Annotated in this window: 53 protein-coding genes and 6 pseudogenes; 29 read left to right on the top strand and 30 right to left on the bottom strand. The window is 58.0% G+C overall.

Annotation, left to right across the window (positions count from 1 at the left end):
- Positions 1 to 143: 143 nt before the first annotated feature.
- From traG to traC, 3 genes are read right to left on the bottom strand one after another with little or no spacing between them, the layout of a single operon-like run.
- Positions 144 to 2120: a Ti-type conjugative transfer system protein TraG gene (gene traG, locus QDY28_RS24235; protein ID WP_004119814.1), complete on the bottom strand. Its 1977-nt coding sequence runs from the start codon at positions 2118 to 2120 to the stop codon at positions 144 to 146.
- The gene (gene traD / locus QDY28_RS24230) at positions 2113 to 2328 is read right to left on the bottom strand and encodes a type IV conjugative transfer system coupling protein TraD (protein WP_004119826.1); all 216 of its coding nucleotides are present in this window, start codon (positions 2326 to 2328) and stop codon (positions 2113 to 2115) included. Before traD ends, traG begins: the two co-directional genes overlap by 8 nt.
- Before the next feature lie 4 nt (positions 2329 to 2332).
- The gene (traC, locus tag QDY28_RS24225; protein WP_004119828.1) at positions 2333 to 2629 is read right to left on the bottom strand and encodes a conjugal transfer protein TraC; all 297 of its coding nucleotides are present in this window, start codon (positions 2627 to 2629) and stop codon (positions 2333 to 2335) included.
- 256 nt (positions 2630 to 2885) lie between these two features.
- On the opposite strand from traC, the gene traA reads away from it, so the two are divergent.
- Genes traA through QDY28_RS24205 form a run of 4 tightly spaced genes read left to right on the top strand, consistent with a single transcriptional unit; the run spans position 2886 to position 8537 of the window.
- Entirely contained in the window at positions 2886 to 6197 is a 3312-nt protein-coding gene (gene traA / locus QDY28_RS24220) for a Ti-type conjugative transfer relaxase TraA (RefSeq protein ID WP_065091806.1), read from the top strand.
- Entirely contained in the window at positions 6194 to 6760 is a 567-nt protein-coding gene (gene traF, locus QDY28_RS24215) for a conjugative transfer signal peptidase TraF (protein WP_004119831.1), read from the top strand. Before traA ends, traF begins: the two co-directional genes overlap by 4 nt.
- Positions 6750 to 7913 (top strand): conjugal transfer protein TraB, encoded by a 1164-nt coding sequence (locus QDY28_RS24210; protein ID WP_004119833.1) that lies wholly within the window; start codon positions 6750 to 6752, stop codon positions 7911 to 7913. Before traF ends, QDY28_RS24210 begins: the two co-directional genes overlap by 11 nt.
- A 15-nt stretch (positions 7914 to 7928) precedes the next feature.
- A complete protein-coding gene (locus QDY28_RS24205; protein ID WP_004119835.1) occupies positions 7929 to 8537 on the top strand; it encodes a TraH family protein in 609 nt (202 codons plus the stop codon).
- 263 nt (positions 8538 to 8800) lie between these two features.
- Here QDY28_RS24205 and QDY28_RS24200 read toward each other — a convergent pair whose 3' ends face one another.
- Positions 8801 to 9037 (bottom strand): helix-turn-helix domain-containing protein, encoded by a 237-nt coding sequence (locus QDY28_RS24200; RefSeq protein WP_004119837.1) that lies wholly within the window; start codon positions 9035 to 9037, stop codon positions 8801 to 8803.
- Positions 9038 to 9286: 249 nt separating this feature from the next.
- Between QDY28_RS24200 and QDY28_RS24195 the strand changes: the two genes are divergently transcribed.
- Positions 9287 to 9601: a transcriptional repressor TraM gene (locus tag QDY28_RS24195; protein WP_065091805.1), complete on the top strand. Its 315-nt coding sequence runs from the start codon at positions 9287 to 9289 to the stop codon at positions 9599 to 9601.
- 3 nt (positions 9602 to 9604) lie between these two features.
- Here the strand turns inward: QDY28_RS24195 and QDY28_RS24190 are convergent, their stop codons facing one another.
- From QDY28_RS24190 to traI, 12 genes are all read right to left on the bottom strand, one after another.
- Entirely contained in the window at positions 9605 to 10309 is a 705-nt protein-coding gene (locus tag QDY28_RS24190; protein ID WP_004119842.1) for an autoinducer binding domain-containing protein, read from the bottom strand.
- Positions 10310 to 10467: 158 nt separating this feature from the next.
- Positions 10468 to 11769, bottom strand: coding sequence for an IncP-type conjugal transfer protein TrbI (trbI, locus tag QDY28_RS24185; protein WP_004119844.1), 1302 nt, complete (start codon positions 11767 to 11769; stop codon positions 10468 to 10470).
- Between the two features lie 10 nt (positions 11770 to 11779).
- On the bottom strand, positions 11780 to 12214 hold the full coding sequence (gene trbH, locus QDY28_RS24180) for a conjugal transfer protein TrbH (protein WP_004119847.1): 435 nt from the start codon (positions 12212 to 12214) through the stop codon (positions 11780 to 11782).
- A 3-nt stretch (positions 12215 to 12217) separates the two neighbouring features.
- Positions 12218 to 13030, bottom strand: coding sequence for a P-type conjugative transfer protein TrbG (gene trbG / locus QDY28_RS24175; RefSeq protein WP_004119849.1), 813 nt, complete (start codon positions 13028 to 13030; stop codon positions 12218 to 12220).
- A 16-nt stretch (positions 13031 to 13046) separates the two neighbouring features.
- A complete protein-coding gene (locus QDY28_RS24170; RefSeq protein ID WP_004119850.1) occupies positions 13047 to 13709 on the bottom strand; it encodes a conjugal transfer protein TrbF in 663 nt (220 codons plus the stop codon).
- A gap of 24 nt (positions 13710 to 13733) precedes the next feature.
- Complete coding sequence (trbL, locus tag QDY28_RS24165; RefSeq protein ID WP_004119851.1) at positions 13734 to 14912, bottom strand: P-type conjugative transfer protein TrbL; 1179 nt, start codon at positions 14910 to 14912, stop codon at positions 13734 to 13736.
- Positions 14913 to 14916: 4 nt separating this feature from the next.
- On the bottom strand, positions 14917 to 15720 hold the full coding sequence (gene trbJ / locus QDY28_RS24160) for a P-type conjugative transfer protein TrbJ (protein ID WP_004119852.1): 804 nt from the start codon (positions 15718 to 15720) through the stop codon (positions 14917 to 14919).
- Positions 15692 to 18148, bottom strand: a complete 2457-nt coding sequence (locus tag QDY28_RS24155; RefSeq protein WP_065091804.1) for a conjugal transfer protein TrbE — start codon at positions 18146 to 18148, stop codon at positions 15692 to 15694. The genes trbJ and QDY28_RS24155 overlap by 29 nt, the downstream gene beginning before the upstream one ends.
- A 9-nt stretch (positions 18149 to 18157) precedes the next feature.
- Entirely contained in the window at positions 18158 to 18457 is a 300-nt protein-coding gene (locus tag QDY28_RS24150) for a conjugal transfer protein TrbD (RefSeq protein ID WP_065091803.1), read from the bottom strand.
- Positions 18450 to 18833 (bottom strand): TrbC/VirB2 family protein, encoded by a 384-nt coding sequence (locus QDY28_RS24145; RefSeq protein ID WP_004119857.1) that lies wholly within the window; start codon positions 18831 to 18833, stop codon positions 18450 to 18452. Before QDY28_RS24145 ends, QDY28_RS24150 begins: the two co-directional genes overlap by 8 nt.
- Positions 18823 to 19800 carry a P-type conjugative transfer ATPase TrbB gene (trbB, locus tag QDY28_RS24140; RefSeq protein ID WP_004119858.1) on the bottom strand — a complete coding sequence of 326 codons (978 nt, stop codon included), beginning with the start codon at positions 19798 to 19800 and terminating at the stop codon, positions 18823 to 18825. Before trbB ends, QDY28_RS24145 begins: the two co-directional genes overlap by 11 nt.
- Positions 19797 to 20435 carry an acyl-homoserine-lactone synthase TraI gene (gene traI / locus QDY28_RS24135; protein ID WP_065091802.1) on the bottom strand — a complete coding sequence of 213 codons (639 nt, stop codon included), beginning with the start codon at positions 20433 to 20435 and terminating at the stop codon, positions 19797 to 19799. The genes trbB and traI overlap by 4 nt, the downstream gene beginning before the upstream one ends.
- Before the next feature lie 378 nt (positions 20436 to 20813).
- On the opposite strand from traI, the gene repA reads away from it, so the two are divergent.
- From repA to QDY28_RS31050, 4 genes and pseudogenes are all read left to right on the top strand, one after another.
- Entirely contained in the window at positions 20814 to 22034 is a 1221-nt protein-coding gene (gene repA / locus QDY28_RS24130; RefSeq protein WP_028755142.1) for a plasmid partitioning protein RepA, read from the top strand.
- A 59-nt stretch (positions 22035 to 22093) separates the two neighbouring features.
- Complete coding sequence (gene repB / locus QDY28_RS24125) at positions 22094 to 23068, top strand: plasmid partitioning protein RepB (RefSeq protein WP_004119861.1); 975 nt, start codon at positions 22094 to 22096, stop codon at positions 23066 to 23068.
- A gap of 161 nt (positions 23069 to 23229) precedes the next feature.
- Positions 23230 to 24444, top strand: coding sequence for a plasmid replication protein RepC (repC, locus tag QDY28_RS24120; RefSeq protein WP_065091801.1), 1215 nt, complete (start codon positions 23230 to 23232; stop codon positions 24442 to 24444).
- 114 nt (positions 24445 to 24558) lie between these two features.
- Positions 24559 to 24942, top strand: a pseudogene (locus QDY28_RS31050) (hypothetical protein).
- Here the strand turns inward: QDY28_RS31050 and QDY28_RS24115 are convergent.
- The 3 genes and pseudogenes from QDY28_RS24115 to QDY28_RS24105 all read right to left on the bottom strand — a co-directional run bounded on the left by QDY28_RS24115 (position 24891) and on the right by QDY28_RS24105 (position 26845).
- Positions 24891 to 25094 (bottom strand): cold-shock protein, encoded by a 204-nt coding sequence (locus QDY28_RS24115; RefSeq protein ID WP_004119863.1) that lies wholly within the window; start codon positions 25092 to 25094, stop codon positions 24891 to 24893. The pseudogene QDY28_RS31050 and the gene QDY28_RS24115 overlap by 52 nt on opposite strands.
- A gap of 140 nt (positions 25095 to 25234) precedes the next feature.
- Positions 25235 to 25687, bottom strand: a pseudogene (locus QDY28_RS24110) (DUF4172 domain-containing protein); the annotation flags it as partial.
- A 285-nt stretch (positions 25688 to 25972) separates the two neighbouring features.
- Complete coding sequence (locus QDY28_RS24105; RefSeq protein ID WP_246802364.1) at positions 25973 to 26845, bottom strand: recombinase family protein; 873 nt, start codon at positions 26843 to 26845, stop codon at positions 25973 to 25975.
- Here QDY28_RS24105 and QDY28_RS24100 point away from each other — a divergent pair.
- The gene (locus QDY28_RS24100) at positions 26756 to 26989 is read left to right on the top strand and encodes a hypothetical protein (protein WP_246451475.1); all 234 of its coding nucleotides are present in this window, start codon (positions 26756 to 26758) and stop codon (positions 26987 to 26989) included. The genes QDY28_RS24105 and QDY28_RS24100 overlap by 90 nt on opposite strands.
- 555 nt (positions 26990 to 27544) lie before the next feature.
- Here QDY28_RS24100 and QDY28_RS24095 read toward each other — a convergent pair.
- Positions 27545 to 29215, bottom strand: coding sequence for an IS66 family transposase (locus tag QDY28_RS24095; RefSeq protein ID WP_028755408.1), 1671 nt, complete (start codon positions 29213 to 29215; stop codon positions 27545 to 27547).
- A gap of 260 nt (positions 29216 to 29475) precedes the next feature.
- On the opposite strand from QDY28_RS24095, the gene QDY28_RS24090 reads away from it, so the two are divergent.
- The gene (locus QDY28_RS24090) at positions 29476 to 29814 is read left to right on the top strand and encodes a hypothetical protein (protein WP_065091799.1); all 339 of its coding nucleotides are present in this window, start codon (positions 29476 to 29478) and stop codon (positions 29812 to 29814) included.
- Between the two features lie 6 nt (positions 29815 to 29820).
- Here the strand turns inward: QDY28_RS24090 and QDY28_RS24085 are convergent, their stop codons facing one another.
- The 3 genes and pseudogenes from QDY28_RS24085 to QDY28_RS24070 form a co-directional block, all read right to left on the bottom strand.
- Positions 29821 to 31521: an IS66 family transposase gene (locus QDY28_RS24085; protein ID WP_065091798.1), complete on the bottom strand. Its 1701-nt coding sequence runs from the start codon at positions 31519 to 31521 to the stop codon at positions 29821 to 29823.
- Positions 31522 to 31739: 218 nt separating this feature from the next.
- Positions 31740 to 33409, bottom strand: a pseudogene (locus QDY28_RS24080) (IS66 family transposase).
- A gap of 167 nt (positions 33410 to 33576) precedes the next feature.
- The gene (locus QDY28_RS24070) at positions 33577 to 33936 is read right to left on the bottom strand and encodes a hypothetical protein (protein ID WP_065091795.1); all 360 of its coding nucleotides are present in this window, start codon (positions 33934 to 33936) and stop codon (positions 33577 to 33579) included.
- Positions 33937 to 34446: 510 nt separating this feature from the next.
- Between QDY28_RS24070 and QDY28_RS24065 the strand changes: the two genes are divergently transcribed.
- The 13 genes and pseudogenes from QDY28_RS24065 to QDY28_RS24005 all read left to right on the top strand — a co-directional run bounded on the left by QDY28_RS24065 (position 34447) and on the right by QDY28_RS24005 (position 45483).
- Entirely contained in the window at positions 34447 to 34824 is a 378-nt protein-coding gene (locus QDY28_RS24065) for a Rap1a/Tai family immunity protein (RefSeq protein WP_004119872.1), read from the top strand.
- Positions 34821 to 35747 carry a hypothetical protein gene (locus tag QDY28_RS24060; RefSeq protein ID WP_065091794.1) on the top strand — a complete coding sequence of 309 codons (927 nt, stop codon included), beginning with the start codon at positions 34821 to 34823 and terminating at the stop codon, positions 35745 to 35747. The genes QDY28_RS24065 and QDY28_RS24060 overlap by 4 nt, the downstream gene beginning before the upstream one ends.
- A gap of 71 nt (positions 35748 to 35818) precedes the next feature.
- The gene (locus tag QDY28_RS24055; RefSeq protein ID WP_004119876.1) at positions 35819 to 36748 is read left to right on the top strand and encodes a TRADD-N-associated membrane domain-containing protein; all 930 of its coding nucleotides are present in this window, start codon (positions 35819 to 35821) and stop codon (positions 36746 to 36748) included.
- A 260-nt stretch (positions 36749 to 37008) separates the two neighbouring features.
- Positions 37009 to 38085, top strand: a pseudogene (locus tag QDY28_RS24050) (RHE_PE00001 family protein); the annotation flags it as partial.
- Positions 38086 to 38170: 85 nt separating this feature from the next.
- A complete protein-coding gene (locus QDY28_RS24045; protein ID WP_004119881.1) occupies positions 38171 to 38794 on the top strand; it encodes a hypothetical protein in 624 nt (207 codons plus the stop codon).
- A gap of 12 nt (positions 38795 to 38806) precedes the next feature.
- A complete protein-coding gene (locus QDY28_RS24040) occupies positions 38807 to 39907 on the top strand; it encodes a helix-turn-helix domain-containing protein (protein WP_004119883.1) in 1101 nt (366 codons plus the stop codon).
- Positions 39908 to 39929: 22 nt separating this feature from the next.
- The gene (locus tag QDY28_RS24035) at positions 39930 to 40433 is read left to right on the top strand and encodes a hypothetical protein (RefSeq protein ID WP_004119886.1); all 504 of its coding nucleotides are present in this window, start codon (positions 39930 to 39932) and stop codon (positions 40431 to 40433) included.
- A gap of 6 nt (positions 40434 to 40439) precedes the next feature.
- Complete coding sequence (locus tag QDY28_RS24030) at positions 40440 to 41429, top strand: hypothetical protein (protein ID WP_065091793.1); 990 nt, start codon at positions 40440 to 40442, stop codon at positions 41427 to 41429.
- A 258-nt stretch (positions 41430 to 41687) separates the two neighbouring features.
- Complete coding sequence (locus tag QDY28_RS24025; RefSeq protein ID WP_240535450.1) at positions 41688 to 42413, top strand: DUF5677 domain-containing protein; 726 nt, start codon at positions 41688 to 41690, stop codon at positions 42411 to 42413.
- Positions 42414 to 42436: 23 nt separating this feature from the next.
- Entirely contained in the window at positions 42437 to 43057 is a 621-nt protein-coding gene (locus QDY28_RS24020; protein ID WP_065091792.1) for a hypothetical protein, read from the top strand.
- Positions 43054 to 43512: a hypothetical protein gene (locus QDY28_RS24015; RefSeq protein WP_240535451.1), complete on the top strand. Its 459-nt coding sequence runs from the start codon at positions 43054 to 43056 to the stop codon at positions 43510 to 43512. Before QDY28_RS24020 ends, QDY28_RS24015 begins: the two co-directional genes overlap by 4 nt.
- Positions 43513 to 43664: 152 nt before the next feature.
- Positions 43665 to 44255 carry a helix-turn-helix domain-containing protein gene (locus QDY28_RS24010; RefSeq protein ID WP_015341966.1) on the top strand — a complete coding sequence of 197 codons (591 nt, stop codon included), beginning with the start codon at positions 43665 to 43667 and terminating at the stop codon, positions 44253 to 44255.
- Positions 44248 to 45483, top strand: coding sequence for a type II toxin-antitoxin system HipA family toxin (locus tag QDY28_RS24005; protein WP_004119898.1), 1236 nt, complete (start codon positions 44248 to 44250; stop codon positions 45481 to 45483). The genes QDY28_RS24010 and QDY28_RS24005 overlap by 8 nt, the downstream gene beginning before the upstream one ends.
- Before the next feature lie 85 nt (positions 45484 to 45568).
- Here QDY28_RS24005 and QDY28_RS24000 read toward each other — a convergent pair whose 3' ends face one another.
- The gene (locus QDY28_RS24000) at positions 45569 to 46780 is read right to left on the bottom strand and encodes a UvrD-helicase domain-containing protein (RefSeq protein WP_245305019.1); all 1212 of its coding nucleotides are present in this window, start codon (positions 46778 to 46780) and stop codon (positions 45569 to 45571) included.
- Positions 46705 to 48336, bottom strand: coding sequence for an ATP-dependent nuclease (locus tag QDY28_RS23995; protein WP_004119902.1), 1632 nt, complete (start codon positions 48334 to 48336; stop codon positions 46705 to 46707). The genes QDY28_RS24000 and QDY28_RS23995 overlap by 76 nt, the downstream gene beginning before the upstream one ends.
- Positions 48337 to 48488: 152 nt before the next feature.
- Between QDY28_RS23995 and QDY28_RS23990 the strand changes: the two genes are divergently transcribed.
- From QDY28_RS23990 to qatD, 4 genes are all read left to right on the top strand, one after another.
- On the top strand, positions 48489 to 50339 hold the full coding sequence (locus tag QDY28_RS23990) for a KAP family P-loop NTPase fold protein (RefSeq protein WP_004119903.1): 1851 nt from the start codon (positions 48489 to 48491) through the stop codon (positions 50337 to 50339).
- Between the two features lie 290 nt (positions 50340 to 50629).
- Positions 50630 to 51226 carry a Qat anti-phage system associated protein QatB gene (gene qatB / locus QDY28_RS23985; protein ID WP_240535452.1) on the top strand — a complete coding sequence of 199 codons (597 nt, stop codon included), beginning with the start codon at positions 50630 to 50632 and terminating at the stop codon, positions 51224 to 51226.
- 35 nt (positions 51227 to 51261) lie between these two features.
- Positions 51262 to 52497, top strand: coding sequence for a Qat anti-phage system QueC-like protein QatC (gene qatC / locus QDY28_RS23980; RefSeq protein ID WP_240535453.1), 1236 nt, complete (start codon positions 51262 to 51264; stop codon positions 52495 to 52497).
- Positions 52494 to 53234, top strand: a complete 741-nt coding sequence (gene qatD / locus QDY28_RS23975; protein WP_004119906.1) for a Qat anti-phage system TatD family nuclease QatD — start codon at positions 52494 to 52496, stop codon at positions 53232 to 53234. The genes qatC and qatD overlap by 4 nt, the downstream gene beginning before the upstream one ends.
- 255 nt (positions 53235 to 53489) lie before the next feature.
- Here qatD and arsK read toward each other — a convergent pair whose 3' ends face one another.
- The 5 genes and pseudogenes from arsK to QDY28_RS23950 all read right to left on the bottom strand — a co-directional run bounded on the left by arsK (position 53490) and on the right by QDY28_RS23950 (position 56594).
- Positions 53490 to 54725, bottom strand: a complete 1236-nt coding sequence (gene arsK, locus QDY28_RS23970) for an arsenite efflux MFS transporter ArsK (RefSeq protein ID WP_004119907.1) — start codon at positions 54723 to 54725, stop codon at positions 53490 to 53492.
- A pseudogene (locus QDY28_RS23965) lies at positions 54722 to 54928 on the bottom strand (arsenical resistance protein ArsH); the annotation flags it as partial. The pseudogene QDY28_RS23965 and the gene arsK, both read right to left, overlap by 4 nt.
- Before the next feature lie 450 nt (positions 54929 to 55378).
- The gene (locus QDY28_RS23960; protein WP_004119909.1) at positions 55379 to 55594 is read right to left on the bottom strand and encodes a hypothetical protein; all 216 of its coding nucleotides are present in this window, start codon (positions 55592 to 55594) and stop codon (positions 55379 to 55381) included.
- A 91-nt stretch (positions 55595 to 55685) separates the two neighbouring features.
- The gene (locus QDY28_RS23955) at positions 55686 to 56036 is read right to left on the bottom strand and encodes a DUF3088 domain-containing protein (protein WP_004119910.1); all 351 of its coding nucleotides are present in this window, start codon (positions 56034 to 56036) and stop codon (positions 55686 to 55688) included.
- 279 nt (positions 56037 to 56315) lie between these two features.
- Entirely contained in the window at positions 56316 to 56594 is a 279-nt protein-coding gene (locus tag QDY28_RS23950; RefSeq protein WP_082960277.1) for a hypothetical protein, read from the bottom strand.
- Positions 56595 to 57113: 519 nt separating this feature from the next.
- Between QDY28_RS23950 and QDY28_RS23945 the strand changes: the two are divergent.
- Positions 57114 to 57265, top strand: a pseudogene (locus QDY28_RS23945) (transposase family protein); the annotation flags it as partial.

Below are 57265 nucleotides of genomic sequence, written 5' to 3'. Positions count from 1 at the left end.
GCGGGCGCAGTCGGTCCCGCCTCCCCGGTGTGGGCCACTATGTTGAGGCTCCTGCGGCTGCGCTTTTTCCCGCTCCTTGCACGACGAGAATTCCAGAAATCCCGCCCTTCGGCGGACGCCCACGCTGATTTCTCCGATACTCTTCATTGTTCTCGATCGGCCTTGCTCGCTGCGCTGCGCGCCGGCCGATCGGGCGAATTCTCTGCGGGGTTCGCTGCTTTCGAAAACGCTCTCGCGCCCACGCACCCCTTCATATCGTCACGCCGAAACCAGATCGCGCGTCCGCATCTGAGCGGCGCGTTTCCGGCGGTGAAGACGATCTGCTCGTCGGCCCGCATGCGCAGCACCTCGTGCGGCTGGATCAGCGGCCTGGCGGCGAGTTGCTTCGACCGCGTGCGCGACGATCCTTTCGATTGGACACTGCGGCTGACCTGATCGATCTCGACGGTCGTCATGCCGCAGCGGCGTGAGATGTAGTCGGCAGTCTCGGGATCGTTGATCGCGGCGAATGAAATCCAGCTTGCGCTCTCGAACCATTTGCTCGCCGCATCGCGGCCGCCATAGGTCTCGCGCATCTGGCCGATCGACTGGTAGATCATGGTCAGCGTGATTCCATACTTACGGCCGGCGTCGCGCGCGGTCTCCAGGATGCGCATGTAGCCGAGGCGCGCCACCTCATCGAGAAGGAACAGTGCCCTTCCCTGCATCTCTCCGTTGCGGTTGTAGATCGCGTTCAGAAACGCGCCGATGATGACGCGCGCCAGGCCCGCATGCGTCTCCAGCGTCTTGAGATCGATGTTGATGAAGACATCCGTCTTTCCGTCCGCCAGATCGCTCGTCGAAAAGGAAGTTCCCGAGACCAGCGCGGCGTAGTTCGGATAGGACAGCCAGTGCGTTTCCTTGACCGCGTTGGCATATACGCCCGAGAAGGTTTCCGGCGTCATGTTGACGAAGGCTGCGACATTCTCCTTGACGAAATCCGAATTCGAATCGTCGTAGATTTCATGCAGCCGCTGGCGCAGTTGGGGCTCTGGCTCGGACAGGTTCTTGCGTACTTGCCGGAGTGTCTGGTCGTTTTCCGTCGTATGGCCTGAGAGGCAAACGTCGGCAATGAGAGCCGTCAGCAACTGCAAGGCCGAGGCGCGGAAGAAGTCGTCACGGACCCCACGCGCGCCACCGCTGTCGCTCATGATCCACGATGCGACGGAGGCGATATCCTCCTCTTTCGTTCCCCCGAACCGGCCGATCCAGTCGAGCGCGTTGAAGCCGATTTCCGAGTGTTTCGGATCGAGCACGAAGACGTCGCGGTTGGCGTCGCCACGGTGCTTCAACACCATTGGCGCAACCTCGTTCGAAGGATCGAGGACAACGAGCGCGCCACCCCACTTGAGCGCCGTCGGGATCGTGACCGATGTCGTCTTGAAGCCGCCGGATCCGGCGAACACGATGCCGTGCGACGAGCCGAACGAGCCGTCGAAGCAAAGCAGCGGCGACTTGCCGCCCGCTCCCCAGCTCGCGGCGCTGTCGGCGCGAAACGATGGTGCCGCGATGCTATCCCGGTCGACCCGGTAGCGCTCGCCGATGACGATGCCGCCGCTCTCGGCAAACAGCTTTTCGGCTTGCGATAGTTTCATCCAGTCGGCCTCGCCGTGCAGCGCCCGTTTCCCAACGATGCGCTTCGGTTCGGCCCTCGCGAATGTCGCGTTGCCGGCAATCGCCACACGCATGCCGAACAGCGCCGACATCAGCACGGCAGCAGCCCCGATCGCCGTCGCGGGATCGAGATAGTTGAAGACGGTTTTGCCGGCCGGGACTTGTTCGAGATACGCGGAGAGCCTCGATGCCTCGCGCAGGACCGCTAGGACGAGCGTCGCTGTCGCGCCCGTGACAACGCCCCATCCTGCCGTCCTGATCCGCGCGGAGCCTGCGCTCGCAAACAGAAAGATGATGCCGACGACGGACGCGGCGACATAGGGCAGAGCGATGCCGGCACGGCCGAGCATCTGCCGGGCGGCATCGCTCTTGCCGAAGTGGGATAGCCACAGTTCGGTCCCGGTCATGCCGATGGCCATCAGCATCATCAACGCGCATGGCGCTACGAACAGCAGGATCCTAGTCATCTCTCTCTCCGAACGCTTCAGCACCGAGTGCGGCGAGCCGTGAGCGCTCCTGTGCGTCTCCCTTCAGGCGCGCGGCGGCATCGATGAGGAGCCCGAGCAGCAGCGCGCGCTTCTCGTAGCGCAGCCCCGCCTTGATGATCAGGCCGCCGAGCTCGATCTTTTCGCGCGTGTCCTTCTTGCGGGCATCTGATGTCGTGGATCTTCGCATCCGCTCAAGCCTCGCCAGTCCTGCCCTCAGCCGTACCAGGCGGGTTCTGCGCGGCGGGCGCGCTGCCCTCGCCTGCGCCGCTTGCCCCCTTCCCTCCGGTCGAACGGACCTTGCCTCCGCGAAAGCGTTTCGCCAGATCCTCGAATGCTGCCTGCAGTTCACCCTCGTCGATCTCGATCTCACCGAGCCCGGCTTTAAGCGCGATCCGGCCGATGCGCTCGGCCTCCCGGGTCTCGGCGAGCTTCAATTGCTCCTGGAGCCTGGCGATTTCGTCGCGGATTTTCGAGGATGGTTTCTTCATGTCCGGATGTCTCCTTGGGTGCGAAAGCTTGTCTTTCGGACCCCATCTTCCGGATGTCGGTGCGGAACGCACTACTGTGAATCCTACAATCGCCAAGGGCGATGCTTTCGTGGATGATCCCGGCCGCTCGACAAGAGCGGCATCCGAAGGGCGCAATTATACGTCGCTGGCGCGACGTTCTTTTGAGAGCGCCTGGCGGAGCCGATCTCGCTGGCGAACATGTTGATTTTGCTCGGAATCGGGAGAGAATTCCGCCGTGGCCGTTCCTCATTTCTCCGTCAGCATCGTCGCCCGCGGCTCCGGCCGCAGCGCTGTGCTGTCGGCGGCCTATCGGCATTGCGCCAAGATGGAGTACGAGCGGGAGGCCCGCACGATCGACTACACCCGCAAGCAGGGCTTGCTGCACGAGGAGTTCGTCATCCCTGCCGATGCGCCGTCATGGCTGCGGACGATGATTGCCGACCGATCCGTCTCCGGCGCGTCGGAAGCGTTCTGGAACAGTGTCGAAATCTTCGAGAAACGCGTCGATGCCCAGCTTGCAAAGGATGTGACCGTTGCGCTGCCGATGGAGCTCTCAAGCGAGCAGAACATCGAACTGGTGCGGGATTTTATCGAGCGTCACATCACGTCGAAGGGCATGATCGCCGACTGGGTCTATCACGATGCACCCGGCAATCCGCATGTGCACCTGATGACGACGCTCCGGCCGCTGACCGAAGACGGGTTCGGCGCCAAGAAGGTTGCAGTGACCGGCCCTGGCGGCAAGCCAGTGCGCAACGATGCCGGCAAGATCGTCTACGAGCTCTGGGCCGGCAGCCTCGACGATTTCAATGCCTTTCGTGACGGCTGGTTCGCCTGTCAGAACCGGCACCTGGCGCGCGCCGGCCTCGATCTCCGCGTCGACGGCCATTCCTTCGAGAAGCAGGGGATCAATCTGACGCCAACCATCCACCTCGGTGTCGGCGCCAAGGCGATCGAGCGCAAGTCGGCGGAAGCCGAGCGGGCCCCTTCGCTGGAGCGGTTGGAGCTGCAGGAGGAGCGCCGGGCCGAAAACGCCCGCCGCATTCAGCGCCGTCCCGAGCTCGTGCTCGACCTGATCACGCGGGAGAAGAGCGTCTTCGACGAACGCGACGTTGCCAAGATCCTCCACCGCTACATAGACGACGCTGGCCTCTTCCAAAGTCTGATGGCAAGGATCCTGCAGAGCCCCGAAACGCTCCGGCTCGAACGCGAGCGGATCGAGTTTTCAGGCGGCCTACGCGTGCCGACGAAATACACGACGCGGGACCTCGTCCGGCTGGAAGCAGAGATGGCCAACCGGGCGATCTGGCTGGCTCAACGCTCTTCTCACGGCGTTGCGGACGCTGTGCGCGAAGCCACCTTCGCCCGCCACCTGCGCCTGGCGGACGAGCAGAAGACGGCGATCGCACATGTTACCGGCGGCGAGCGCATCGCTGCGGTGATCGGACGTGCAGGCGCCGGCAAGACGACGATGATGAAGGCGGCGCGCGAAGCCTGGGAAGCGGCCGGTTATCGCGTCGTCGGCGGGGCGCTTGCGGGCAAGGCCGCCGAGGGCCTGGAGAAGGAAGCCGGCATTCTCTCCCGCACGCTGTCATCATGGGAACTGCGCTGGAACCAAGGCCGCAATCAGCTGGACGACAAAACCGTATTCGTTCTCGACGAAGCGGGCATGGTGTCGTCGCGGCAGATGGCGCTGTTTGTCGAAGCGGCGACCAAGGCCGGCGCCAAACTCGTGCTTGTCGGAGATCCGGAACAGCTCCAGCCGATCGAAGCCGGCGCTGCCTTCCGCGCCATTGCCGACCGCATCGGCTATGGCGAACTCGAAAACATCTACCGCCAGCGTGAACAGTGGATGCGCGAGGCGTCGCTCGATCTGGCCCGCGGCAATATCGGCAGAGCCGTCGAAGCCTATCGCGCCCAGGGCCGCGTCAGCGGAGCCGATCTCAAGGCCGATGCCGTGCAGGCGCTGATTGCCGATTGGAACCGCGACTACGATCCGCAAAGGTCGAGCCTCATTCTTGCGCACTTGCGAAGAGACGTGCGCATGCTCAACGGCATGGCTCGCGCAAAGCTCGTCGAACGCGGTCTCGTCGCCGACGGTTTCGCCTTCCGGACCGAAGACGGGCACCGAAAATTCGCGGCCGGCGACCAGATCGTGTTCCTGAAGAACGAGGGCTCGCTCGGCGTCAAGAACGGTATGCTGGCGAAGGTCGTGGACGCAACGCCCGGGCGTATTGTCGCGGAAGTCGGAGACGGCGAACACCGCCGCCAGGTCACGGTCGAACAACGCTTCTACGCCAATCTCGATCACGGCTATGCCACCACGATCCATAAGAGCCAGGGTGCCACCGTCGATAGGGTGAAGGTGCTGGCTTCCCTCTCTCTCGACCGCCATCTCACTTACGTGGCCATGACCCGTCACCGAGAGGACTTCGGTCTCTACCACGGCCGCCGATCTTTCGCCAAGGCAGGCGGCCTGATCCCGATCCTGTCGCGCAGACAAGCCAAGGAAACGACGCTCGATTATGCGAGTGGCCGCTTCTACGCCCAAGCCCTTCGCTTCGCCGACGCCCGTGGCCTTCACCTCGTTAACGTCGCACGCACTGTCGTTCGCGACCGGATCGAATGGACCGTCCGGCAAAAGTCGAAGCTCGCCGCGCTTGGCGCTCGTCTGGCGGCAATCGCCCGCAGGCTTGGTCTGTCCGCCGGCGCGGCCAAGACCAGTCAATCGCACAGCATGCAGGAGGCAAAACCCATGGTATCGGGCATCACCACGTTCCCAAAATCGCTGGAACAGGTCGTCGAGGACCTGCTTGCAGCGGACCCCGGCTTGAAGAAGCAATGGGAGGAAGTCTCAGCGCGCTTCCATCTCGTCTACGCTCAGCCGGAAGACGCGTTCAAGGCTGTCAACGTCGATGCGATGCTGAGAAACGAAGCGGCGGCGAAATCGACGATCACCAAGATCGGTTCCGAGCCGGAGACCTTTGGTGCGCTGAAAGGCAAGACCGGGATCCTTGCCGGCCGCGCCGACAAGCAGGCCCATGAGAGGGCCGTCACCAATGCGCCGGCGCTTGCCCGAAACCTGGAACGCTATCTGCGGCAGCGCACGGAGGCGGAACACAAATATGACGCCGAGGAGCGCGCCGTCCGCATGAAGATCTCTCTCGACATCCCGGCGCTGTCGCCGGCGGCAAAGCAGACGCTCGAACGCGTCCGTGACGCCATCGATCGCAACGACCTTCCCGCAGGACTCGAAAACGCGCTCGCCGACAAAATGGTGAAAGCCGAACTCGAAGGTTTTGCGAGAGCCGTATCGGAACGTTTCGGGGAACGCACCTTCCTACCGCTCGCCGCCAAAGACATGACAGGTCAGACCTTCCAGTCGGTGACCTCGAGCATGTCTGCCGGGCAGAAGGCGGAAGTGCAATCGGCCTGGAGCACGATGCGAACGGTGCAGCAACTTTCCGCGCATGAGCGCACGACCGAGGCGTTGAAGCAGGCCGAGACGCTGCGGCAAACGAAGAGCCAGGGACTCTCGCTCAAATGACGCGTCCGGGTCGAACACGCGAGCGAGCCATGGCGCAGCGAAAACAAGCTGCCGTCACTTCATCGGTTTCTGCTGCCGCCATCGCAGTGATCGGACTGGCCGGTCTATTAGGCAGCTATCGCATCAATCTTACGCCGAGCGAGCCACTTGGCCTCTGGCAGATTGTCCCGCTCGACCGTTCGCCTGGTGTGGACGACCTGGTGTTCATCTGCCCACCGGACACAGCCGCCATGCACGAAGCGAGGGCGCGCGGCTATCTCCGCTCCGGACTTTGCCCCGGTCATCTCGCGCCGCTCATCAAGTCGGTGGTCGCGGTCGCCGGCCAGCGCGTCGAGATCGCCAACGAGGTGACGGTCGATGGGCGCCTGGTTCGTGCTTCCACTGTCGCCGAAAAAGACGGAGAAGGTCGGCCGCTGACACGGTTTTCGGGCGGCGTGGTACCGGGCGGTGAGGTCTTCCTGCATTCGGCCTTCGCCGGCTCGTTCGACTCCCGTTATTTCGGGCCTGTGCCGACATCCGGCATTCTCGGTCTGGCGCGTGAGGTGCTGACCTATGCGCCATGACTGGGTTTGGCCAACGCTGCTTATCATCGCCTCGGTCGGCGTCGGATCGGTGGCATGGAGCGGCCACGTGCTGTTGTTGCCGGTGGCGCTCGGCTTTCCCGTCCTCTGGTCGCTGTCGAGAACGAAAAAGACGGCAACCTTGGTTTCCGCAGCATATTTCCTGTCGGCGTCGCGCGGCCTGCCGCAAGGCGTGGCCACCTTCTATGCTGCGGATATCTGGCCGGGCCTGCTGCTGTGGCTGGCTGCCTCGGCCAGCTTTGTCGCGGCGCATGCGCTCCTGTGGACGAAGGAGGTTGGCCTTCGTCCGGGCCGCTACGTCCTGGCGGCCGTACTGATGGTGGTTCCCCCTTTCGGCATTACCGGCTGGGCGCATCCCATCACGGCCGCAGGCGTGTTGTTTCCGGGATGGGGATGGTGGGGACTGGCCGTCACGACAGCCGGCTTGGCGGGCCTCGTTTCCCGCCTCTGCCCAACTGTCGCCATGGGCCTTATAGGCTTCTGGCTTTGGTCCGCCGCTTCGTGGACGGACCCGAAGCTACCGGAAGCCTGGCGGGGCGTCGATCTCGAATTGGGTGCGTCGGTCGGGCGGGACACCAGCATGGCCCGCCACCGTGATCTAATTGCAACGGTGCTTGAACGAGGGACCGACGGTGTTCGAACCGTCATCCTTCCTGAAAGTACGTTGGGCTTCTGGACGCCGACGGTCGAACGGCTTTGGATCCGCGCGCTATCAGGGCATGACACGACCGTTCTCGCGGGCGCGGCAGTCGTTAACGCGGCCGGATACGACAATGTGGTGGTTGCAATCTCCGCAGATAGCAGTCGGATCCTCTACCGGGAACGGATGCCGGTTCCGGGCTCGATGTGGCAGCCCTGGCAGCCGCTCTTCGGCGGCAACGCCGGAGCGCAAGCGCACATCTTTGCAAATCCTGTCGTCGCGCTCGGCTCCGGGCGGGTGGCGGTGCTGATCTGCTACGAGCAACTGCTCGTCTGGCCGGTCTTGCAATCGATGCTCGGCAGTCCGGACGTGATCGTTGCGGTCGGCAACGGCTGGTGGACCAAAGGCACGTCCATTGTCGCCATCCAGCGCGCCAGCACCGCCGCCTGGGCAAAGCTGTTTTCCAGGCCAGTCGTTTTTTCTTTCAACACCTGATGCCGAGGAGGTCCCATGCTCGACGCCGCCCTTATCAAAGACTGCGCCGACCCTTCACTGAAACCCGCGATCGTCGAGCAGTTCGTCGCGGCGGCGGGCTCTGCCGATCCCCTTGCGGTGACCGTGCGCTCGGGAGGGCGGTTGATCCTGGTGCCCAAGGCCAGATCACCCGACGAGGCGATGGACATCGTGCGCCAATATGCCGGCAACGCTGTCGTTCGTGTCGGTCTGACGCAGTTTCCAGCCGGTGTGGGCGTCAAGGACCTGGCCGATCTCAAAACGGATTTGGTCGATGCTTGCCAGAACCTGCGCAAGGGAACGGCGATGTTCGCCAAGGTCCTGCGCATTGTTGCCAAATGGTACGGCGATCCGAAGAGCGATGACGTCTTCCGCCAGATTTTCGAGGATGCGCTCTATGCGTGGAAAGCCGGCGAGTTCGAGGGCGTCGGTGTGTTTCAAGCGCAGGATCCAGGAGCCTCCATCGAATTGCCTCGGCAAAGCGAAGCGCGGTCCGTCGATGAACCGCCAGCCACCGCGACCACTCCCGAGATGCGGACGAAGGTGAATGAGGTTATTGGCCAAGCCGGAATTCGGATCGATCTTTCGAGGATCGGAGGCAAATAAGCACTCGAGTTTCTTACGTCGGAAACGGCGCGACGGATGGAACATCCCCGGCATGCATAATCATCCTCGTCGAAAAGTTGAAGGGCAATTCCAAAGTGCCAACGCCACAGGCGAAAAAGGGTACCGCGGAACGTTCGCCGGATGGCATGACCTTTTATGGCCGCATAGCAATTCCTCCAGAGCCTGTCGGACATTCGGGGTTGAGGACGCGCTGAGCATTGCGTCCTTGTTTGCCTTGTTTTCGGTTCCCAGCCCTGTACCCGTCATCTCAGTGGCTCAATTTTTGTCTCAGGCCGACGTTTCAGCAGTTCAGACGCCTCAACACCTAAGACCGTCGCCAGGCGATCGACAACGTCGATGCTTGCATTATAGACACTGCGCTCCAAAGAACTGATATAAGTTCGATCGATGCCTGCCTCAAACGCGAGCTCTTCTTGCGACAGGCCTTTGGCTTGACGCGCGGCTTTCAGATTCCGTGCAAACACCTCTCGAATCTCCATGCTGGAGAGAGCAGCGGCTTGCAGAGTATTTCTCCACGGAGTATTCTCTACAGCCGTATTCCGGATATGGAATGTTCATACGAATCAGGGTGATTAGGCGTTCACTGATGCCCTCTTCTTGCGAGGAATGAATTGTCGAGTTTGTAGCCACCCATCTTACTGAAGGATGGGATCTATTCTGCAAAGCGTATACGCTACCGGAAGGTCTCGATCCTTGCCGGGTCGCAAACGAGGTAAGAGGAGAAGCGGATGGACAACGAGGTCTCATTCGAGACAAGCGGCAAAAGAGAGTCTCGTTATAAAGCGATGCGAGAAGCCGATTTGAAAGCGTTAGCAATTTCTGCGATCCGCGAGCACCGCCGACTTCTAGCCGCGGATGAAGCTGTCTACGAAGCGTGGACTCTTGCAACCGCCAACGCCTCGACTTCCAGGGACGTGCTCAAGAGCCTGCAAGATGAGTATCTCGATCGTCAAAAGAAGTCAGAAGCGCAGCAGGAAGAACTCTCGGAAATCGTCGATGCGCTTGGTTATGTTCCCGATGTGCCCTCCGAAAACAACGAATGATGGTTAAACCAAACCGCGGTCCTTCGCGATTGCCACGAGCTGAGGGATCGTCGCGGCATTCAGCTTTTTGCGTGCGCGATCGAAATGGTGTTGCACTGTTCGTTGGGTAATTCCCATTAAAATGGCAATCTCCCAAGCCTTTTTACCCTTTGCCGCCCACGTAAGACACATCGCTTCCTTTGGTGAAAGCAGCCGGCTGGGTGCGACGATCGTCGACGCAGCTATGATCTTCAGGCGATAGTGAATTGCCAACACCGCCTGAAGCGGGTTTAGTTGCTTTTGACATTTTGAAATATCAGCTTTATGCCCCGAGGACGCGAATGTCAGCATAATGATCGAGCCGAAACTGCCTTGAACGGGAACCGTCACCCCACTGCGAATGCCATGTTCTACCGCTTCATCCCGAAAACGATTGAACTCAGAGCTCCCACGAGACGGCCAGTCATCGATCGCCCAGGAAAACATCTCCATCCGGCGTTTGGCTTCCGTAACGACCGGATCCACCCGAGAATATTGGTTGCTTAGGTAAATTTTCTGCCATTTCTCGGGATAGGAACTGAGCGCGCGGGCGCTAAGGCCTTCCGTTTGCAGATATGCAAAGAATTGAAATCCGCACGAATGAACGAACCCTTTGAGCCCGCGTTTGATCATCCGTTCATCGTATGAGGCTTCAACCATGTCAATGAGAGCGCTTAAGGCTGGATCCACAGACCTGTCTCCTTTCTGTTGTACGTGAAGGCGCCCCCGCTCCTTCGGAAGTGATACAGATCTGCGCTCACCCGCGCAAACGTCTATTCACCTCTATTTCGCAATCAAACCTTCTGACCAAGAGATGAAGTTAAACAAAGATCTCTTCTGATGCTGTATCACTGACTGCTGTACGTAGAGGGGAAGACGATATCCTGATCGACCAAGACATTGAACTCGTATCCCGGCCGGATTTGGATTGTCGGCTGAACGTTCAAGTTTTTCGAGATCGTCTGCTCGGCAACGCGACCGAAGGTGTCCGCAAAATTCCGTCTGGCGGCATCGGAGGCTGTGTCCTGGGTGGCAAGCGTCGTGCTTTCGGGCATCGACATGTCGATGCCGGTTCCGAGTATCGCGACAAGTGCTGCCGAACTCCACGTGCGCCAGAGATGCCGATCGACCTTATCCTTGAACCCGCCATAACCTGCCCCATCGGTCCCAGCCATGCCGCCGATTTGCAGCGTCGAGCCATTCGGGAAGATCAGATCGGTCCAGACGACGAGCACGCGGTCCTGGCCAAAGGAAACCTTGGAATCGTAACGGCCGAACAACTTGGCTCCCTGCGGGATCAGGAGCCGGTAGCCGGTGGCGCTATCATAGACATTCTGGCTGATCTGCCCGATGATCCGGCCCGGAAGGTCTGAGTTGAGACCTGTGATCAACGTGGCTGGAATGACCGAGCCGCGCTTCAGCTCATACGGCGACATCTGCGGCACGACCTTATTCGGCAAATAGCCAAGATCCTTGATGTCCTGATTGAAGAAATCCTCCTTCGAACTTTGGGCATTCGGGTCGACGTTCTGGGCCGTCAGCCCGGATTTCGATGCGGCGGTGTAGAGATCAGAAGCATTGTTGGCTGTCGTCGTCGCAGTCTGACGACCGGCGTCTGTGGAACTTTTAGCGGCCTTCTCGACATCAGAAATATCCACCTTCAAAGGCGAGTCCAAAGCGGTTGCCCGCGCCTGCAGGTGAGCCATCCGCTGGCGCTGAGCTTCACGGATATATTGTTCATCCTGCTCCCGCTTTAGGCGGGCTCGCCATTCCTCCTCTGATTCGAGCTGCGGGCCTCTTTCTTGCCGTTCCGTAGGCCGGCGGTCTATAACAGGTGCTCCCTTCTCCACCTTCTGCTCGACGGTGGGTGTTGGCTGGAGCACTTCGCGCTCACCTGGCTCGCCGATGATGCCGTCACTGATGCCGCGCTTGAGCTGGTCACCGAAGTTCGTCGCCGGTGTATTCAAGTTGCTGTCGATATCGTAGCTCCAGTTGAAGGGAAGTCCTCGCCACGATAGGCCGATCACGACCACGCCGAAGAATAGCGCGATGAGGACGGTTGCGGTAATAATTGGCAGCCGATTGAGGCGGCGCATTCCTTTCGGATCGTCGGCTTGCTTTGAAGGGCCGAGCTGGAGCGATTGGATCATACCTTTCCCCTCAATTACGCTGCATGATGGAGAGCGGACTTGCCGGCGTCGCACCGGCGGCCGTTGCTTTGTATGCGCGGCCAAGGGTAATGGACGGTGTTGACAGCCGCGCGAGCACCTGATCTTGAGTGCCATCGATCGCGTAAGTGAGCTCGACCGGTTTCACGTCCTTTCCAACTTTGCCGTCGGTTAGAACGGTGTAGCCAGAGCCCTTGAGGGCCGCCTCGAGTGCCGCCGCAAACTCCGATGTGTCCCTTTCCATCTTGATTGTCGTCGACCTCACGGGACTGATCTGCTCGGCGAGCCGGCTTGCCATGTCGGCGGCGATGGCACTTGCGGCGGGCCCGGAGACCGGCGCGGCGTTTGACCTGGCGTCAGACCCATCCCCAGCAGTTTGGCATGCGGTGAGAAAGCCGCTGATGATGATGACGAGAAGCTTGTGCATAGCTTAGCCTCCTCGCCGAATGGTAATCTTCTGCTGGCGCCAGCCGACGCCGGAGACGAGGATCGCCTCGTCGACGGCATAATCGACGATCATCAAGTCGTTCTTCATTCGGTAATTGACGATGCGGCTCTGGCCGCCGTGGATCACGACCAGCACCGGTGCATCCTGACCTGAGATCGACTTCGAAAACTGGATGTAGGTTTTCACGCCATCCGAATAGACCCGCGTCGGCTTCCAAGGTGCCGAGCCACTCACGGAATATGAGAAGTTCAGTTTGTCGGGTGCCGCCCCGGGAATGCCGCCGGTCTCGAGCCGGGAATTGATGTCGGCGAGCTTGGTCGAGACGTCCTCCGGATATTCGAAGCCGACGCGTGCCATGTACTGGCTCGGATGTGACTTGAGCTGGATGTAATAGGTGCGTCGCGACGTCGTGACCACCATCGAGGTGACAAGACCTACTTCCGACGGCTTGACGATCAGATGGATCGCTTGGCCGCCGATTGCACCGGAGGTGGCAGGCTCCACCTTCCAGCGAACAGTATCTCCAACGAGAACATCGCGGACGATCTCGCCGCTCTGGAGTTCGATATCGCAGACCTGCAAGGGCGAGCAGACAACGGACGGCTGGGTTTCGCCGAAGAGAAAGGTGACCTTGCCATCGGAGCCTGCCGTCACCAGTCCGGGCGCGACGCGCCATTTCCTGGAAATGGTCGTGCCATTCACCTCATTTGCCGTCATGGTCTGCGCCTCAGCGCCGCCCACAAAGACGAGTCCCGCCAAGCAGCCGGTGGCTGCAATTAGTGCTGTTCTGTGCATGTCAAATCCCCTGCCCTCAAAGCTGTGCCGTCCAGTCAAAATCCCTAACGTAGAGGCCGATCGGATTGAGGCGGATGGTCGCCTCGTCCTGCGGCGCGGTAAGCGCAACCGTCGCGATTCCGCGGAACCGGCGCGTCCCGGTTTCCTTGCCCTTCCGGTCCCGTTCGTATTCGGTCCAGTCGATCTGATAAGTCTGATTGGAGAGCGCCACTATGTTGTTGACCTCGATGGCGATCGTCGACGACTTCGCCTTTTCGAACGGCGAATTGCTGCGGAACCAGTCATTGATCTTCTGGGTCGAGGGATCGGAAGCTCGCAGAAGCGCATAGGTTCGATCGATATATTGCTTTTGCACTACGGCATCCGGTGTGACGCTGCGGAAGCTCGTTACGAAGTTGCCAAGCGTGGCGCGCACCACCCGCACATCCGCGTATTCGATCTGCTCGGGGAACCCTGAGGTGACCGAGGTGCCGAGCTTGTCGACCTGGACGATATAAGGCACCAGCTTCACCTGCGTGCTTAGGTATATCGCGTACCCGAAGCCGATCACGGCCATGGTCAGACCCAGTATGCCGACGATGCGCCATGCGGCCGCGGCCTGCACATAGGAGCCGTATCGCTCATTCCATTCCTGGCGCGCGGCAAGATACGGGTTTTCGGGAGCGCGTTTCGCTGCCATCGATCGATCACTTTCTGATTGCTATTAGTCTTTAAGTTCGGGAAGTGGCTTTGGTCCGCTGTGCCCACTGCGCGCCTGATCCAGCTTGGCGTTAGCAAGGCCTAGGATAGACCCGGCGTAGGCACCGGGAGAGCCGATGGCCTTCTCCTTGGTAGCCGAGCCCGCCGCTTTTCCTGCCGAGCCGATCCCTGCGCCGAAACCCCGCAGCATTGCGCCTGCGACGGATGACCCCGCGGCGCGCGCGGTTTGAGCCGCCGCAAATCCCGCCCCGGCAGCGCCCGCCGCGAGGAACCCTGCTCCTGTCGCAAACGATGCGGCCTGACCACCGTGCCTTATTGCCTCCATTCCGCCCGAGACGGACGCGCCCTGAACAACACCCTGCATGATGTTCGGGACGTAGATGGCGATAATGAAGACCACGACAGCGATACCAGCGATCGCAAGCGCAGTCTGGAACTGGTCGCCAATGTCGGGCTGGTCTGCCAACCCGATCAGCACCTCTGATCCGATACGCGAGATCATGACGAGCGCCATGAGTTTCATTCCGACCGAGAAGGCGTAGACCAAATATCGGACCGCGAAATCCTTTGTATAGGACGAGCCGCCAAGCCCCAGCATGATCATACCGGCAAGAAGGCCGATATACATCTCAACCATGACCGACACGAAAATCGCGGCGACAAGCGAGAATGAGATGACGACGACGACCATTGCAAAAGCAGCCGAGATCGCCAACGCGTTGTCCTCAAAAAGACCGAACTGTATCTTTTCCGACATCTTCGTTGCGACGGCGAGTCCAGCATTGAAGACGTCTGCTGGGGAGGCCGTGCCGCCTCCAGCCCCAATCTCAAACAAACTATCCACCACTGCCTTCGCAAAGGCCGGCCCCTGTCCCAAAACGAAGGCAAAAAAGCCGACGAATATGATCCGCCGGACAAGCTCGGCAAACCAGCTGTCTAGCGAAGCTGCCTGCAATGCGAGCCAGACGGCGGCGATGCCAATCTCGATTGTCGCGAGGATCCAGAACAAGGATTTCGCCGCATCCATGACAGTAGTTTCCCACCCCTTTGCGGCCGTGGTGATCTGGCTCTGTAATGAGGTCAGCACTGAACCTTCTTGGGCGACTGCCGGCTGTGCTGCCAGCATGCAGAAGGTGGCAATCACCATCGCGGTGCGGAGCCGCCGAAGACATATTGTTGTCATGTGCTTACCACTCGACTTTCATCTTTTCGCCGCCGGAGGTGGAAGGGGCAGTCCCGCTGAAGAATTTCTCACGCCGCGCCTGCGCAAGGTCCTTGTCGGTCTGTTCGGTCTGGAGCCAGGTGCCCATCATCGTCATTTGCTGCGAGACGAGGCCGCGAAGCTTCTGAATCTGGGCGACCTGTTGCGCGGCGATCTCATGCCCGACCTGCAGGGCTTTCATCTGCCCGTCGGCGGTCTCGGACATGGACCGCAGCGAGGACATCGTGCCTTCCTCGCTATCGAATTGCTCGGCCGTCAGACTCGCCGCCTTCAGCGTGCTGGCGATCGTGTCCCGGTTCGTATCGGACCAGGACTGATAGGTGGTAGAAAACGACGAATTGTCTGGCAGGTTGGTTTTAAGGCTTGAGTAGCTCTGAAAACGTTGTTGCAACACATCATCCGCATTGCCCATGGAAAACGAGATGCTCTGGCCCTGGTCGACGATGCTGCGCAGCTGGTTGAGATCGCTTTCGACCTGCCCCCACATATGCGACGGAAGCGTCGCCGTGTTCTGGAGGAGGTTTTGGTAGATATTCAGCTGCGTTTCGATCTGTTGTGCGAGCTGGCTGATCTGGGTGAGCTGGTTCTGGATCTGCTCGCCGGACTTCCCGACCAAAGCGACCAGCTCGCCATTATTGAGGACCTGCGTCCACTCGGTGGCGGCACCCGTGGCAGTTCCAGCATTTGCGGGCACGACAGTGCCGGCCATCAATGCGACAGCCGCCAGGCCAGTGAGCAATTTATTCGAGGTTGAGCAGCGCTGCGGCATCCTGAACTCCTCTCGTTCGTAGCCAGTGGATCGGCCAGTCGCGGCCGTGTTTGGAACTGAGCGTGCGGATGCGCTTCAGGTCTTCCTTGCCGGATGCGCCAACGAAACTGAGCGCCACGGGGCCGAGCGACATGTCGAAGAGCCGCCTGCCTTCGGACGTTGCGACGTAATATTCTCGCTTAGGAATCGCATTCGAAACGATCTCGATCTGTCTCTCGTTGAAGCCAATCCGCTCATAGAACTCGCGGGTCCCAGGCTCACTTGCGGCGCCGTTCGGCAGGCAAATTTTCGTGGGGCAGGATTCCTTCAACACGTCGATGATGCCGGAACGCTCAGCATCGGAAATGGATTGCGTGGCCAATACCACCGCGCAGTTCGCCTTGCGCAGCACCTTCAGCCACTCTCGGATCTTGCTCCTGAAGACCGGATGGCCGAGCATCAGCCAGGCTTCGTCTAGGACGATGAGGCTCGGTGAGCCATCGAGGCGCTTTTCGATGCGGCGGAACAGATAGGTGAGAACAGGTACGAGGTTCCGCTCGCCCATGTTCATCAACTCTTCGATCTCAAAGGTCTGGAATGAGCCAAGCAACAGTCCGTCTTTCTCAGCATCGAGAAGCTGGCCCATGGGACCATCGACGGTGTAGTGATGGAGCGCGTCCTTGATCTCGCGCATCTGTACGCCGCTTACAAAGTCCGAGAGAGATCGGCCCGCTGCACTGGCCATCAAGCCAATCTGGCGAGAGACCGCATTGCGGTGGTCCGGGGTGATGGTCACGCCCTGCAGCGCGATCAACATCTCGATCCATTCCGCGGCCCATGCGCGATCACTGTCGCTGGAGAGGTCCGACAGCGGGCAGAAGGCCAGCGCCTTCGCCTCTTCTTGAGCGTCGCCACCGATCTCATAGTGATCACCTCCGGTGGCAAGGGTCAGCGGAAGGAGAGAGTTCCCCTTGTCAAAGGCGAAGATCTGGGCGCGTTCATAGCGCCGGAACTGCGCGGCGATTAGTGCAAGCAGCGTCGACTTGCCCGAACCGGTCGGCCCAAAAATGAGTGTGTGACCGACGTCGTCGACATGTAGGTTCAGCCGGAACGGCGTCGACCCGCTCGCCACCTGCATCAGTGGCGGTGAATTCGGCGGGTAGAACGGGCACGGCGCGACAGGGGAGCCCGACCAGACAGAGTTGAGCGGAATGAGATCGGCAAGGTTGCTGGTATTGATCAGCGGTTCGCGGATGTTGCAATACCAATTGCCCGGTAGGCTGCCGAGGTAGGCATCGGTGGCGTTGAGCGTTTCGATGCGCGCCCCGAAGCCCTCCGCCTGAATAAGTCTGCGGATGGACTCTGCCTTTTCCTGCAGTCCTTCACGATCGTGATCGAAGAGAACGATGACGGGCGTGTAATAGCCGTATGCGACCAACTGCGACGAAGCCTGGGCGATAGCCTCTTCTGTCTCGGCGACCATGTTCATGGCGTCCTGATCAAGCGAACGGCTCTGCGTCTGAAAAAGCTGGTCGAAGAATGGGCGCACCTTCTGCTGCCATTTCTTGCGGGTCCGCTCCAGTTTTTGTCTGGCCTCCTGCGCGTCGAGAAAAATGAAGCGCGACGACCAGCGGTAGGTTAGCGGCATGAGATCGAGGCTGTTGAGGATCCCCGGCCAGCTCTCGGCCGGCAGGCCGTCGATCGCGACGACACCGAGGAAGCGGCTTTCAACCTTTGAGGTCAGCCCATGTTCAAGCTCGGCGGTCGCGATCCAGTCGAGATACATGGGCGCATCCGGCAGCCGGATCGGATGGTTGTCACCAGTGATGCAGAAGCGAACGAATTGGAGCAGTTCGTCGTAGCGGGCAACCCGCGCCCCTCCCCTCTCGAGAGCCTCCCGCGTTTCCATGCGACGGATCGAAAGCGTATTGGCGAAATACTGCTCGATCTCGCGGACCGCGTTCTTGAAAATGAACAGCACCGTGTCGGCATAGGTCTTCTTGCGGCTCACCTCGTCCGAGTAGATGTATTTGCTGAGCGCCGTTTTTTTGGATTCGAGCGGCCGATAGGTCAGGATCAGCGCGTGTTTACTCTCGAAATGCCCCTGTTCGCGGGCGAAATGCGCCCGCCGCTCGGCGTCGATCGCGCGAGTTACAGGATCGGGAAAGTGACAACGATTATCCGACGGATAGTCGAATGTCGGGATGCGAACTGCCTCGACCTGGATCATCCAGCCGCTCCCGAGCCGCGAGAGGATTGTATTGATATGGCGCGACAGTTCGTTGCGATCGAGGGCCGTGGCGCTCTCTGAATCTGGTCCCGCAAAATACCAGGCGGCCATCAGGCTTCCGTCTTTCAACAGGAGAACACCATTGTCGACGAGGCCGGCATAGGGGACGAGATCAGCAAAGGATGGGTCGGGGGCCCGGAAGCGTTTGAGAGCGACCATGCGTTCCTCTCAATACCGGCGCCACGGCGAGGAGGTCGCCTTGTAGCAATGCTTGTACGAGATATGGCGGACATAGACCTGTCGCATGAGCGGATCGGCCTTTGCCATCATTCTCAAGAGCCCGACGATGACAATCCAGACGCCAACGCCGAAGAGCGCCGAATAGATCGTAAGAACGACGAAGATGAGGATGACTGCGGCCAAGCCGGTGATCAGCACCAGTTCCCGGTCCGCGCCCACCAGAAGGTTCGGGCGCGACAGCGCGCGGTGGATGCGGTTCCGCTGCAGACCGGACGCGGACTCAGCCATTTGTCACTCCTGCGCCTTGGAAGCCGTCCGAGGCGACCAGCTCCCTCGTCAGGCCAATTGAAGCTCCAGTCGCGCCGAACAGGCCCACAATGGTCGTGGCACCGAGCAGAATGCCGGCGACGAGAACCACGTATACAAGTCGCCGCGCGAAGTCGTTCAACTCCCCACCAAATATGAGCATGCCGCCGGCTATGGCGACAGCCGCAAGTGCGATGTATCCTGCGACAGGTCCGGTGATCGACTCTTGAATCTGCTGCAGTGGTCCTTCCCAGGGCAGTCCGCCACCGCCCGAACTGGCGAGTGCCGGATCAAGCGAAGCGAGAACTGTCGTTAGGACAGAGAATGTGACCTTGGCGAGCGAAGGCTTACGCGACATGACGGGCCTCCTCTTCCTCATCGAGTTGGTCTGAACCGATCTGGTATTGGCCCTCCGCGAACCGTTCGATGTGGATGACGTCTCGAACCCGTCGCCCGCGCGGTGTCCGTTCAATGGAGATGATGAGGTCGACTGCCTCACCGATAACCTCGTGCATCGGCTGCTGGCTTGCTTCTGCGGTCAATTGTTCAAAGCGGCGGAGGGCCGACATGGCGGTGTTCGAGTGAATTGTCGCAACGCCTCCGGGATGACCGGTGTTCCACGCCTTCAGCAGAGTCAACGCGGCACCGTCGCGGACTTCGCCGACGACAATCCTGTCGGGGCGCAGTCGCATCGTGCTCTTCAGCAATCGTGACATATCAACGGTATCGCTGGTATGCAGAAGAACGGCGTTCTCGGCCGAACAATGAATTTCGGCGGTATCTTCGAGGATCACCAAACGGTCTTCGGGGGCGAATTTGACGATCTCATCGATCAACGCGTTCGCAAGCGTCGTTTTGCCAGAACCGGCGCCCCCGGATACGATGATGTTTCGCCTTTTGGAAATCGCCTTTCGGATCATTAAGGCGTGGCATCCCGTCAGCGCGCCTGACCGCACATATTCTTCCAGCGGAATTAGGCGTGGGGCACGGCGGCGGATCGTAAAGGCTGGCTTGGCGACCGCTGGTGGTAAAAGGCCTTCGAAGCGGTGCCCACCTATCGGGAGCTCGCCGGAGATGATCGGTTGCTTCGTGTCTACCTGGGACTGAAGGAAATGCGCCACAATTCCGATCACCGTTTCCGCGGCGACGGGGGACATTTCGCCGGCCGCCGCAACGCCGTGAGCGAGGCGCTCAATAAAGAGCTTTCCGTCCGGATTGAGCATTATTTCGATCACATCCACGTCTTCCAATGCGGCGCACAGCTTATGGCCGAGCGCGTCTTGAAGTTTGCAGACAAGCCGGTGGTGAGAGCGGAGCTGGTTCATGGATTTCTCCTTTTCCGCTGCCCATCTGGGGAGATGAATTCAGAACGGTAACTGGATGGACGAAGCCTCAGGAATGTCTCGGCGTTCACCGGTAAGGTGCCCGCGACGGCAATTGTCTTGCCAATGTTCTTTGGTTCGCCCAATCGCGATAGGTGCCACCCAACGCGTGCAAGGATCCGCTCGAATCGAAGATCGGTCACCGTGACGAGCTCCGTGTACCCATTTGCGATGCACCATTCGATGATGCCTGCGAACATGGTCAAAGTGGCCTCGTGGACGAGGCCTCCTCCGCGAAGATCGACCAAGGTTGTGTCCACGCAAAAACGGGAGCTTTCGATCATACTTGGATGGGCGTTTAGGTGTCGATGCGTTAGCAGTGACGAAAAGACATGGGTCACCATCGTCGGACCCATGGCCGGCAGGAGTCTAGCGCATCCTGCCACACGAGCGCTGTCCGATACGGCGAGTATGTAAGTCGGCTGGAGAGCGTCGAAGACGTCCGCTTCCCGGCCGTCAAGAACACCGACCTCCCAACCCAACCGATTTGAAAACACTTGAGCTCGAAGTCGATGATGTGCTTCGAGAAGGTGCTGTGCAGGAAGCCCATGTCTGGTCGATATCGCAACAACCTTCATACTGATCTCCGTCGCTTAAATTTATCGACAAAGATCAGCACGGATTAGAATGGCTGGGCAGTTGTAGAATCCTACAAGGTATTTTGGTGAGTCGCGCGCGGTTTTGGGCGACAACGCGCTGATCTGATCTCGCGTGTTATTCCCTTAGTTGTAGGAATCACCAGTGAACAAATATGCAACGAACGTTGTGACTCGGAGCGGTAACAGATTGGATTTGCAAGGGAAATACCGATGGCGGCGTTAACCATAGGTCAAGGGGCGTCCCGGCTATTAACAGTTTATTAGCCGCATTTTCCTTGCCGGCCCGCGAGAATCGGACATAATAACGGTTCAGTGGCAATATCGGGCCGAAAACCGTTATCTGAAAGATTTCTGACAATGAACGCTAATTCGATGGCTTCGCTTAAGATGCCGATGCACTTTGAAGATCAAATCCTAGAACAGGGTGATTTGATCTCGAAAAAGCTGCACCTACTTAGCGTACAACGATTCCCGCCCAACGCGAAAAAGACATTGCGAAGCTTCTCGCTGGCGGAGGTCGCGACCTATGTCGGCGTATCGCAGAGCACATTGAAAAAGCTGCATCTGGACGGAAAGGGCCCCTCCCCTCAAACATCGTCCTCCGGTCGTCGCTCCTACACCGCCGAACAGATGTTGGAACTGCGTCAATATCTGGATACGCACGGTCGATCCGACAACCGCATGTATGTTCCCCACCGGCGCGGCGGTGAAAAGCTGCAGGTGCTTGCTGTAGTCAACTTCAAAGGGGGCTCGGGGAAAACCACGACCGCCGCGCATTTAGCGCAGTACCTGGCATTGACGGGGCATCGCGTCCTTGCCGTAGACCTCGACCCTCAAGCATCCCTTTCGTCTCTGCACGGCTTCCAACCGGAGCTCGATCAGATCGCGTCCATCTATGATGCCATTCGCTATGATGGTGCGAGAAAGCCGATCTCGGAGATCATCCAGACCACTAATTTTCCTGGATTGGACATTGTCCCTGCAAACCTCGATTTGCAGGAGTATGAATATGACACGCCGCTTGCGATGTCTGATAAGTCTTCTAATGAAGGCAAAACGTTTTTCACCCGCATATCGCGGGCTTTGGCTGAGGTCGACGATCGTTATGATGTCGTCGTCGTCGACTGTCCACCGCAGCTCGGATATTTGACGCTGACCGCACTGACCGCAGCTACAAGTGTTCTGATAACAATCCATCCGCAGATGCTCGACGTGATGTCGATGGGTCAGTTCCTTCTGATGCTTGGTGGAATTCTAAAGCCGATCCGTGCCGCTGGTGCGGAAGTGAACCTCTCCTGGTACAGATACTTGATTACGCGCTACGAGCCGACCGATGTTCCGCAAGCCCAGATGGTCGGCTTTATGTCCACGATGTTCAACGAGTTCATACTAAAGAACCAGATGGTGAAGTCGACGGCGGTTTCAGATGCCGGAATTACCAAGCAAACTCTGTACGAAGTCGATCGGGCATCCATGAATAGAGGCACGTATGACCGTGCGATGGAATCGTTGGATGCAGTGAATGCTGAAATTGCCGGCCTCGTTCACGAGTCATGGGGACGTCGATTTGTCAGCTGACAAAAACGAACGTTTTATGCGGAAAAACAAGCAGCTAACGGCTGCTCGGAGCAAATGAGATGGCACGGAAAAATCTGCTCGAGGGACTTGCTGACCTGCATGAAGATAGCGGCACGGCACCTGCATATCCAATGCGAGGCGCAGGCAAATCTCTCGTGCGTTCGCTGGACGAGCTGGCAAAGCAGGCTGACAAATATCTCGAAGGCGAGGCAATTATCGAACTTGATCCGGCACAAATTGAAGGCTCCTTCGTAAAGGATCGGATATCAGACGACGACGGCGAGTATCAAGATCTGCTAGAGGCAATTAGGGTACGTGGGCAGGATACGCCTATTCTCGTGCGGCCCCATACAAAGGTCGATGGTCTTTATCAGGTTGTCTTCGGCCACAGACGGGTAAGGGCAGCAAGGGACCTCGGCAGAAAAGTCCGGGCTATTGTCAAGGCAATCGACGACCGTTCCCATGTCATTGCTCAAGGGCAGGAAAATTCCGCGCGCGCGAATCTCTCTTTTATCGAAAGGGCGTTATTTGCCAAGCGCCTGGATGATCTTGGTTACGGCCGAGAGGTGATTTCCTTGGCATTGTCCGCGAATGCGGCTTCGGTCTCGAAGATGATGACGGTGGCAGAGCGCATCTCGGCTAACGTCATAGAAAAAATCGGGTCGGCTCCCGGTGTGGGCCGAGAGCGCTGGATAGAGCTTTCACTTCTAGTCGGAAAATTCGCCAATAGCGGCAAAGTGTCAGAAGTTTTGAGCACGGACGGCTTCGACGCATTGCCGTCCGATGAACGCTTTTCATCTCTGTACAAGGCGCTCAACAGAACAGCGCGGCCCGTGAGGAAGGCGGAGGTTTCGACTCAAAAGGCGAAGTGGCAGCCCCGGGACAAGGCAGTGCAGGCCGAAATCAAGAATACGGGCAAAGCTTTCTCGCTCTCGATGAAGGCGAAGAATGCTGGCCGTTTCGGAGAATATCTTTCCCGCAATTTGGATGCGCTCTACGAGCAATTCCTGAAGGAGGGAAGCAAAGGAGACTGAAGCCGCAAAAGAAAAAGGCCCCCAAACGACCAAGTCGTGGAAGCCCTTCTCGTATTCCCTAAGCAAGATTGAGAATCGCATTTCCACGAATCCCTGTCAAGAGTCGTAACCGTCGATTTGGCGGGCGGATCTCTTTTGCCTCAATTAAGGTGAGAGAAAAAATGCAGAGTGGAAGTGTGACGACGCCCTTCGGGCGGCGGCCGGTATCGCTTGCCCAGGTAAGAGGGCAAATGAAAACGGCTGAGATGCGGCCAGGTAAGACGGCCGACAAATGGAAGATCTTTCGCGATGCCTCGGAGGCGAGGGCAGTGCTCGGCATTCAGGACCGCGCCCTTGCCGTTCTTGATGCGCTCTTGACCTTCTATCCCGACAATGAGCTTTCGGAAGAGCGCGGCCTGGTGGTGTTCCCATCAAATGAACAGCTTTCCGTTCGAGCGCATGGTATTGCTGGCACGACATTGCGCCGCCACCTTGCTGCACTCGTCGATGCTGGACTGATCCAGCGCAAAGACAGTGCTAATGGCAAACGATACGCCCGAAAGGACAAGGGCGGCCAGATCGAAGATGCGTTCGGCTTCAGCCTCGCGCCGCTGCTTGCTCGCGCCGAAGAGCTTGCGCAGCTCGCACAGCAGATAGCAGCCGAGCGCCGGCACTTCCGCAGCGCCAAGGAAGCACTGACGATCTGCCGTCGTGACGTTCGTAAGCTGCTGACGGCTGCGATAGAAGAGGGCGCTTCTGGCGATTGGGAAAAGCTGGAGGGCTACTACGTGCAGCTGCTCGCAGGCATCCCCCGCTCCCCAACCCTCAAAGATATTGAATCCGTCCTCGACGAAATGCGAATGTTGCGTGAAGAGATCATCAACCAACTGGAATTTCAGGAAGATTCTCAAAAAACAGATAGCAATGATGTCCAAATTGGACGTCACATACAGAATTCAAAACCCGAATCCAGCAATGAATTTGAACCTTGCTCTGAAAAAGAGCAGGGGCCGAAATCGAACCCAGACATTGGGCGAATGCGAGAGCCGATAAAGGCTTTTCCACTGGGAATGGTCTTGCAGGCCTGCCCTGAGATTTCGAATTACGGGCCGGGCGGGGCGGTCGGGAGTTGGCGCGATCTCATGTCAGCCGCGGTGGTCGTGCGATCGATGCTGGCCGTCAGTCCGAGTGCCTACCAGAATGCCTGTGAGGCACTCGGTGCCGAGAATGCTGCGGCCGTGATGGCCTGCATCCTCGAAAGGGCAGGGCACATCAACAATGCGGGCGGTTATTTGCGTGACCTCACCCGCAAGGCAGAACGCGGAGAGTTTTCACTTGGGCCGATGTTGATGGCGCTGATGCGAACGAATGGTTCGCCAGGCCGGAGAGCATCATGAGCTGCAAAAAGCTGATGCTGTTTGGAGACCGCAGCAAGGTGAGATCCTGGCTTGTGGTCTCCCGAGTATCGCCGATAAGCTATCAATCTAAAGTGGGGTCGCTGAAAACAGCATATTCGAAGGGCCGTAACCTCGGATGCAAAGAGCTGTGTAGCCTTCTGAACGAAATCATCCGGACATCCGCGCCGGCGGAACAACGGCGCTGGAGACGCTGCTTTCGGCTGCGACCGTACGTGCCGATAACATCATGAGTCTTGCTATTGCACCAAGATGGGGTTTGAGGGCTATGCTAGTCTCATAGACGTTCCGCTTCTGGATGTGACACCCTTCGACCGGGCCAAGAAGTTGGGCGCTGCGCCTTTGGCACAGGCCGAGATCTCGCAATTTAAGAGCAGGTGGCCCCGAGGCGCTTTTGAGCCCGTTGCCGCCGCTCCGGTCAATTGGCCTCAGAGCGGTCTGACGTTTTCCGCCTTTAACTTGCCGGTCTTCCGATCCTGACCGAGATCGTAGGAAACGGACTGTCCCTCTCTGAGATAATCGCCATATTGCAGGGCGGTGACATGCACGAAAACGTCGCCTCCTCCGCTTTCCGGCGTGATGAAACCAAAGCCTTTATCGGCGTTGAAGAACTTAACCTTGCCAGTTGGCATAACAATCCTCGTGTCTTCGCAGTTTAGGCAGCAAACTAACGACCAGCCACAGCAAGAATCAAGCCAGTCTGCTTCCGCCGAGTGATGTCGCGCTCTTTGGATAGAGTGGACGAAAGGCCGTGCCCCAGCCGTTGTTTCTATCACTCTGGCTCCGGCAGGTTTAAGGTGTAACGCGTATGTCGGCGTTCACCGCTGCGGTTCATTGCCCCCTTCTCCACCATATCATGAAGGTCTTTAGTCGCCGTTGCCCGGGAAGCCCCTGTGATCGAGATGTAATTTTCCGCGCTCAGGCCACCTTTGAAGCCTTCAATCCCTTCGCGGAACATGCGGGAGATCGCCTTGGCGATTGTTGAACTGGTCGCGGAACCGTTCATAGAACTTTGCCTTGCGGATATAAAACGCAACGCGCGTGAGAGTCGTCTGCTGCGCATCGAGAATGGTTTGCAAGAAGTAGAGTAGATGAGCCTTTCGATTATATCGAGCTTACGCTGATTTGTTTCGAGCTCTCCGTAATAAGCCTTGCGGCTCCTTTTGATCGTATATGCAAGCGAGATCAGGCTCGGTTGCCCGATGTTTTGCGCGAGCGACTTTTGAGGGCCGAACAAGCAGCCCAGCAGGTCGCCGCGCTGAAGAAAGATCGTGACGAGCCGGCATACCATCATGCGGGTTCGAGACGAGAAACCACCTCGGTCGTTGGCAGAAGGAACAATGATGACCGGCTACACCATTGAACCGGACGGGCGTCAGGTGGAGGAGGAAATCCACCTTGGCGGGGTTGGCCGAACAGGTCGTGGCAAGCACGGATTGGAAGGAGATCTCCGCCGGGAAAGGAAGCTCGCCGGGCAAAAAGCGCGGGCGCTCCCTTATGAATCAGCTAGTCAAGGACGAACTAACCCGAAGCGATGTGCCTCGTCCAACAGCGCCCTAACGGAAGAGGGCTGCCACCTCCTGCCACCACGCGCCGGCCGTTCCCCCATCTGATCCAGTTGCGCGGCAATGTCGCGCAGCGACAAACTGGGGTCGGCGATGGTGATCGCGGCGACCAACTTCATCAAATGATCTTCGGGCGCGCGGCGCGGTGAGCGGGCCAGCAGCTCTGGCTCTGCAAGCTTCTCACGAACCATCCGATGCACCGCGCGGCGTAATCGTTCGACCGTCCAGTGATGACCGCGACGGTTAAGGACGCGCACGACGTTGTCCCAACTATGCTGTGGCCTGAGCTGCCTCACGGTCGGCAGCCAGGTCTGTGCCGACGAAATCAGTTCGTCGAGATAAAGTTTCTCGCGTGCTTTCGACACCGCCTTGATCGCCTCCGGTCGGCGCTCGCGCAGACCGGGATTTCCGGGAAGCTTCCCTCTGGCTTTCGCAGCCTTGATGCCAGCTTTGGTTCGTTCGGCGATCAGGGCGCGCTCAAGCTGGGCGACGGCGCCGAGCACCTGCAAGGAAAACATTCCCTGCGGCGTGGACGTATCGATCGGATCGCGCAGCGAGCGGAAATGAACTCCGCGCTTTTCGAGGTCTTCAATCACGTGAAGCAGATGGCTGACTGATCGGGCCAAGCGATCGAGACGAACGACGACTAGCACGTCGCCAGAGGTGAGATCCTTCAGCACTTTGGTGAGCACCGGTCTTGTGCGGGATAACCCGGATCCGTGCTCCTGATGAATGCGATCGCAGCCGGCGGCGCGCAACTCATCGACCTGGGCATCGTTGAGCTGATCGTCAGTCGAAACCCGGGCGTATCCGATCAGCCGGGGCCGCGGAGAGGGGGAGCTGGCGATTGCAACCTGGGGCATTCGTTCTGGCTCTTTTTTGATGGCCTTTGTACAGATAATGAATGCATGAGAAAATGGGGATTTGCAAGCGTGTTTTATGACAAAAATGGGAGGCGATAGAGAGCGTTCTATGACGTGAGGCAGGCATCGACCCATCGCCGCCCGAGAACGCACGTCAGCGGGCATCTATGGCGAAAACGCAGGGAAATCGGCTATTTCGGAAGAGGTCGCTCCGGCTCCGGCTTTTTGATGAGGTTCTGACGCCGAGAGGCGGTCGGGGAGGGGAAGAGCTCGACCGGTTCAGCACGCGTTATTTCCGCTCAATCAGGCAGAATTTCCAGCGACCCAAAATGAAAAGCCCTCAAGGGGCCCGGATTTGCGGCTTTTCCGCCAATTCTCACGGACAAATACGCTATCTCTTGCCGCCAAAAACCATCACCTATCGATACGCAGTACTTATCGGAAGTGATTGCCCATCCACGGCGCCGTCCCGAGTGACGGAAGCAATGGCTTAAATAGCTTCTGTTCTGGAAAAGAACAACGTTAATTCATATGGTTAACGAGATGGAAACGGCCAACATTCCCGGATAAGAGGGGTAAGTGGGGCAGATTCGGTGGCGGTGCTGGTTCGTTGGGCAACGGTGGTGCTGCAACCGGACTGAAGTGACCCCGTGTTCACGCCCTAGCGAGAATGATTGCCGGCAGGGGCGGAACCGGTTGGCCGACGTTGCCGATGCCAAGCCGGTCACCGAGATAGTGGTAAAAGGATAGCCCGAGCTTTTGGCAGGTCTTCATCAGACCGAGCATGGTATCGCGTGCAACACGACCATCGCGGCTCATCGTGCCGCCGGAGATCTTCCGCTTCGTCACAAAGCTCCGCAAAGCATTTTCGGATGCATTGGTGTGTAGCGGAATCTCGGGATGATCGAGAACTTTCAGCAACTCGCTCTTCCGTCGATGCAGCCGCTCAAGCAGCTTGTCGAGCGCCTCATAGCCGGTGCGCAGGCCGAAGATTCGGTCGAACCGTCGTCTGAAGGCCGGAACGGCCCGCGGGGAAGGGGTCTGCTTGTAGGCTTTCAGCGCCTTGTAGAAGCGCCAGACGAGATCGCGGACCATGGTGAGCGACCGCTCCTCCTTGGCGGTTCCTGGCATCAGCTTTTGCAGAAGACGTTCGGCATGAACCCAGCACAGCGCGTGATTGCCGACGCGGAACTGGCCGGCGTCGTCGGACACGATCACCGTATTGCCCATCAGGCCGTGGTGACGAATAGAACCCCACAGGCCGGCCTCGGCAAGCGTGCCGATCTCCTGCCGGTCGAAGATGTCGATACCCTTTTCGGCCAGATGCGCCATGAATGGGACCTGGTTGCAGAAGCGCTGTGGTTCAAAAGCGCGAAGTACGGCAGTTATGGACGCATCCGCACGGCGTTCTTTCAGGTAATCGAACGCGGCATCGTTGAGCACGTAATCCTGGTAGCCACCGCGCAGCAGCGACAGGAAATTCAGGCGGGACTTCGATTTTGTGGTGCGAAAGACAGTAAAATTCGGGCCGCCGATGTGTGTGGCGTAACACGGATTATGGGAATGCCACGCGCCGGTGTCGTCGACGGTGACATAAGACGACGACACCAGGCCGGCATGCAACACCGCGGCATCCTCGGCGACAAAGCCATCCAGCTGCCGGGTCAAAAGCCGTAAAATCTGGCGTTTTGAGATGTCGATACCGATGTCGTTCAGCAAAGTCGTCAGGCGCGCGGTCGTCACCTGCCCTTGTGTATGCAGCATCAGGCAAAGTCGCCTGAGGTTGATGCCGTAGCCACCTACGGTTCCCATAGGCAAGGGTGCCAGCACCGTCTTTCCATCCGGCGTCACCCAGCATTCACGACGGTAATGCACGAGCTCGGCCTTGAGCACCAGGTCGCGAACATAGACGCTTCTGTATCCCTTGAAGCGCGAGCCGGCCGGAGCATTGGTGCGCACGATCTCTTCCCGGCTGACCCGTTTCACATCGAGCTTCGGGCCGCGCGGTTTCTTCTTGCTCGCCTGTTTGTCGCCGGATTTGATATCGGTTGCCTTGTCCATGCCGGACGGTCGAAACGGCGGGCGCGGCGGCAGGTTCTTCAGTCGAGCGATCTCATCGCGCAGCAGTTGGTTCTCGACTTTAAGCCGGGTGTTTTCCAAGCGAAGGGCGGCGTTTTCCTCGCGCAGCTGGATGTTGTCGGCCTCAAGCTTCGCGAGCCGGGCTTCCGCCTGCTGCGACCGCTCCAACAGACCGGACACCAGACTGCGCAACGCATTCAGCGACAGCGTGCCGGCATGCTCGGGGGAGGGGAGCCGTTTCGTCATGGCAGAATCGAATCATGATTTGCCCCGGCAGGAGAATCCCCAGGCTATCAATCAATTCTCAAAACGCTGGGTTATGCACACTTCTATGCTCGCTCACCGAAACGCTGCCACCGATTTTGCCCCACGTACATAAGAGGGGTAAAAGGGGCTGATTTGTGGGCGCTGCTGAAGCGCTGGGCAATTGTGCCGTTGATGCTCTTCTACCATAATCGGTGTCGGAGCATAAGACGCGATCAGGATGAGAGACGGGGAGCAGCACAATGGGCGGGATCGATATCGAGGGGCTCGACGAAGCAACGCTGATGGAACTGCATGGACGCATCGTCGAGCGGCTCCACTTCCTGCATCAGCAAAAGACCGCGGCTGCCCTGCAAGAGATCAAGATCGGCAGCGGCGTAACGTTCGAAGGGCCGGATGGAAGAGCGATCAGGGGCATCGTCATCCGACGCAATCGCAAGACGGTGACGGTTCATACCGACGATGAGAAGCACTGGAATGTCTCGCCGTCATTGCTGACGCTTGTGGGCCGCCATGGTCTCGATGGAGAGGCGTCCAAAGACGGCCGTGTCGTGCCGTTTACGAAGCCCGGCACCAGATAGCAGCACTCAGGCTTTTGCGGCGACAAGGCCTGCCAGCGGCGGGATGGCCTGGCCGCAGTGCGACGCGATCATGGCAGGCGATGACGCTGGGATGCCGAACCGGTCGCCGAGATAGTGGTAAAAGGACAGTCCGAGCTTTTGGCAGGTCTTCATCAGACCGAGCATGGTGTCGCGCGCAACACGGCCGTCCCGGCTCATCGTACCGCCGGAGATTTTTCGCTTGGTGACGAAACTGCGCAGATCATTCTCTGACGCGTTGGTGTGTAACGGGATTTCTGGTCGCTCGAGCACGCGCAGCAGTTCGGCTTTGCGGCGGTGCAACCGCACCAGCAATGCGTCGAGGGCATCATAGCCGGTACGCAGGGTAAAGATCCTGTCGAACCGTCGTCGGAAGCCCGGGATTGCCTGTGATAAAGGCTTTTGTTTCCAGACCTTCAGCATCTTGTAGAATCGCCAGACGAGATCGCGGATAAGCGCGACCGATCGCGCCTCCTTTGGCTTTGCCGGCATCAGCTTTTGCAGAAGGCGCTCGCTATGGACCCAGCACAGGGCATGATTGCCAACCCGGAACTGTCCGGCATCGTCGGAGACAATCACCATGTCGCCCAGAAGACCGTGATGGCGGATGGAACCCCAGAGACCGGCTTCGGCCAGGACCCCGATCCCCTGCCTGTCGAAAATATCGATGCCCTTGCCGGCCAAATATTCCAGGAATGGTACCTGATTGCAGAAGCCTTGCAGCTCGAAAGTGCGCAGTCTGGCAACGAGGCCTGGATCGCCACGGCGCTCTTCCAGATAGTCGAACGCTGCGTCATTGAGGACATAGTCCTGGTAGTTGCCGCGCAGCAGCGACAGGAAGTTCAGTCGCGATTTCGATTTCGTCGTTCGGAAGACGGTAAAATGCTCACCCCCGATTTGGGTGGTGTAAAAATTATCATGAGCATGGCGGGCACCGGTGTCGTCGACCGTGACATAAGTGGACGACACCAGGCCGGCATGCAGCACCGCCGCGTCCTCGGCAACAAACCCATCCAGCTCTTTGGTCAGAAGGCGAACGACCTGGCGTTTCGAGATCTCGATGCCGATATCATTTAGCAACGTCATCAGCCGCCCCGTCGTCACTTGCCCCTGCGCGTGCAACATCAGGCAGAGCCGCCGGAGGTTCGGTCCGTAGCCGCCCATAATTCCCGTCGGCAACGGTGCGATCACCGTCTTCCCATCAGGTGTGATCCAGCACTCGCGGCGATAATGCACGAGCTCGGCCGACAGCACCAATTCCCGCACGAAACAACCTTTATAGCCTTTGAACCGCGAACCGGCCGGAATGGTTGCACGTAAAATCTCTTCCCGGCTGACCCGCTTCACATCGAGCTTCGGGCCGCGCGGCTTCTTCTTGCTCGCCTGTTTGTCGCCGGATTTGATATCAGTTGCCTTGTCCATGCCGGACGGGCGAAACGGCGGTCGCGGCGGCAAGCTCTTCAGTCGGGCGATCTCGTCGCGCAGCAGTTGGTTTTCGACCTTCAGGCGGGTGTTTTCCAGGCGGAGCTCCGCGTTTTCTGCGCGAAGGGCTACGTTCTCGGATTCAAGTTTCGCGAGGCGAACTTCAGCCTGTTCAGCTCGTTCCAGCAGACCAGTCACCAAACTTCGCAACGCCTTCAGTGAAAGCGTATCGGCATGCTCAGGTGAGGGGAGCCGTCTCTTTGCCATGTCGAGACTGAATCTGATTTGCTCCGCCCGCGGAATCCCAACGCTGGAAATCAACTCGCAGACCAAGCCCTTATGCACACTTCTCTATGCCCTTCGGAGAGAGCCCGCCAACCAAAATGCCCCACTTACATAAGAGGGTAAGTGGGGCAGATTTGGTGGCGGTGCCGGTTCATTGGGCAACGGTGGTGGCGCAGCCGAGCCGAAGCGGCCCCAAGTGCTCAAGCCCGAGCGAGAATGATCGCCGACAGGGGCGGAACCGGTTGGCCGACGTTGCCGATACCAAGCCGGTCACCGAGATAGTGGTAAAAGGATAGCCCAAGCTTCTGGCAGGTTTTCATAAGACCAAGCATGACGTCGCGCGCAACACGGCCATCGCGGCTCATCGTGCCGCCGGAGATCTTTCGCTTCGTGACAAAACTCCGCAGATCATTTTCGGATGCATTGGTATGCAGCGGAATCTCGGGATGATCGAGCACCTTCAGCAGCTCGGTCTTCCTTCGATGCAGCCGCTCAAGCAGCTTGTCGAGTGCCTCATAACCGGTGCGCAGGCTGAAGATTCGGTCGAACCGTCGTCGGAAGGCCGGAACGGCCCGCGGGGAAGGGTTCTGCTTGTAGGCTTTCAGCGCCTTGTAGAAACGCCAGACGAGATCGCGGGCCATGGTGAGCGACCGCTCCTCTTTTGCGGTTCCTGGCATCAGCTTTTGCAGAAGACGTTCGGCATGAACCCAGCACAGCGCGTGATTGCCGACGCGGAACTGGCCGGCGTCGTCGGACACGATCACCGTGTTGCCCATCAGGCCGTGGTGACGGATAGAACCCCACAGGCCGGCCTCGGCATGCGTGCCGATCTCCTGCCGGTCGAAGATGTCGATACCCTTGTCGGCCAGATGCGCCATGAACGGCACCTGATTGCAGAAGCGCTGCGGTTCAAGAGCGCGAAGTCCGGCAGTAATGGCCGCATCCGCACGGCGTTCTTTCAGGTAATCGAACGCGGCATCGTTGAGCACATAATCCTGGTAATTGCCGCGCAGTAGCGACAGGAAATTCAGGCGGGACTTCGATTTTGTGGTGCGAAAGACAGTAAAATTCGGGCCGCCGATGTGTGTGGCGTAACAGTTATTATGGGGATGCCGTGCGCCAATGTCGTCGACCGTGACGTAAGACGACGACACCAAGCCGGCATGCAACACCGCCGCATCCTCGGCGACAAAGCCATCCAGCTCTTTCGTTAGAAGCCGCACCATCTGGCGCTTGGAGATGTCGAGACCGATATCATTCAGCAATGTCGTCAGCCGCGCGCTCGTTACCTGTCCGTGTGCGTGGAGCATCAGGCACAGCCGTCTGAGGTTGGCGCCATAGCCACCCATAATCCCCGCTGGCAAGGCTGCCAGCACCGTCTTTCCATTGGGGGTTACCCAGCATTCACGACGGTAGTGCACGAGTTCGGCCTTGAGCACCAGGTCGCGAACGCAAAAGCTTTTGTACCCCTTGAAGCGCCAGCCGGCCGGAGCATCGACGCGCAGGATCTCCTGCCGGCTCACCCGTTTCACATCCAACTTTGCGCCGCGTGGCTTCTTCTTACTCGTCGGCTTATTGCCGAGTGCAGCGTCCGTCGCCTTGTCCATACCGGAGGAGCGAAACGGTGGCGCGGCGGCAGGTTCTTCAATCGCGCAATCTCGTCGCGCAGCAGCTGGTTGTCGAGTTTCAGGCGGGTGTTCTCGAGCCGAAGGGCCGCATTTTCCTCGCGAAGCTGGATGGTCTCGGCCTCAAGCTTCTCAAGTCGGGCTTCTGCCTGCTGCGACCGCTCCAGCAGACCCGTCACCAAACTGCGCAACGCCTTTAGCGAAAGCGTGTCGGCATGCTCGGGGGAGGGGAGCCGTTTCGTCATGACAGAATCGAATCATGATTTGCCCCAGCAAGAGAATCCCCACGCTCGCGATCAACGCTCAAAGTGCGAGGTTATGCACACTTCTATGCTCGCTCACCGAAACGCTGCCACCGAATGTGCCCCACGTACGATAAAAGGAGACAAGTGGGGCAGATTTGGTGTCGCTTTTAGCTAAGAATTTCATTGATATGCAGATGGTAGGGAGGGGAGGTTCCGGGCGTGGGGAGTTGTGTAGCCTCGATGGTTTCTGGAACGATCAGATTTTGTACCGCCTCTGACCAGATAAGTATTGCTCTATCGGGATCACAAGGCCTCCTAAGTGGCGCGGCAGGGCGTAACGAGGCGAGATAAGACGCCACGTTGCGCCCGTTTGCGCGCCAATTATACCAGTGATTTCGGCGCTTAAACGGCCGCACTTCGACGTTTTTGGCGCCCTCCCTCTGCATGTCGCGGGCTATGGCTTTGGCCACCTCGCGGTCGCTGAAAGTGAGGCCGATCGGCTTTCCGTTCTGATAAATTTCATGCATGTCAGGTCCTTTCTAAGGGCGGAATGCCCGACGCGTGGAAAATATAAGATGAGTTACATTTGTCGCCGTCCCTGATTCAGCGTCCGAACCTGCTCCTCAAGATGCTCGGTTGCCGTCGTCGCGGCTCATGCGGTCGCGTTGCAGACCGGCGGCCATCAACTCCCATGAGGACGGTGGCTTGGCGGCTCCGGCACTAGCTCGGTGATGAAAGAAAGATGCGCCGTTTCCATTGGCTGCGCCACCACTTAGCAATTCCGATTTTCATCCCAATCGGCGGTGGAACATGCACTTTTCATCGCCGCGCCCATCAAAGGACGGTACCGAAAGTTCTTTACCATTGAACTGCGTCAGCGCGAGCAGGGCGGTCTTGGCGTCAAGCTCGAGGTGCATCGGACAACTGCGCACGGCCACGGGTACGTGAAGAAAAACCAAGGGAAGCAAGCGAATTGACCCTGTTGCAGTTACCGGTTGCACTCGATAATCTGCCCCCAACTTGGGTTGGGGAAGATCATGAAACGGATGATACTGGCGGCTGCAGCCGCCCTTTTTGCGACCGGCGCCAATGCTATGATGGCCCAGGATTTGGCGCGCGACTGCAAGAGCAGCATCACACTTGCCGGAAATTACGTCATGGGCTTCATGGAGAAATGGCGCGAGGATGAGATTGTATTCGATAGCGTCGTTAAGATGGGCATGAAGGACGAGCAAATGCTCGGGATCGCTCGGGAGAGCATTCTCGGGAAATTCTGCATCCCGAAGGGCGCCAATGTCGCCCGCGCCATCGTGATTGGCTGCGACTGGGTGACGACGCATCCCGAGAAGGGAACCTGGCCGGCCGAGCGTTCGTTGATGGCTCCCTATAAAGCTGCATGGCCTTGCGACCAATGACCAAGACCGCGACTATCCAATCCCATGTGAGCGTAAATTCCGTGATCTGGATCACGTCCCTGCATGAGAGCGAGCACGGGGTGACCCTCCGCGTCCTCGAAGATTTGGAACCCTTGTTGCAGGCCAACCAGATCTTCTTCATGAAATTTGAGCCGAAGAGCGCCGCTGATCTTCTGGGATTCTTGGATTATGTGGCGAAGGTGGTTGAAGACGGCCTGCTGCCGATCATCCATTTCGATACCCATGGCGATGAGGACATGGGTATTCATATCGTCGCCTCGAACGAGGATTGCAGCTGGGCCGAGATCACAGAGAGACTGCGCGCGATCAACATAGCCACGGCCAATAACCTGTGCGTCATCTCGCTGGCCTGTTTCAGCTTTCATCTCGTGAAAGAAATTCATGTCACGACCCGCGCGCCATTCTACATATTGGCCGCGCCCCAAAACAAAGTTACGGCAGGCGATGCGGAGGATTCTGTGGTCCGGTTTTACCGGCACGTCTTCGAGAAGAGCGAGCTTATCGGTGCGTTCCGAGCAGTCCTGAAAGACAAGCTGCTCCTCATGCATAGCGAGGAGCTGCTGTTCACGTCGCTAGTGCGTTACGTCCGTGCATTTTGCATGGGCAAGGGCGTTCAGAAGAGGGTTGATGAGCACCTCACCGAGGCACGGAATCTGGGCTACCTGACCAATGGTTCGGATATCGCGTCCTTCCGCAAGGCGGTCAAAGCCAATCTTTTGGCAGACCAGTCGCTTGTTGACCGATTTGTGGAGACGTTCCTGCTTGGCCGTCCGGTCGGCTATGACATCGAGGCCGTGAAGAAGGCCGCACGGGCTCTGCCAGATCCCTACGCGGACGGGAAGCGGAAGCGGCCGACCGTGGCCGATAGCATTAAGGGCATGACGCTGCCGCCATTGAAGTGACGACGCGCCCGCTCGATTTATTCCGCGCCAGGGTTGTATAGGCACGATTCGTAAAGGTTGAGAGAGTACAGATGACTGTCGCGAATTTGTTCGGCGGGGGCTTCATGTATCAGCTTATTCTTACCGTCATCCTCGTAATCGTTGAAGTCCTTCGGTACTCGCCGAAGGTTCGCTGGGCGGTCGCAATCATTTCCATTTTGACCATTGCCGGAAGCTTCTATGTCGTCTTCTATTTGGCAACAAGCCACGTGTTCGTGCAAGGCTATGAATATAAGCCGCACGACCTTCAGCCGGGCATCACTATAGGGGTCGTCTTCGCCCTGTTCATGCTCGTGATGGTCGCTTTCAGCGTGATCGACCGTGATAAGCTCAAGGCAATCGTAGATCGTGACAGCGACGACCAGCTTCTCAGGGCGTGGGCATCCAGCTTCACTCCCTTGCTCGACGCGCAGTCTGGAGGCGCGGGCGGCGATGCCAAGATGGCGCCGCAAACCGAAAGCGCTGCCAAGTCCGACGACGACATTATTCAGGGCATCAAAGCGAACCTCCGTCAGCTGATCGAATACTACATCATGAACAAAAGTCAGGCGCGCAGGAGTTACACTGCCAGCCTGACCGCCATCGTTGCCGGTTTCGGGACGATCATTGGGGGTACGTGGTGGGCGTTCTCCTCGGGCCGAAGCGATGGGACGGCATATATCGTTCCCTTAGCGGGTGTACTGCTTCAATTCATCGGCGGAGGCTATTTCTATCTCTATAACCGAAGCCTGATTCAGCTTAATTTCTTCTTCTCCCGTCTGGCGCAAATGCAGGACACGCTTTTGGCAATCCATCTTGCCGAGTCCTTGCCAGAGGGAAAGGAAAGGGCGAAGGCCGTGGACAGGCTGATATTCATTGTAGCGGAACGCAGCACGACCGCGCCCGCTTACCTTCCGGACCCAGCGGCAAAGAAGCCAGCGGCAAGGCGCACCAGAACGCAACCCGAGCCAGCCGCCGAGTAGCGCGACCGACTACGCGTAATGCTTGCCAGCGTGATGAAGCTGCACGTCGCACCTTTGCATAAGCGCGGCACGCCTTTGACGACGCCGACCACTGCTCTCCCTCGATCGAGCGAGCCGACATTGATGTTCGATCTTGAAATCGTTTTGGCAAAGAGACGTTTCAGTGAAATCGTTAGCGGAAAATCGCCCTTCATTTATCGGCTAAACCTAACAGACATATGAAGTTTTCCCATTTGAAATAACAAAGTAGAAGCCACACTTTTCGAGCCGGCATTGAGTTGGCGCGTCTCGACGAGCGCATCGCCCGCTCCGCGGTCGGACAGGGGTGGATCGAACGGTCGCACTTTGCCGACGCCTGCGCCTCGCTGTGGATCGACGGCGAACTTGTTCACCTCGAAGACCTCGTCCTCCACGACGACACCCGCGATATTCGCACACCCACCCATGAACTGACAATCGCCCGCGACGCGTTGCGCACCCGGCGACGCATTGCCGCGCAACCACCGGTCTGGGCACTGTCGCCCGACGGCATTCGCACGCTCAGGCAAACCTCGGATGTGACATCGGTCAGGGCCGATGATGCTGAGTCGGGCGCCGCCGCCAAGCGGCCTGTCGCTGTCGAGCCGATAGGGGAGGGGGACGATGCTGACGACGCCAAAGATCTGCCTGGCGTCGATTATGCCGCCATTGATGCGCTGCTGGCCCGGTCCGAGGCGGCGATCGAGAACGCACGGTCCGGACGGGCCGGCGCGCAAGAAAAAGATCCCATGATCTACGATCTCGATTGGGACGAGGACGCGCGGCTGGGCGAGTGGCGCAACGTGTTGAGGCAGACCGATGATCTGCCGGCGGTGCTGCAGGCGATTGTCGCCCTCGATGCCTGGAACGAGATTGCGGTGCTGCAGCACGCGCCCTGGCTTGGACGACTGTTGGCCGCCTCGATCCTCCGCCAGGCCGGTGTCACCACGGCCGCACATCTCGCAGCCATCAATCTCGGACTAAAAACCATTCCCGTCGATCGGCGCCGACATCGCGATCGAGAAACCCGGCTGCTCGCCATCGCCCATGGACTGGTCGCGGCCGCCGAGATCGGGCTGAAAGAGCATGATCGGCTGACGCTGGTGAAAACGATGATGGACCGAAAACTGGACGGGCGCCGGACGTCGTCAAAACTGCCGGAGCTGGTCGAGCTGGTGATGGCGAAACCGCTGGTGTCGGCTAAGATGGTCGTAACGACGCTGGGCGTCACGCCGCAGGCGGCGCGGCGGATCGTTGGCGAGCTCGGATTGCGCGAGATGACGGGGCGGGGGAGGTTTCGCGCCTGGAGCGTCCTGTGAATTAGCCGAATACATTCTTCTAGCTTGACCATGTTAATTTTTTCCTCCACAAATGAGGTAGAGAACATTAACATGAGTAGGCGGCATGGAAAATATCAGCCCAAAGACAATCACTGATCCTGAGATTGGCGACCTTTACCTTGCTCGTCTGGAACTTGAGCGTGAGAAATTGATCGCGGCAGGTCATCACGCACTTGCTGCTGCTGCGACTGCCTCACCACTGCATCCCACCAATGCCGCCGGCATGTTCGCGTATATGGACGGAGTGAAGGGCCTTCGAGCCGAAAACCTCGGTGGAAATTGGGAGATCTTTAGCGAGGAAGGTGTGGAAGGCATCCGCAATGACGTCCTCAAGCTTCGAGTTCTCTTTGTAAATGTCAATCAAGCCTGCCGCAAAGCGGATCCTAGAGCGCGGTCTCGAAAAGGCGCTGGCTCCGAGCGCGTGGCTTGTGGCGATATGTTTGAAGCTGCCGGTATCGACCTCCCTATCAGCGTGGTCAAGTTTCATGGAGACCACAAAACATATTACCTGATGGTCGATCAGTTTGGCGCAATGGAACTCAGCTTACCTGTGGTGAAGAATGGCCAATTCCTTCGCTGTATCGATCGCGTATTTTTGATTGAGGGTGGCGATCTGGACGCGGTCGATTTTGGCATCAATGAACCGACCAACGATCCGGATCTGGATATCGTCGTCAGTCGAAAATAAAGCCGAACAATCATGTTCAATGGAAAGAGACTCAGCCTCGCCAGGAAAAGGCAGAAGCTGACAGCGAAGGAACTCGCAGAAAAGGCCGGCGTATCGCCGGTCACAATCACGCGGCTTGAAACCGGTCAGAACCAGGCGGATTCTGGAACACTTGAGAAGCTCGCAGAGGTTCTCGGTTATCCCGTGCAGTTTTTCTTCAAGGAGGACCCCGCACTCCTTTCAGCAGAAATCGTCAGCTTTCGCAGCCTGTCGAGCATGACCGCGAAAGAACGAAACGCTGCCCTTTCGGCCGGCGATAACGGGGTCGAAGTCTATGAGTGGCTTGAAAATCGATACAATCTACCGGCGTTGGATTTGCCGCATTTCGACCCGGAATTGACACCTGAAGCTGCCGCCGATGCTCTCCGCCAGCACTGGGGCCTCAGTTACCAACCCATCGCAAACATGATGAAACTGATGGAGGCCAAAGGCATCCGCGTCCTGGGGCTAGAAGAAACCACCGCAAATGTCGATGCATTCTCGTTCTGGCAAAATGACAAAGCGTATGTGTTTCTGAATTCGTTCAAATCGGCGGAGCGTAGTATTTTTGATGCGGCTCACGAACTGGGCCATTTGGTCCTGCACAGGCATGGCCAAACCTCAGGCGCGGACGAAGATACACGCACGGCCGAGGTGGAGGCAAACCGCTTCGCTTCCGCCTTTCTAATGCCGGAGGAAGACGTTAGGGTCAGAATGCCCCGTCTTATAACGGCTGATCTCATTTTACGGGCGAAGAAAAGGTGGCGCGTCTCGGCAATGGCGCTGGCATACCGACTGGCACATCTTACCAGACCCATGCTCTCCGAATGGCAATACCGTTCCATATGTATCGAGCTTGGGAAACGCGGTTATCGCACGAGCGAGCCTGATGGCATCCCCAGGGAAACGTCTGTGCTATGGGGGAAGGTTTTATCCCAGCTTTGGGCGGAGCGGAAAAGTCTCGTGGACGTTGCCGATGAGCTATCGCTTCCAATGACTGAGGTCGAACGACTTTTATTTTGTATTCTGCCCCAGCACGGTACCGACAATGAGGGTGGTGAAGTCCGACGCTCAAAGCTCAGTATCGTGAAATAGACGTCAAGATTGAGTGGACGCGATGACCAGGGATCACACGAGTCATGGCAAATGGTCCGAAGCTGGGGTGCCCAAAAAGGGATGGTCATGTGTCGGGATCGAGGATTTGGGTGAGCCTTCCCAGCTTTGCGAAATGTGCGAAAGCGTCACCATCCGCTACGTCCATTATATGGAGCACGGCCAGACCACGGAAGCATTGGCCGTTGACTGCGTCTGTGCCGAACATATGGAAGAGGACTATGTCCGTCCGAAAGAACGGGAGAGGGGATTAAGGAGCCTCGCCAAACGCCGTAGGACATGGGCCGAGCGCTCATGGAAACGTTCGGCCAAGGGCAATGATTACATCAACACCGAAGGGTATAATCTGACGGTATTCCCTAAAAATGCAGGCTTTGGCGTGGTGGTGACGAACCGCAAGAACGGTGCGACCCGCAGCGGCAACAAGGAATTCGCATCCGTGGAAGAGGCAAGGGCAGGGGCGTTGAGCGCGCTGGTCTGGGCCAAGACGCATTTGCAGTCAGAGTGAGGAAGCATGACGGAGACCACCGAGGAAGAGCGACCGATCACCGTGCCCAGCATTGGTATTTCAGTCCAAGGCATGGAAGAAAAAGCAGGCGAGAAGCTCGCCTATTGCGTCGGCGATTATGTGCGGGAGTTGAGCCGTTACATCAATCTCGAGCGGCTGGACGGCATCACCATCGCCGTCGATTACAAGGAAGCGCTTCTCGCACTCGATAGAGGATATGAGACGGACCACCGCCTAACGCCCAGCTCCGAGCTGGTCGAAGGCGTTGCGATGGCGCCGAGCGTCATCCGTGACGGTATTCTCAAATCGCATTTGGTACTGAACGCTGCCTATATCTATTCACTGCCGGACGAGAAAGATGAGCACTATGCCCATTCCCTGCATCTGCTCGCTCATGAATGCGCACATGTCGAACTCGCCATGACGACTGACAAGGCGTTCCCCGATACGCTGCTGAAAAAAATCTACGATGATGCCGCAGATGCCTGCGAAGGGCAGGCCGAAAACGCCTGCTGGGATGAGTATGCGGCTTGCCGCATCGCAGCCCCGTTCGGCCGAGATCCTCTGCAGGATTACACCAATGCATTCATCACCCATCTCGACGAGACGATGAACCGGGCAAACGAATGTATCCGACGCTATCGCACCGATCACGACCATGACCGAATACTCTCCGAGGTCCTGCGGTATTACCAGAACCTGATGACGAGCGGCAGTTATCTGCTCGGCCATATGGACGGTCACGGCTTGACGATAGACGATGTGCCTGCGGTTCGCAGGGCGCTGGGAGGGCATTGGTTCGCGCCGTTTTTCGAAAGGCTGCGCACCGCGCTAAGAGAACTGTGGGCCAGGTACGGGCAATGGGAAGATCGAAGCGAATTCGCACCGATCGGCGAGATCATCATCGATGTGCTGGGCGAGGGTGGCTTCTTCTTCCAATGGGATGAGCACGGCAATTGCGGCTTCCGCATTCCGTTCACGTTCGCCACGATGTAGGAACGGCCATATAAAGACACGGGTGCTCTCCAGTACCAGGCTGACGGTACGGAAAAGGCTGCTGCGGTCCAGTTCGCCTCTCTCGACAAAGGTTTGGCGCTGACGGCTGCCGACTTCCTGATTATCGCATAGTCGCATCGCATTCCGCCGAACCATTTGGCGGTGGGATTATCCTCCGGATAGCTATTTGACTCCACATGTACCGGTGGCAACCAGGAAGAATCGCATGAATGATGATCAGCCCCAGATAAATGAAGCATGGCTGCAATGGATGAGGGATTTCCGCATGGCTCGGCGAAGCTCGCGGACGTGGACAGCTTCGATGCGCCGGAAGGCGAAGAGCCCGAACTGCTGTTCGTGAAATTCGCGCTGTTCGCCCGTGCCCTGACATTGTTCGACACGGCATTGTTGCTCGCTGAGCATGACAAGGTGCTCGATGTGCGCAGTACCTGCCGCAAGGTCGTCGAATGCGCGATCCATATGGATGCAGCGTGCCGCAAGCCTGACTATTTGCAGGCGCTCAAGGATGACGAAGCCACGAGTAAATGGTCGAGAGCCAAGGCGTTAAAGGACATGCAGACGGACCTTGATGCCGGCTCGCATAAGCTGCTGCAGGAATTCCTGAATGACAAGAAGGGCGCGCAGCTCAAGCCGAGTGACCTGAGCAAGGACAGCCAGTTCCCGCGCATGGCGCACATGTATCGTGAGATCTCGGCCGACACGGCACATGTCACCTACAGCTCGCTATTACGGCATCGTTCGTTCCTGCCGGACGGGACCGCATTGTTCAGCCTCGATCCTCTGCTGGAGGAAGACGAGCTGCAGGAGACGCTGAACATACTCGGCCTCTCCGTTTTGCTGTGCGTCTTCAGCCTTGTGCGCATGATACTCACCATGGTGGGCGACGAAGCATTCTATAACCTGCATGCCCGCTATAAGGTGCTTGCCGCCGGCGGGCAGGCGCAGCTGGGTGAAACCGCATGAGGTGAGGGGAGAGAGGGGCTAATATGGATACGAGCGACACGCCGCGACAAGAGGTGCCTGCCTCCACGCTTCCGCAGATTCAGGTGACGGTACAGGGCATCACCAACCAGTACGGCGCCGAATGCCTCGGGCAGCAGATGTTCCACATTCTGCGCGAGGTCGGGGAATATATCGATATCAGCGCGCTCGACGGTGTGACCGTAGCGGTCGATTACGACGAGGCGCTGCGCGACCTCGATCGGGGCGTCGAAGGGCTGGCGCCGTTGAGCCGCACCAATGACGAGGGCCTGGCCGGCGTCGGAAAGAGTGTCGTGGTCATGCGTGGCGACGCCGTGAAGACACATATCGTTTTGTCCGCGGGTCCGGTATGCCCGATTGTGCTCGAGGGGGCCGATCGCGATGAAGAGGATTTCCGCACGGCCATTGCCATCATCGCCCATGAATGCGCACATGTCGAAGAAATCGCCTTTCGCGAGGACCAATTCCAGGCATCCATTTTCGTCCGCCGACCGGGCATTTCATCCGCGATCACGAGCAGCACTTCGCCGAAGCCTGCCGGGGTGAATATGCGGTCTGCCGTTTGTCGGCGGGGTTCGCGGTCAACGAGGAAGCCCGTTTCCGCGACAATTTGGCCGTTCGGTTGAAGGATTGCCGCGGCAGGGCGCACGATGCCATCCGGTCCTATCGCCTGCATGGCAATGTGGTGCGGGTCTTTCAGGAAGTCGGTATTGTCATTCTTGAGCCCTTGCGGATCGCATCCTACCTGTTCGGCCATCTGGACGGGATGAACGAATCCGACAACCTCTGCGAGGTGGCGCCAGAATTGCCGACCGAGGATCAGGCTTTGGTCAGGGCGATCGGCCGGCTGGTGGAGCAGCTGCGCGGCCTATGGGATACGCGTGGTGAGTGGCCGAGCTATGATGCGCTGATCGATGTCGGGGCGGTCGGTTACCGGCTTTTTGAGGAATTCGGCGTGCATGCGCAGCCGCAACCTGACGGGCAGGCCTATATCAATGTCCCTTTCACAGTGGATACGATGCCGGCAGGGTCTGCACAGGCCGATATGTTGCGCGCCCTCATGGGCGGCTACAGAAGCTAGGCCGGTATGATGAGTCATCATGGCTGATTGACATATGATTATATATAAAAATGTTCAGTGATACAGATCTGTATATCAGAGTTGCGCTGCCTTACGGAATTGTCTATATATTATCCTGTATATCTCCCATCATGCGATACAGGATAATGATCGTGGCATATAAAACAGAGCATATAACACAGCAGTTACGCGCTGCCCGGGAAGGACAGAAAGTAAGCCAGCGTGAGCTGAGCGCTCGTTCGGGCCTGACGCAGAGCCATATTTCCCAGATCGAGCGGGGTACAATGGAGCCTGGGCTCGGCAGCTTGGTGGATGTGGCGCGCGCGCTCGACCTCGAGATCGTCCTTGCGCCGAAGAAGCTGATGCCGGCGATCCGCAACATCCTCGAAAGTAGTTCGGCGTCGAATGACGTCCTCACATCTGACCAACGCAAACTGGTCGCGCGTCTCGAGCGATCGTCTGCGCAGTACGGGTATGGGGTCGGGACGAGTGCCGACGCGGACGCGTTCAAGGATAGCCTGGGCCTCCTACGCCATCTGCCACTGACTCCCGACGAGCTGGACATCCTCAGGCGGGCAGCCAACCGCCTTGAAAATTCTCAGACCGACAAGATGTCACGTCAGGAAATGGGTGCGATCGTTCGCGAGATAAGGCAACTGCGCAACGCCGCGGTGCATCGCGACCGGGATGACGCAATCCCGCGCTCGGCCTACGCGCTGGATGAGGAGGACGATGATGCCTAAGGTCACGGTACTCGATGTCAGGCTAAACGGAGAACCGGTCGCGACCCTGACGAACCTGCAGGACGGGCGCACCATCTTCGCATTCAACGAGGACTATATCGAAAACGAAAAGCGGCCGACACTCAGCTTGTCCTTCAAGGACCCGTTCGGCGCCCTGATTACGAAGTTCCGCCCATATAACATGGTGGTCCCACCCTTCTTCTCGAACCTGTTGCCGGAAGGGCCGCTGCGAAAATACCTCGCCGAGCGTGCTGGCGTAAAACAGACGCGGGAATTCTTCCTGCTCTGGATGCTCGGTCGTGATCTGCCCGGTGCAGTGACGGTCCATCCCACCGTGGGTGATGACCTGCCGCCCGATGACGAGCAGGCTTCTGTCGAAGCGCGACCGAATGCATTGCGCTTTTCGTTGGCCGGTGTGCAGCTGAAATTCTCGGCCTTCAAGAACACCACGAAGGGAGGCGGCCTGACTATTCCGGCCGAGGGTACCGGTGGATCATGGATCGTGAAGCTGCCCTCCCAGCAGTATAGCGGCGTGCCGGAGAACGAATTCTCCATGATGACCATCGCCGCGATGATGGGCATGGACGTGCCGGAGATCCAGCTGGTCGAGCTGGATGCGGTGAGCGGCCTGCCACAGGGGGTAGGAGAACTGCACGGGCAGGCGCTCGCCATTAGGCGTTTCGACCGTACGCCGGAGGGTCCGGTGCATATCGAGGATTTTGCGCAGGTGTTTGGCGTGAAGCCGGATGACAAGTACAGCAAGGGCAATTACCGGATGATCGCCCGCGTCCTCGGCATCGAGACGAGCACGGCCGACGTGGCGGAGTTCATCCGCCGGTTGGTCTTCAGCACACTGATCGGCAATGGCGACATGCATCTGAAGAACTGGTCGCTGATCTACCCCGATCGCCGTACCCCTGCGCTCTCGCCGGCTTACGACCTGCTATCGACAATCCCCTATATCGAGGGAGAGGATACGGCCGCGCTTAACTTTTCACGCACGAAAAGAATGGCGGAGCTATCGAAGGACGAGCTTGCACATCTGGCCGCCAAGTCGGCGCTGTCCGAAAAGCTGGTCCTCGACACAGCACGCGAGACGGTCGGACGGTTTATGGATGTGTGGAAAAACGAGAAAAACAACCTGCCGATGGCCGCGAAGGTGCGCGAGACTATCGATGCACATCTGCCCACAATCGAGCTGTATCGGGAATTCAACGAAGCTACCTAGAAAAAGGTCATCATCGGAAGATGATGCCCCACCGCCAAGGATGAAATCATAGATCTATATAGGGTGCATTTTCCGGAGATTTTCGCTACTGGAACAATGTGAATCCTGGAACGACTTCACCATCGGCAAGGTCATGGACCACCGCTACCGTATGCCTTGCGCGGGTTAGGGCAACATAGAGTTTTGCACGGGTTTCGGCTTTCAACGCCGATTGGGCGCTCTTCAGCCAGTCCATCATTTCATTCGTCGGATAGATAATGACGCGGTCAAAACCGAGTCCCTTGGATCGTCCGAATGTAAGCGACGGCAGTTCTACAGATGCGACCTTAACGGCGGAACTCCATCGCAGCTGTACCGGTCGTCCGGTCTTGAGATAGCGTGGCAGATCGTTACGTCGGACGATGTGGAGACCCGCATCACCAGGGACCGGCTGCCTGCAGTCGACGCATTTACATGCAGTCGCAGCCGCCAACTTTGGATAGAGCTTCGACGATAGTTCACAGATAGCGGTGCTATTTCGGTGCGATGTCATGAGGCTGGTCACATCAATATCGCAGGTAACCTTTCGGGGAAGTTCCGCCCGAATGAAGTCGGCAATGCCGCCATCCCTGTACTTCTTAAGGCGAGCCTCCAGATGGGTCACATAGGTGACCTGACGGGGATCACCCACCATGACGACGTTGACGGGGCTTTGGAAGAGCGCCGCCAAAATGTCGAGGTCGTGGCCTGCCAGATCCTGCACCTCATCTACGAAAATAAAGTGATAGATACGGGAAAGCCGCTCGATGACAGCGCCGTCCGATGCCTCGTTGCACCGTATCATCAGCCTCGACAATTTGTCTGAATAGACGCGATTTCGACGGTCGAAGTAGCAGCGTCTGAAATCTTCCTCACCCCAATACATGGGACGGCCTTGCCGGTCGCGCCCGCGCAAACCGGATCTCTGCGAAACTAGAAGCATGCCAGCGACATCCCAATCGAACAGCTTGCCTTGAAAGGGCTTGATGCCGTGCTCGATCAGCAGACTGAACCAGGTCTGGATATGCACGTTGCCCGGAACCGAGCCATTGATTTCGAAAAATTTGCGCCGGATCTCTTTTTCGTTCGATTCCGTGTAGGTGGTGATGAGGACCCGTTTTTGTTCAACGGCAAGCGCCTGCCTGACGAGGTAGGTGGTCTTCCCCGAGCCTGCCGCAGCAATGACGAGCTTATTCGGCCCCATCATTTGGCGATCGCATCCAGAATATATTTCGGATAACTGATTTTCGTCTTCGCCGAGAAAATCGCCAGCGCGCATTCGGTCTTGTTGTTCTTCATATAACGATGAAGGTTATCGAGATCATGCTTGGTACCGAACAGCGTGTTGAAGGTCTCGACGCTATTGGATTTGACCAGTTTCGGCTCAAGGGTGTTATAGTTGAAAGGCTTGCCGCCGAGGACCAGGTCGCCCTTATCCACCACAGGATCATAGCAGATTGTGATATGATCGACGTCCTTGTATTTGGCGTACTTCTTTTCAAGCGCAGCAGTATCCCCGTCGTTGTCGGTTGCGACCACGACGGGGATTTTCAGCGCCGTCGCCAGTTCGAGAAAACGCAGGAACGAAAGCCCGACCGAGATGACATCGATCTCGTCGTCGATCGGCAATTTTCCCCCGTTGGTATCCATGTAGGCCCGTTGGACGACCAGCTCGTCCGCATCGCCCTCTACAAGGATCGACTTCTGCGACAACACGAGACGCAGCGTGTCATAGCCAGGCAGCTTATGGAAGAAGTCGCTCGCGTCCAGATCCTCGATCCGTGTGACCTTCGCTTCCCGTAACAGGATCAGGTGGTCCAGTCCTAGTTTGTTCGCGACGAAGCTGCTATGCGTGGTGATGATGACCTGCTTGCCGCTATTGTCGGTGCTGATATCGCTGATGAGCTGGTTGAGCTTCGAGTGCGAGAGGTGGTTTTCCGGTTCCTCGATCAGCAATACGGTCGCTTCGCTGTTCTTTTTGCTGCTCAGCGCGAGTCGCGTTTTGACGATGCACTGCTCGCCCTTGCCGATATAGTGGAAGGGCACATCCTCGATATAAGTCATGAGGCTGTTTTCCCAGGCATTATGAGACGACATATCGACCGAGATGCTGACCTTTTTTCGGCTGATCTTCGCCGCTTCCGCCAATCTTTCATTAATGGCGCCGACATTGCCGTCGGCCTTGAAGGCGTCTTTCAGCTTGCGGTGGGCTTGGGATATCGCAACACGTTCCTTGTCGTCCAAAAACTCTCTGACGATGCGGGAGATGTACATATCCGAACCGCTCTGCACACGCGTGCTTGTTGAATCGATGAGGGCCGATTTAATGGGAATGGTGCGAGGCATCGCCGGTTGGCGGGAGAATTCCGACCATTGCACCTGATAGAATTCCAAGGGTATCGAGTTGATCTCCCTGTTCTTCAGCAACTCGGTATAGGCACCGTCATATTTCTTGTCGAACTCGATCGAGAAGAGAAGGCCGCGAGCCTTGTCGTTTTTCTCGGAATTCCCGTTTCCGCGCAGGTCTTCCAACGCGTCGCTATCACCGCCGAAAAACAGCTCGATCTGGATCTCCGGCGGATCGAGAGGTTGTTTCGCGGCGATGCTGTCCAGATACGCCCGCTCGACCTTCCGGTTAAAAAGATAGGGAGATAATTCGTTGCGCAGGTATTTCCCGTTCAGCATACCCGTCAGGCATAGATGGATAGCTTCGAGCAGCGTGGATTTTCCGGCTTCGTTGTTGCCGACGATGATGTTGACGCCCCGATTGAAATCGGCTGCGAACCAGCCTTCGAAACACTTGAAGTTCTTTATCTTGACCTTCTCGATGTACATCGACTTCCCTATTTCCAGCGAGGCAAGAATTTCCAAATTGACACAGCTTCGGCGCGAACAATACGTTGCAAATGTAGGGTGACGCGAATCATCGGTGCGACGTCTCGGTGCGATGGTTTTACTATCGACAGGTGCGACGGGGGAGGCCTTGAATGTGGGCAGATAATGAGACTGAAAAAGACTTCCTTAATTTTTCGGGAGTGGCCGACACCGTAGCGGAAATCATCGTCCAGGCGCGGGGGCGCCCAATTTCAATCGGTGTCTCGGGATCATGGGGCATTGGAAAATCCTCCATGATAAAACTGACCCAAGCATCCCTCGCTAACCGAGAGAGGAAAGAAGGCGAGAAGGACTTCGTCTTCGTCGAATTCAATGCTTGGCTTTACCAAGGTTATGACGACGCTCGCGCCGCATTGATGGACGTCATCGCGACGAAGCTAGAGCAGGAAGCAAGAGCGCGCGAAAGAGGAGTAGACAAGGCCAAGGCGCTCATCAAGCGCGTGAACTGGCTGCGTGCAATGAAGCTCGCTGCCGGTTCGGCGATAGCGGTGTCGATGGGACTTCCTCCAACTGGGCTCATCGGCGAAGTGTGGGGGCTGGGGCAGCGGTTTCTAGGTGGTTCCGTCGACCAAAAACTAATCGAAGACGCCAAATCGAAAGCGGGTGAGGTGGCAAGTGCTGCCTCCGGGCTTCTCAATCCGGCAGAGGAAACCTCACCACCTAAGGAAATCCAAGCCCTCAGGGATAATTTCGAGGAGACCCTTGAGGAGCTTGGGGTAACTCTTGTCGTGTTGATCGACGACCTTGACCGTTGCCTCCCCGAGACGACGATCTCGACCCTTGAGGCCATACGGCTGTTCCTGTTTCTGAAAAATACGGCATTCGTCATCGCGGCCGACAACGACATGATCAAACACGCCGTCCGCAAGCATTTCGAAGGCGTTCCCGACGATCTACTTGTAACGAGCTACTTCGACAAATTGATCCAGGTGCCTATCCGCGTTCCTCCCTTGGGAACGCAGGAAGTCCGCGCGTACATGATGTTGCTCTACATCGAAAACAGCGACTTGAAGGACGACGTAAAGGAAAAACTGCGGGTTGGGATAATCGATCAGTTGCGAAAGACGTGGCAGGGCGCGCGCGTCGACAAGGCATATGTAACGGGACTGCACGAGAACATACCGGCAGATCTTATCGGACGTTTTGATACGGCTGAAAGGCTTGCGCCTATCATGACGACTGCCTCGGGCATCGTCGGTAATCCCCGACTGATCAAGCGTTTCCTGAATGCACTTTCTATCCGCATGGCGATCTCCAATGCTCAGGGCGTCGGCGTGGATGAGGCGGTCCTCGCCAAGCTTCTCCTGTTCGAACGTCTCGGTAGCCCGTTGGCTTACGCCGAACTATTGAAGGCCGTTAGCCAAGACGATGACGGCAAACCCAGATTCCTGAAGGATTGGGAAGAAGCGGCCACAGAGGGAAAAGACCTAAACCTTGCCGCGCCCTGGGATGCTCCTTTCTCGAGGGAATGGCTGGCTTTGCCTCCGCCGCTACACGATGCGAAGTTGTTGGGCGCTTTGTATGTGAGCCGCGAGCACGCGCCGCTCATAACGCCCGGTGACCGTTTAACGACCGAAGCGGCCGAAATATTGACCGCAATGCTCACCCACCCTGAAATGGCTGCGGCCCTGGTCGACAAATTGGCACGCGTGTCGCGCGTAGAAACCTCGATCATTATGGATCGTCTCCTGGACCGTGCTCATCAAGAACAAGAATGGGGAGTTCCAGCTATCCTGGAAGCCTGCCTCGCGGTTGCGAAAGCCGATCCTCAGCAAGGACTACGATTGGCGGCATTTCTGAACGATCGTCCACCGGCGCAGATTACTCCGGGGATCGTTCCGAAAATCGGAGACCAACCTTGGGCGGACGGCGTTTTCGAGAAATGGAAGCGCACGGGCGTGCCGCTGGTGGTCAAAAGAGCGATTGAGAAGGCCGAACAATAATGGGGACATCTCAATCAAGTAACGGACCCAAGGGAGGCGTCCACATGGTGCCCGCGTGGACCCCCGCGCCACCGGCGGAAGATCCGCCTTCCGGTGATCAACCACCGGACGCGCCGCCAGACCCCGCTCCAGATCTAAATCCGCCGGAGCAGGAGCCGGTAGATGCCGCTCCCAACAAACCCGTTGCGCCTAACGTGCCGCCACCAGCGGCCCCTCTCGCGCCCGGTCACCGGTTCGCTGGTACCCGCCGAAGCCTTGGCGAATTTGCGAAGGCCGGAAACTTAAGTGATATGCGCCGCAGCTTGGGAAACTACGTGCGTAACGGCTACGGCGGATCGAGGACGACCACCAGCAGATTTGGTGGGACCGCTTCCACAGCCAGTGCACTCGGCGGCATCCTCGAAACTATGGGGCAACAGCCCGCAGGCAGTGCACTGGATCCGGCGCTTCTTGCGGGCCGCACCGCGAACGAGGTGATGGATGCTGTCGTCGAAGCGGTTCGGCCGGTCGACGGCACTCAGGACGCCGAGGCTGAACGAACCGCCATCAAGGACTCGCTTTCGGATCTCTTGGTGAAGTACCCTGATGCCGATTTGGCTGCCCTGACACCGGAACAGCGTGAATTCGCCATCGAGCGTTTCACCGCAATGGATGTTGCTCGTCGGTTCGAACTCGATGTCGGAAAAACAATCATCGAGAAAGCGCCCACCGCCACAGTGGCTCTCAGTCGCCTGAAACAGGTGCGTGACTACATCAAGCAGACCGTAGCTGCTTCCTTTCGCAAACTCAGAGCGGCGGGCAAGAGCGTAAACTCGAACCGTATCGCCGCGGTGGTTAGAGATGCACTACGGGATACCTTTCAGGTTTTCGAGGGATACGCAGAATGAGGCTCGTTTGTGGACCTGGATCGTTCGAGCTTCCATTGGAAGAAGGCGATCTGCGTGTTGTCCTGTATGGTCAGCCACGCATCCCCTCGGAGGCAAGTGCGGGTGAAGCCGTCAAGGCAGAGCTTCGGCGAAAGGGGCTGAACCCCCATCGACGGGCATGGGATCTGCTTTCGATCGCACTTTCAATCATCACCGCCGACTTTTCGGTACTGCGGGATGACAGCGCCGATGGCTGGACTAGAGAGATTGAACTCGATGTCGCCGTTTCCGACCGAGCTTTCTGGAATACGATGGCCAACGAATTTCGGCAGGCGCTCGCGTTCCTGACAACGGACCGCTGGAAGCTTCGGTTTCATGACGGCGGCGTTTTACCCGCTCCGCCGAAGAAGATTTCGGTGCTGAAAGAAGACTGCGTCGTGTTGTTGTCCGGCGGATTGGACAGTCTCGTTGGCGCAATCGATCTGACTCGTGATGGATTGAAGCCGGTGGCAGTCAGCCAGAACGTTCGAGGGGACGGTCTGAAGCAACGGGATTTCGCACAGGAAATTGGTCTGACGAAGCACCTGCAGCTCAATCACGTTGCGACTTCCCCCACCGTGCAGGAAACGTCACAGCGAGCGCGCTCTCTGATCTTTTTGACCTTTGGCGTGGTCGTAGCTACATCGCTGGAGAAATACGCAAAAGGCAACACCGCCCCGCTCTACGTTTGCGAAAATGGGTTCATTGCGATCAATCCGCCGCTCACCGGTTCCCGGCTTGGAAGCCTGAGCACGCGCACGGCGCACCCTGTCTTCCTAACGCGATTCCAGAAGATCCTCGATGCCGCAAGCCTCAACGTGAAGATCGAAAATCCCTACGCCCAAAAAACGAAGGGCGAGATGCTTATCGAATGCAAGGACCAGATTTTCCTTCAGACCGAGGCCGCGCATTCGACCAGCTGTGGGCGCTTTCAGCGGTTCAATTACCGGCACTGCGGTCGCTGCGTTCCCTGTCAAGTGAGACGGGCAGCATTCGTCGCATGGGACGCGAAGCGCGATACGACGGATTACGTCTACGAGCCCTTGGGAAAGGATGATGAAGACCACGCGTCGTTCGATGATGTTCGTTCCGTTGCCATAGCGTTGGCTTCGGTGAAAGCTGACGGCCTCGATCGGTGGCTTGGCCACACCTTGTCGCCTCCGGATATTGGTGATCGTAACGGTGTCCGCGGCATGCTAGATCGAGGGTTAAACGAACTCGGTGAGCTGCATCGACTATATGGTGTTAAGTGATTGACTTCCATTGCCATCTTGATCTGTACCCGGATCCTGTTGCGGTCACGCAGTCCTGCGTGAGCCGGAATATCTATGTTCTCTCTGTCACTAACACGCCCTCGGCTTGGGAAGGTACGCTTGCTCTTTCACATAAGGCAAAGCGGATCAGAACGGCGCTCGGGCTGCACCCACAGATTGCACATGAACGCCATGGCGAACTTCCCTTATTTGAAAAACTCCTGCCATCAGCCACATACGTAGGGGAGATCGGGTTAGACGGCTCACCCGAATTGCGACCCCACTGGGAAACCCAAAAGCGGGTGTTTCATCGCATTTTAGATCTATGCGACCAGGCGGGCGGTCGTGTAATGACTATTCATAGTCGGCGGGCGGCCACGCAAGTAATGGACGCACTCGAAGCGCACAAAGGCGCAGGAACACCAATCCTTCATTGGTTTTCGGGGACAAAGCGAGAGCTGGATCGCGCCGTCTCCATGGGCTGTTGGTTCAGCGTGGGACCAGGGATGATCCATGGTCAGAAGGGCCGGGATATCGTCAAAATGATCCCCCGTGATCGCCTGTTAACCGAATCTGACGGACCATTCACACAAATCGAGGGCAGGTCTGTTCTACCATGGGAGCTCGACCGCGTATTGAACGCGATCGCAGAACTGTGGTCGGAAGATGCGCTTTCGGTCGAAGGGCGGGTGGCGGAGAACTTACGACAATTGGGCTATGGTCGAGCCGAAAGCTAACCGCGCATAAGGGGCGCGATCGCTTGTCGAGAGCATCCTCCTAAAATATGCGTTGCGTCAAAACCATGGGCCATTCGATTTATCGCGAAATGAATGTGTTTTCAGTACCTTGCAAAATTTCGTTCCGGTCGGTAGTTCGAATTGGTTCAAGGCGTGCGAGGTTGGCGATATGGCGATCCTTGCGGCACCGTCGAGGACATCTCGAGATCTGTTGAGCGGACTGTCTTCGATCCTTCGCAAAGGCTGTTGAAAAGATCAGGTCTCGGCACGGTTAAGAGCGAGATGCGAAGGGTCAGGCAGGTGCGCCAGCCGGCTGATTGCGACGAACGCAAATACGGCAATCGCGCCGACAGTGGCGGCAACCGTTAGTGACCAGAACACCCCGACGTTCGTCATCAGGAATGCCAGGATAAAGGGCGCCGTCGACGAGACCACCAGACGGATGGCCAATACCTGTCCCTGTCGTTGGCCGTAACCCTCACTGCCGAAGAGCGCCAACGGCAAGGTTCCCTGCACGATGCTGCTCAAGCCCGAGCCGAGGCCAAAGACCACGGCGAACACCAGTGCGCCTGGCACGGAGGGGGCGGTGACAATCAGGATGACCAGCGCGGCCGGCAACAGCACGGCGGAGATCAGCGCCAGCACCAGCTGCGGTAGGCCGCCTCCGAAGACCATGTTGATGAACCGGCTCAGCACCTGCGACGGGCCGAACAGCGTGCCTACCATGAGCGCCATCGCTCCGAGCCCAAGTCCCGACAGAACCGGGACCATGTGGACGAGGAGCGCGGCATTGACAAAGCTCTCCAGCGCAAAGCCTGTTACCATTAGCATGAAGGCTGGCGAGCGGATCGACGGAGAGAGACTTGGCTCGACATGCTTTGCAGGCTCGGCCGATGCACGCTTGCGGCTTCTGGTGACGCTGGACGACAGCCACGCATGGATCGGCAGGCAGACAGCGACATTGAGCGCAGCGAAGACCAGATAGACATTCTGCCACGACATATGCGCGTTGAGCGCCGTCGTGATCGGCCAGAAGATCGTCGAGGCGAAGCCGGCGATCAGCGTCAGGTAGGTAATGCTGCGCTGGGCGACCTTTGGTCTGATCTGAACGAGAAGCGCGAAGGCCGCACCGTACTGCACGAGATTGGAAGCCGTCTCAAGCGCGATCAGGGCGGCGACGAAGGCAATCTTGCCAGAGGCAAACGCACAAGCCACAAGGGCGGCGGCGGCAATCGCCGAGCCGGCTGTCATGACGCGACCGGCACCAAAGCGGTCGATCCACTTGCCCATGGCTGGGGCCGCCAAGCCGCCGATCAGGAGACCGGCCGACAACGCGCCAAAAATCCATTTCGACGACCATTTCAGATCCCGCGCTATGCCCGGTGCGAGGATGCTGAAGCTGTAATAGAGCGATCCGTACCCGATGATCTGCGTGAGACCGAGGGCAAGGATAGCCGCGACGGGCGGTCGTTCGGTGCTGATCATCGTCATATGGATTTGAGGCTCACGCGCTGTTCGAGTTTTTCGGCCTCCTCTTTCCGCTCGCTGTAGCGGTCTGTCAGGTAGCCGGACGCATCACGCGTCAGCCAGGTGAACTTTGCCAGCTCCTCGCAGACATCGACGACACGATCATAATAGGAGGATGGCTTCATCCGGCCCTTGGCATCGAATTCCTGGAAAGCCTTTCGAGTGCTGCGGCAACCTCCCGCTCGCCCCAACCGGCGTCGACCGCCTTGCTGACAAGGCGAAGGACAGATGCAGCGCGTACTGGCACCAAAGGTGCCGGTCCGGATCTGAACTCTCACAGCGAGGAGGTTGAATATAGTCATCTCTGAAATGTCGCGATTATCTTTCTCCGCGTCAAGTGATGGCCGCCTTGCCACCAAGGATATGCGCACAGTTGAACTTGGATATCCGCCACACCGGTAGTGCTTTCCTACAACCCCTGATCAACCTAATTATGCGCGATTTGCAAGTCATTTACCGTCGCTGCAAGACCATTGGTATGGATGGAGGGGGCTGCGTATGCCAGCCTCGGGCTCAGGTCTAAGTGATTTGCCAGCAGGTTCCTCTTTAACCGATTGGCTATCTTCCGAGACCTCATCGCGAGCAGGGGCCATGGCCCCACCCACGCCTCAGAGCATCTATTTCCGCAACAATGCTTGGTTGGCTTTGTCCAGGCAGACGGCGGCGAATGCCAACAGGATCGTGCAAATCGATGAATAGATGGTGCTACGGAACACGTCGGCCATGCCCACATCGATCCTCAGAAATTCAAGTGTGGCGCCGATCATAAAGAAGATTGCGCCAAGGCCGAGCACCAAGACTGCGGCATTCAAGGTCAGGCGTACCAGTCTCATCCGTTCATGTCCTCTCCCTTTAGGCGTCACGACACCGAAGTGGTGATTCTGTCCGGCTTTTGAGAACGAGTGAAGAACCGCTTTTCACTGGTTATGGATGTGGGAGCGGAAAGCAGTGCCGATCCGATAGCGCGGCAAGGATCTTGTCTTTCTCTGCGATGAAGATGCGCCCCTCATAAACCCCTGTTTGATGAGGCGAGCTGTCTCCCTCCGCTAGTACCAGCAAGGGCAAGGACTGGTTTTGCTCTCCAACAAGGGCGATGACGCTTTGTCTGGGTCTCGGCCATTCTATGCGCTCGACATTAAGCTTCATCGCCAAATCCGGGAACGAGGCCAGCACCCCCTCCAGAAGGGCGCAGTGCCAGCAATAAAACTGCTGACCTGGATAGGCAGAATCGTCAAAGCCCGGGCGCAGCAAGAACAGTCGGTCGCGGTTCGCCATTTCATTTCCTTTCCGATTTCAGTGCATTGTAGAGCGCGGGCTTGCCAATCTTCAAGTGCGCGGCAGCCTCTTGCACGGCCCGCAAAACGTCCGTTTGTCGGACAGGCTTTTTCCAGTTCGCCACACCTCCGCAACGAAATTGAAAGATTAGGCAAAGGTGCGGTATGGGTCAATTTAGGCCGAATAGGCTGTCCGAAATATCTCCTCTGTTCGAAAGCCTGCCAAGATAATTTATGACCAGGTCATTTTGCCCCGTACGGACAGTTATTGGACTGCGTGTCAGTTTCTGCAGTCGCTGCCAGTGATCAAGTCCCTGATCGGAAACATATCTTCGCCGTAGTGGTGAAGCCGGGTGTGATGCCGTCGGCATAACCACCGCACCCTTAAAGGCTCATCGTATTGATCATGATGGGCATCGACCGCTTCGACCCCGCAAACCTCGCATATTTGCTTTTCTTGCTCGCCTGCCTTCACCGCTCGCTGCACAGCAAGGTGAGCATCGTATTTGCCTGGATTGGCACGGCGCCAATTCGCTTGGCGGGTATCGGTTTTCAGCATCACAGCATCCTGCTTGTCTATCCCTGCATCACCTATGAAACGAGGTGCCGTGAATAGGCATAGCACGGCGTAAATCGTTCTTCATTTGTTTTCCCATCGGTGCCACGTGATTTCACAGGCACGTCCTTCGGACCAGGCTCTATTCCGCCGCAGCCTTGCTGCAGCTCCACGGAACCCCTGACGGGTTGGTGTTCCCACAGGTGGCGGTCCGTAATGTATTTAGGCGTGCTGGCTATGATGGACCGAGGTAGAAAGCGCGTGTTGTCGACTATGTAGCTGACGCTTCCGCTGACGCCCTCGAGTGCGGATGCTATGGCCCGATCGCACATCCTGTGAATAGTACTGCCCCATGCACCTGAAACCGCCTCCTGGGACCAGGCTTGCTCCAGCCCTTGCTTCAACACGATTGATCCGACGTCAAGGGAAGCGGTTTCGAGGCACGGCTCTGAACTCGGGTTAACGTTTCTTCCCTGAACGGTTTGGGTGTGATTCAAGAGTGTCGGTGATTTGGAGGCCGACATGTTTGAAGACGATCGCCCGCGGCTGCGGGTTTTGCTGGACCATTTTAGTCTCGTTGAGGATGAGCGGGAGCAATGGCGGGTCGCCCATCCGTTACCCGAGGTGCTTCTTCTGGTCGTTTGCGGGACGATCGGCGCATGCGACGATTTTGA

Source organism: Rhizobium sp. BR 362 (genome assembly GCF_036528765.1).
Lineage (GTDB): Bacteria > Pseudomonadota > Alphaproteobacteria > Rhizobiales > Rhizobiaceae > Rhizobium.
This window is presented reverse-complemented; position numbering and strand designations above follow the sequence as displayed.

Coding starts and splice junctions, on each gene's coding strand:
- traG (WP_004119814.1), bottom strand. CDS start 2,120: ATGACTAGGATCCTGCTGTTCGTAGCGCCATGCGCGTTGATGATGCTG.
- traD (WP_004119826.1), bottom strand. CDS start 2,328: ATGCGAAGATCCACGACATCAGATGCCCGCAAGAAGGACACGCGCGAA.
- traC (WP_004119828.1), bottom strand. CDS start 2,629: ATGAAGAAACCATCCTCGAAAATCCGCGACGAAATCGCCAGGCTCCAG.
- traF (WP_004119831.1), top strand. CDS start 6,194: ATGACGCGTCCGGGTCGAACACGCGAGCGAGCCATGGCGCAGCGAAAA.
- QDY28_RS24210 (WP_004119833.1), top strand. CDS start 6,750: ATGCGCCATGACTGGGTTTGGCCAACGCTGCTTATCATCGCCTCGGTC.
- QDY28_RS24205 (WP_004119835.1), top strand. CDS start 7,929: ATGCTCGACGCCGCCCTTATCAAAGACTGCGCCGACCCTTCACTGAAA.
- QDY28_RS24200 (WP_004119837.1), bottom strand. CDS start 9,037: ATGGAGATTCGAGAGGTGTTTGCACGGAATCTGAAAGCCGCGCGTCAA.
- QDY28_RS24195 (WP_065091805.1), top strand. CDS start 9,287: ATGGACAACGAGGTCTCATTCGAGACAAGCGGCAAAAGAGAGTCTCGT.
- trbI (WP_004119844.1), bottom strand. CDS start 11,769: ATGATCCAATCGCTCCAGCTCGGCCCTTCAAAGCAAGCCGACGATCCG.
- trbH (WP_004119847.1), bottom strand. CDS start 12,214: ATGCACAAGCTTCTCGTCATCATCATCAGCGGCTTTCTCACCGCATGC.
- trbG (WP_004119849.1), bottom strand. CDS start 13,030: ATGCACAGAACAGCACTAATTGCAGCCACCGGCTGCTTGGCGGGACTC.
- QDY28_RS24170 (WP_004119850.1), bottom strand. CDS start 13,709: ATGGCAGCGAAACGCGCTCCCGAAAACCCGTATCTTGCCGCGCGCCAG.
- trbL (WP_004119851.1), bottom strand. CDS start 14,912: ATGACAACAATATGTCTTCGGCGGCTCCGCACCGCGATGGTGATTGCC.
- trbJ (WP_004119852.1), bottom strand. CDS start 15,720: ATGCCGCAGCGCTGCTCAACCTCGAATAAATTGCTCACTGGCCTGGCG.
- QDY28_RS24155 (WP_065091804.1), bottom strand. CDS start 18,148: ATGGTCGCTCTCAAACGCTTCCGGGCCCCCGACCCATCCTTTGCTGAT.
- QDY28_RS24150 (WP_065091803.1), bottom strand. CDS start 18,457: ATGGCTGAGTCCGCGTCCGGTCTGCAGCGGAACCGCATCCACCGCGCG.
- QDY28_RS24145 (WP_004119857.1), bottom strand. CDS start 18,833: ATGTCGCGTAAGCCTTCGCTCGCCAAGGTCACATTCTCTGTCCTAACG.
- trbB (WP_004119858.1), bottom strand. CDS start 19,800: ATGAACCAGCTCCGCTCTCACCACCGGCTTGTCTGCAAACTTCAAGAC.
- traI (WP_065091802.1), bottom strand. CDS start 20,435: ATGAAGGTTGTTGCGATATCGACCAGACATGGGCTTCCTGCACAGCAC.
- repA (WP_028755142.1), top strand. CDS start 20,814: ATGAACGCTAATTCGATGGCTTCGCTTAAGATGCCGATGCACTTTGAA.
- repB (WP_004119861.1), top strand. CDS start 22,094: ATGGCACGGAAAAATCTGCTCGAGGGACTTGCTGACCTGCATGAAGAT.
- repC (WP_065091801.1), top strand. CDS start 23,230: ATGCAGAGTGGAAGTGTGACGACGCCCTTCGGGCGGCGGCCGGTATCG.
- QDY28_RS24115 (WP_004119863.1), bottom strand. CDS start 25,094: ATGCCAACTGGCAAGGTTAAGTTCTTCAACGCCGATAAAGGCTTTGGT.
- QDY28_RS24100 (WP_246451475.1), top strand. CDS start 26,756: ATGAATGCGATCGCAGCCGGCGGCGCGCAACTCATCGACCTGGGCATC.
- QDY28_RS24095 (WP_028755408.1), bottom strand. CDS start 29,215: ATGACGAAACGGCTCCCCTCCCCCGAGCATGCCGGCACGCTGTCGCTG.
- QDY28_RS24090 (WP_065091799.1), top strand. CDS start 29,476: ATGGGCGGGATCGATATCGAGGGGCTCGACGAAGCAACGCTGATGGAA.
- QDY28_RS24085 (WP_065091798.1), bottom strand. CDS start 31,521: ATGGCAAAGAGACGGCTCCCCTCACCTGAGCATGCCGATACGCTTTCA.
- QDY28_RS24070 (WP_065091795.1), bottom strand. CDS start 33,936: ATGCATGAAATTTATCAGAACGGAAAGCCGATCGGCCTCACTTTCAGC.
- QDY28_RS24065 (WP_004119872.1), top strand. CDS start 34,447: ATGAAACGGATGATACTGGCGGCTGCAGCCGCCCTTTTTGCGACCGGC.
- QDY28_RS24060 (WP_065091794.1), top strand. CDS start 34,821: ATGACCAAGACCGCGACTATCCAATCCCATGTGAGCGTAAATTCCGTG.
- QDY28_RS24055 (WP_004119876.1), top strand. CDS start 35,819: ATGACTGTCGCGAATTTGTTCGGCGGGGGCTTCATGTATCAGCTTATT.
- QDY28_RS24045 (WP_004119881.1), top strand. CDS start 38,171: ATGGAAAATATCAGCCCAAAGACAATCACTGATCCTGAGATTGGCGAC.
- QDY28_RS24040 (WP_004119883.1), top strand. CDS start 38,807: ATGTTCAATGGAAAGAGACTCAGCCTCGCCAGGAAAAGGCAGAAGCTG.
- QDY28_RS24035 (WP_004119886.1), top strand. CDS start 39,930: ATGACCAGGGATCACACGAGTCATGGCAAATGGTCCGAAGCTGGGGTG.
- QDY28_RS24030 (WP_065091793.1), top strand. CDS start 40,440: ATGACGGAGACCACCGAGGAAGAGCGACCGATCACCGTGCCCAGCATT.
- QDY28_RS24025 (WP_240535450.1), top strand. CDS start 41,688: ATGGCTGCAATGGATGAGGGATTTCCGCATGGCTCGGCGAAGCTCGCG.
- QDY28_RS24020 (WP_065091792.1), top strand. CDS start 42,437: ATGGATACGAGCGACACGCCGCGACAAGAGGTGCCTGCCTCCACGCTT.
- QDY28_RS24005 (WP_004119898.1), top strand. CDS start 44,248: ATGCCTAAGGTCACGGTACTCGATGTCAGGCTAAACGGAGAACCGGTC.
- QDY28_RS24000 (WP_245305019.1), bottom strand. CDS start 46,780: ATGCGCGCTGGCGATTTTCTCGGCGAAGACGAAAATCAGTTATCCGAA.
- QDY28_RS23995 (WP_004119902.1), bottom strand. CDS start 48,336: ATGTACATCGAGAAGGTCAAGATAAAGAACTTCAAGTGTTTCGAAGGC.
- QDY28_RS23990 (WP_004119903.1), top strand. CDS start 48,489: ATGTGGGCAGATAATGAGACTGAAAAAGACTTCCTTAATTTTTCGGGA.
- qatB (WP_240535452.1), top strand. CDS start 50,630: ATGCGCCGCAGCTTGGGAAACTACGTGCGTAACGGCTACGGCGGATCG.
- arsK (WP_004119907.1), bottom strand. CDS start 54,725: ATGACGATGATCAGCACCGAACGACCGCCCGTCGCGGCTATCCTTGCC.
- QDY28_RS23960 (WP_004119909.1), bottom strand. CDS start 55,594: ATGAGACTGGTACGCCTGACCTTGAATGCCGCAGTCTTGGTGCTCGGC.
- QDY28_RS23955 (WP_004119910.1), bottom strand. CDS start 56,036: ATGGCGAACCGCGACCGACTGTTCTTGCTGCGCCCGGGCTTTGACGAT.
- QDY28_RS23950 (WP_082960277.1), bottom strand. CDS start 56,594: ATGCTGAAAACCGATACCCGCCAAGCGAATTGGCGCCGTGCCAATCCA.